We start from the raw sequence: 57,179 nt of genomic DNA, 5'->3' as shown, positions 1-57,179 counted from the left end.
CGCCGCCAGCACCCGCCGCGCCCCGACGCTGCGGCCGTCGGCCAGCGCGATGCGGAAGCCTTCGGTGCTCTGCGTCACCGCCGTGCCCGCCGTCACTGCCGTCACCGCGCAGGGGACGACGTGTCCGCCGTAGCCGCGCACCTCCGCGCGGCCCCGTGCCAGCAGATCCGTAGGACGGATCCCGTCGAGGCCGAGCAGTGCGTGCGCGCCCTCGGCCGGAGCGTTGCGCGGTTCGCCCGCGTCGACGACCAGGACCGTGCGGCGCGAGCGGGCCAGCATCAGTGCACCGCTCAGCCCGGCCGCGCCACCGCCGACCACCACCACGTCGTAGGCGTCGCGGATGTTCTCCAGGGTGTCGTACGTCTCCAGATCGGTACTGCGGGTCATGGTGACCACCTCCTGCGGCCCACGGTGCGACCGGCCCGGACCGGACGGCAAGCCACGTTGCCGATCCGGCAAAAGCGAGGCAGGCTGGATCCATGGACGAGGATCTGGACCGCGCACTCGACGGAGTCGGACCCCGGCTGCGTGCCCTGCGGCAGCAGCGGCAGGCCACGCTCGCCGAGCTCTCCGAGAGCACAGGCATCTCCGTCAGCACGCTCTCCCGGCTCGAGTCCGGCAGTCGGAAGCCCACGCTGGAGCTGCTGCTGCCGCTGGCCCGCGCGCACGGTGTCACCCTGGACGAGCTCGTCGACGCGCCGCCGACCGGCGATCCGCGCGTCCATCTGCGCCCCATCACCCACCACGGGATGACCGTGCTGCCGCTGACCCGTCGGGCCGGCGGCATCCAGGCGTACAAGATGGTGATCCCCGCTGCCAGCCGCCGCGACGAGCCGGAACCGCAGACGCACGAGGGCTACGAGTGGCTCTTCGTCCTCAACGGGCGCCTGCGCCTGGTCCTGGGCGAGCACGATCTCGTCCTGACGCCCGGCGAGGCGGCCGAGTTCGACACCCGCCTGCCGCACTGGTTCGGCCGGGCCGACGCCGAGCCGGTCGAGTTCCTCAGCCTCTTCGGCAAGCAGGGCGAACGCGCCCACGTCCGCGCCCGCCCGAAGGCTTAGTTCGGCCCGCCGGTCGCAGCCAGGCTTCCGCGCGTACACGTACGTGACGAGAGCCTAGCGCCCCGGAATCCGCCCCCGCGCTGTTAGGGTCCTGCGGCGTGAGCGATGTCGTGAGCGAAGCGGACCGGGTGGAGCGCACGCGCGGCGCGTACGACACGGTGGCCGAGACCTACGCCGCCGTTGTGCCCGAGCGTTTCGAGCAGGACGTCGTCGGCCGGGCGATGCTCGCCGCCTTCGCCGAACGCGTGGCCCGTGAGGGCGAGTTGGCGCTGCCCGTAGCCGATGTCGGGTGCGGCCCCGGTCATGTGACGGCGCATCTGCACGCGCTCGGACTCCCGATGCTCGGCGTCGACCTGTCCCCGGAGATGGTGCGGATCGCCGAACAGCGCCATCCGGAACAGCGCCACCCGCAACTGCGGTTCGAGGTCGGCGAGATGGCCCGGCTGGACCTGGCGGACGCGAGCCTCGGCGGACTCGTCTCCTGGTGGTCGCTCGTGCACACGGCGCCGGATCAACTCCCCGCCGCCTTCGCGGAGTTCCACCGGGTCCTGGTCCCGGGCGGACAGCTGCTGCTCGGCTTCCACGGTGGGACCGGCGGGCGCAAGCAGCTCGACTGTCCCTACGGCCACGACGTGGACCTGGTCCTCCACCGCCACCGGGCCGAGGACGTCGCGGCGCAGCTCGGCAAGGCGGGCTTCACCGTCGACGCCCGACTGGTCCAGGGGCAGGACCCGACGCGCACATCGGTCTGCCTTCTTGCCTACAAGTCGCTTCTTGCTGACAAGCCGATGCTTGCTACTGCGGAGTAGCGCTAGAGTGCGCGGCATGGAGGCGGAACGCACGTATGACGTCATTCTGTTCGGTGCCACCGGGTTCACCGGCGGCCTGACCGCCGAGTACCTGGCCCGGCACGCACCCGAGGGCTGCCGCTGGGCGGTGGCGGGCCGCAACCGGGAGAAGCTGGAGCACCTGCGCGAGCGGTTGGACCTGCCCGACCTGCCGGTTCTGGTCGCCGACAGCGCGGACCCCGACTCGCTCGCCGCCGTCGCGCGCTCGACCCGCGTGCTGATCACCACCGTCGGCCCCTACCAGCAGTACGGCGAACCGCTGGTCGCCGCCTGCGCCGAGGCGGGCACGGACTACGTGGACCTCACCGGCGAGCCCGAGTTCGTCGACCTGATGTACACCCGCTACCACGACCGCGCGGTGGCCACCGGCGCCCGACTGCTGCACGCCTGCGGCTTCGACTCGGTGCCGCACGACCTGGGCGCGCTCTTCACCGTCAGCGCGCTCAGGGACGCAGGCGGCGACGCGGCGGAGAGCGCGGGTGACCAGGTCGCCGTCGAGGGGTTCGTCCGGGTCTCCGGCACCTTCTCCGGTGGGACGCTGGCCTCCGCGCTGACGGCCTTCGCACGCGGCCGGCAGACACTCCAGGCGGCCCGCGCCCGCCGGGTGGCGGAGGGGCGGCCGACCGGCCGTACCGTGCGCGGCGCGGCGGTCGGCCCGCGCTGGTCGAAGGACGCGCACGCCTGGGTGATCCCCATGCCGTCCATCGACCCGCAGATCGTGCTCCGCTCCGCCGCCGCGCGGCCCGAGTACGGGATCGACTTCCGCTACGGCCACTACGCGGCGGTCAAGCGGCTGCCGGTCGCGGCGGGCGGGTTGGTCGGAGTGGTCGGCATGGCGCTCGCCGCGCAGGTCCCGCCGCTGCTGCGCGCCCTGACCTCGCTCCGCCCGTCCGGGGCCGGACCGGACGCGGCCCGGCGGGCACGGAGCTGGTTCACCGTCAGGTTCGTCGGCCGCAGCGGCGGACGGGAGGTGTGGACCGAGGTCGCGGGTGGCGACCCCGGCTACGGCGAGACGGCGAAGATGCTCGCCGAGACCGCCCTCTGCCTCGCCTTCGACGACCTGCCGAAGACGTCCGGCCAGCTCACCACGGCAGCCGCCTGCGGCACCGCCCTGATCGACCGGTTGGTCGCCGCAGGTATCACCTTCCGCGTCCTCGACCGCCGACCGGACCGCGCGCCCGGGCGGTAGGAACGCACGCGATCAACCGATCGCGATGACCGGATGACCGGCCGGTGCGATCCAGCGCATGATCGTGGTCAGCACGCCCGACGGCACGGCCACACAGCCCGCCGTCGGGCCGCCGCTCGTGCTGAGGTCGTGCAGGAAGATGCCCGCGCCGCGCCCGCGTACGGCGGGGTCCGTGTTGAAGTTGATGACCAGCACGTTGTGGTACTGCACCGGGTAGTCGGCCAGGTGCTCGCTGCCGTCCACCCCGGCCTCGGTCAGCCGGAAGCCCCCGAGGGTGTCGGTGCGCATCCGGTTGTAGTAGCGCGAGGCCCGGTCCTCGACCCACCAGTCGTGCGCGGTGACGTGGTGGTAGGGCATCCGGGTGCCCGGGTTCGGGCCGTTCCCGAAGCCCTGGGTGATCGAGAACGTGCCGGTCGGCGTCTGGTAGCTGCCCTGCACGCGCGTCGTCCCGTTCACGACCCCGCGTGCGCCGATCCGCGCCGCCGTGCTGCGCACGACGACGCGCCAGCCGCCGCGTGTCCACTGCCAGGCGGTGACGGTCGCGTAGCTGCCATGCGCCTGGACGGTGATCACTTGATCGGCGCCTCCGAGCCGCACCGGGACCGGGAAGTGGGGTGCGGCGGGGGACGCCTGCGCCGGTGCGGCGGCGAGCAGTGACCCGCACGCGACGGCTGCGGAGGTGACAGCTGCGGTGGCGACTCTGGTGGCAGCTCTCATGACAATGCGGACGAACGCGGAAGGACGAGGCATGGCGGCACGACTCCGATGGTCCGAGGGGAGGGCCCGAAGGGGCATGCGGGCGGCGGTGTCCGCCGACTGACATGGCATCACCGTTCGATGTCCGAACAGCGTAGGGTGACCTCCGCCTCGCTGCCACGCTGACGCGCGGACAGCGTCACGGCCGGTGTACCGGGAACCGAGCGGTACGGTGAGAGCGACGGGAGGAGCCGCATGTCCGTGGAGGAAGAAGAGCTGAGGCCGAGCCGGATCGCGCTGGTCACCGGCGCCGGATCGGGCATCGGCAGAGTCACCGCGCGGGCGCTCGGCAGGGCGGGCTGGACGGTCGTGCTGACCGGCCGTCGCGAGGACGCGCTCAAGGAGACGGCCGCCGAGATCGCCGAGGCCTTCGTGGCCCCCGCGGACGTCACCGACGAGGCCGAGGTGGCCCGGGTCTTCGACCAGATCCGCTCCCGCTACGGCCGCCTCGACCTGCTCTTCAACAACGCGGGCGCGTTCGGGGCGGCAGCGCCCGCCGAGGAGATCCCGGCGGCGCAGTGGCGCGCGGTCGTGGACGTCAACCTCACCGGTTCGTTCCTCGTCGCCCAGGCCGCCTTCGCGCTGATGCGCGAGCAGCGGCCGGAGGGCGGACGGATCATCAACAACGGTTCGATCTCCGCCCACGTCCCGCGCCCCAACAGCGTCGCCTACACGGCGACCAAGCACGCCATGACCGGCCTGACCAAGTCCCTCGGCCTGGAGGGCCGCGCGCACCGGATCGCCGTGGGCCAGCTCGACATCGGCAACGCCGCCACCGAGATGACCGAGCGGATGACCCACGGCATCCTCCAGGCCGACGGCCGGATCGCCGTCGAGCCGGTGATGGACGCGGCCCATGTCGCCTCGACCGTGGTCCACCTGGCCTCACTGCCACTGGACGTCAACGTGCCGTTCATGACCATCATGGCCACGGGCATGCCGTACCTCGGCCGGGGCTGAGCAGCGAGCCGGGCTGATCAGAGAGCCGGGGCTGGCCAGAGAGGTGGTCAGCCCAGCAGGGCGAGGATCTCCTCCGTGGTCCCGGTCTCGCCGAGCTTGGGGAAGACCCGGGCGATGCTGTGCTCGTGCGAGACCGGGTCCATGTCGGTCATCGCGTCCGTGGCCAGCGTGACGTGGTAGCCGTGCTCGTACGCGGCACGGGCCGTCGACTCGACGCCCACGCTGGTCGCGACGCCGACGAGAACGATCTGGGTCACGCCGCGCTTCTCCAGCTCCGCGTGCAGCTCGGTGCCGTGGAAGGCGCCCCAGGTCTGCTTGGTGACGGTGATGTCGCCCGGCTCGGCCGGGATGATCAGCTCGGCCCAGTCGGCGGGCAGGTCGTGCAGCGGGCGCTGCTGCTCGGTGCGTCCCGCAGCGCCGCCGGTGACGTTGACCTGCACGACGGTCAGCCCGCGCTCGCGGAACGCGGCGACCAGGCGCTCGGAGTTGGCCAGGACCTCGTCGATGCCGTGGTCCTTGGCGAAGGCGGCGATGCCCTTCTGCAGGTCGATCAGGACCAGGGCGGTGGTCGGGTCGATCGTGGTGGCAGCCATGTGCAGCCTGCTTTCTTCTCGTTGTACGTGTCGTACGGGTTGAACTCGTGTGCGTCGGTAGGTAGTCGGGTGCGGCTCAGCGCCGTCGGCGCAGCGCGCGGTCCGCGGTGGTGAGGGCGATCAGGGCGACGCAGAGCACGCCCATCACCGCCGCGACCCCGTGCAGGCCGCCGTCGGTGGCGCGGGTGCCGTAGAGCAGCGCGATGACGGAGGACGACAGGATCGCGCCGAGGTAGATCGAGGTCCGCTGCAGTCCGGCCGCGGCCCCGACGCCATCCGTCGGCGCCTGGGCGTAGAGGGCGGCCTGGTTGCAACTGGACGCCAGCCCCTGCCCGACCCCGAAGAGCGCGCTGACCAGCACCAGCAGCAGCACCGACGACCGGTGATCGACCGTCAGCAGCAGCGCGGACCCGGCGGTCAGCAGCAGCGTCAGCGCGACCAGCGGGGCGCGCAGCGTCCTGGTCCGCGCCCCGAGCAGGGAGAAGACGGCGGCCGTCGCGGACATCGGCAGAGCGATCAGACCGGCGTGGAAGGCGTTGAAGCCGTGCCCGTCCTGGAGCCACTGCGAGTAGCCGTAGAGCATGCAGTAGAGCACCAGGTAGGTCAGCCCGCTGCGCAGGAAGGTCCGGGTCAGCCCTGGGTTCCGGCCGAGCAGCCGCAGGTCCAGGAACGGGTGCGGGGCCCGGAGTTGCCTCCGGACCAGGACGGCGGCGAGCACCAGCGCCAGTCCCAGCAGCAGCCACTGCGGCCGGGACAGGTTCATCAGGAAGAGCATGAGCGTGGCGATGGTGGCCGCGAAGAGCGTGATGCCGGGCAGGTCGATCAGCGTCAGGGTCCGCGCCCGGTCGGCAGACTGTCCGTGGGCCGGTTGTCCGTCGGCCCGCTGTCCGTCGGCCTGTTGCTGCGCCGTCCCGCGTGCGTCGCCCGGGACCCAGCGCAGCGCGAGCAGCAGCGCCACGAGTGCCAGCGGGATGTTGACCGCGAAGACCGCCCGCCACCCCAGCGTCGCCGCCAGCGCGCCGCCGAGCACCGGACCGACCGCCGCACTGGACAGCGAGGCGAGCGAGAGTCGCCCGAGGACCGTGCGCGGCGCCTCGACACCGGTGCGGCGGGTCTCGGCGCGCAGCATCGCCATCGCCGACGGGTAGGCGGCCGAGGTGCCGATGCCCAGCAGCACCCGGGAGGCGATCAGCCACCCGAACGCCGGTGCCAGCGCGCCGACAAGGCCCGCGGCGACCACTACCAGCAGTCCGGTCAGGAAGATCCGACGCGGACCGATGAGGTCCGCCAGCTTGCCCATGGTGGGCTGTCCCACGGCGCTGGCCAGGTAGAGGATCGCGACCAGCCACGCGGTGCTGGACACGCCGACGCCGAAGGCCGTGCCTATGGAGACCAGCGCGGTGGCGATCATCGTCGAGTTGATCGGGTTGAGCGCGACCCCGATCAGCAGCGGCGTCATCATCGTGCCGCTGAACGCCTTGCGTGTGTCCGCCTGGGAGTTCGACCGCGTCGAGAGGTCGGACGTGGCCGTCACGCCTGTGCCGCCTCGCCCGCGAGGGCGCGCAGAAGCGGCAGCGCGGCGGCGATCGTCGCGCGCTGCGCCTCGTCCAGGTCGGTGGCCAGGGCGTGGCTGAGCCAGTCCTGTTTGGCCTGGAGCACGGCCTGCATCTGCTCCCGCCCGGCGTCGGTCAGCTCGACCAGCACCTGCCGTCCGTCGGTCGGGTGCGGGGTGCGGTGGACCATGCCGCGCTCCTCCAGCGCGCCGAGCGTCAACCGCATCGACTGGGGCCGCACGTACTCGGCCCGCGCCAGATCAGCGGTCGTGGCCGGGCCTTCGTGCAGCAGCCGCGCCGCTGCGGAGCGCTGCGACGCGGTGAGCTCGCTCTCGGCGGACGCCGCCCTGGCCCGACGCGCGATCAGCCCGAGCACGCCGTGCAGCTCGACCGCAAGGGCAGCGGGTTCGGTGCGATCGGCGGGACGGGCGGGATCGTTGCGGTCGGCGGGATCGGTGGTGGCCATACGACCACCCTAGAAGGTCGACAGGTGAATTTGCAAGGTTGCCTGTTGAGTTTCCCTGTCTATTGAGTGGCCGTCGTCCATTGAGTGCCCGTCGTCGCGCCGACGCGGGAGAAGTGTGATGAATCTGGCAGTCTCATGGGCATGAGTGATTGTTTGCGCCGATATGCCCAGCAATGGACCGTCTACGTACCGGTGCTCGCCTTGCTCGTCCTCGCGGCCACCTGGGGCCGCGCACTGCCCTGGGCGCTGGTCGCGCTGGTCGCCGTCTTCCTCGCGGGCGGCGTCCTCGCCGCCGTCCACCACGCCGAGGTGATCGCCCACAAGGTCGGCGAGCCCTTCGGCTCGCTCGTCCTGGCCGTGGCCGTCACCGCCATCGAGGTCGCGCTGATCGTGACGCTGATGGCCGACGGCAGCGAGAAGAACGCGACGCTCGCCCGGGACACCGTCTTCGCCGCCGTCATGATCACCTGCAACGGGATCATGGGAATCTGCCTGCTCAGCGCCTCACTGCGGCACCGCGTGGCCGTCTACAACAGCGAGGGGACCGGCGCGATGCTGGCCACCGTCGCCACCCTGGCCACGCTCAGCCTGGTGCTGCCGCGCTTCACCACCAGCACCCCGGGGCCGCGCTTCGCGCCCGGTCAGCTGGCCTTCGCGGCCACCGCCTCCGTCGTGCTCTACGGCCTCTTCGTGCTCACCCAGACGGTCCGGCACCGCGACTACTTCCTCCCGCTCGCCCGGGCCGGCGAGGTGATCGACGGCGACGAGCACGCCCACGTGCCGACCCGACGCGAGGTGCTGACCAGCCTCGGGCTGCTCGCGGTCGCGCTGGTCTCGGTGGTGGGCCTCGCCAAGGTCGAGTCCCCGACGATCGAGCACGGCGTCGCCGCCGCCGGGCTGCCGTCCTCGGTGGTGGGCGTGGTGATCGCGCTGCTGGTGCTGCTGCCGGAGACCATCGCCGCCGTCCGCGCCGCCCGCAGGGACCGGGTGCAGACGAGTCTCAATCTGGCCCTGGGCTCCGCCATGGCCAGCATCGGCCTGACCGTCCCCGCCGTCGCGGTCGCCTCGATCTGGTTGAGCGGCCCGCTCGTCCTCGGCCTGGACTCCACGCACATGGTCCTGCTGGCGCTGACCATGGTCGTCGGCACTCTCACGATCGTTCCGGGCCGCTCCACACCGCTCCAGGGCGGCGTGCACCTGTCGATCCTGGGCGCGTACCTGGTGCTGGCCGTCATCCCGTGACGCTGGAGCCGCGCGACACCGGAGCCCGCTGGCACCGGAGCCCGCTCACAACGAAGCCCCGGCCGCGCGGGCGACCGGGGCTCCCTTCGTGGCTTTCCGGGACGGGCTTACCAGCCCGCGTTCGGGAAGACGGCGCGGATCGTCGGCCGGGCCGCGTCCAGGACCGTGGGGAACCAGACCGAGAACGTCTTCTGGCCCTGGAGCTCGGCCAGCTCCTCCGGCGTGACGAAGGACGTCGCGGCGACCTCGTCCGGATTCGGGGTGAAGGTGGAGTCCGCCACGCCCACGAACAGGTGGTTGTACTCGCGCTCCACCAGCCCGGAGGCCTCGTCGGGCAGGTCGTAGGTCACCGTCCCGGCCTGCTGCAGCCGCACCGGAGCCGCGCCGAGCTCCTCGGCGGTACGGCGGGCGGCGGCGACGAACGGCGGCTCGTCCGGGTAGGGGTGGCCGCAGCACGTGTTCGACCACACACCGGGGGAGTGATACTTGCCCAGCGCACGCTGCTGGAGCAGCATCCGGCCCTGCTCGTCGAAGAGGAACACGGAGAAGGCCCGGTGCAACCGGCCGGGGGCCTGGTGCGCGGAGAGCTTCTCGGCCGTGCCGATCGTCCGGCCCTGCTCGTCGACCAGTTCGAGCAGGATCTCGTCCGTCGTCGTCACGGTGGTGGCGGTCATGGATCACCTTTCACAGAGGTCGCGTCCACGCCTGGCCCGGTAGCTGCCCGGCAGGGGTACAGTCTGCCGCAAAAGGCCAGCAGACGGGCCTTGGCTTGTCCCACGGCGCTACGGTCCGCAATGATGATCTGCGCGGCGGGGTGGGGGGCGACCGTCCGCGAGAAGCGAAACCGAAGCACTGGAGACTCCACATGATCGGCCTTGTTCCGGCCGCAGGCGCAGGCAGCCGCCTCCGTCCCTACACCGACACGCTCCCCAAGGCGCTCGTGCCGGTCGACGGCGAGCGGACCATCCTCGACATCACCCTGCGCAACTTCGCCGAGGTCGACATGCGCGACGTGGCGATCATCGTGGGCTACTGCGCCGACGCGATCCGCGAGCGCAAGACCGCGCTGGAGCAGCGCCACGGCGTCCGCCTGCACCTGGTGGAGAACCCCAAGGCCGAGGCCTGGAACAACGCGTACACCGTCTGGTGCGCCCGCGAGCTGTTCCGGGAGGGCGTGATCCTCGCCAACAGCGACACCATCCACCCGCACGCGGTCGAGCAGACCCTGCTCGAGGCCAACGCCCGGATGACGGCCGCGGGCCACGCCCCCGGCGTGCTGCTGGCCCTCGACACGGTCAAGAAGCTGGCCGACGAGGAGATGAAGGTCACGGTCGACCCCGAGAAGGGCGCCCGCCGGATCACCAAGCTGATGGACCCGGCCGACGCGACCGGCGAGTACATCGGCGTCACGCTGATCAACCCCTCCGCCGCCGACGACCTGGCCTCGGCCCTGCAGGCCACCTGGGAGCGCGACCCGCAGCTGTACTACGAGGACGGCTACCAGGAGATGATCGACCGCGGCCTGCGCATCGACACCCAGCCGATCGGCGAGGTCTCCTGGGTCGAGGTCGACAACCACGAGGACCTCGCCAAGGGCCGGGAGATCGCGTGCCGGTACTGACCCGACTGGTCCCCTCGCCGTTGGTCGTCGACATCCGCGCCGGAGCGCTCGACGACCTCGGCGCGGTCCTGGCGGACCAGCGCATCGCCGCGTCCGGCCGGATCGCGGTCGCGGTCAGCGCCGGTTCCGGCGCGGCGATGCGCGAGCGCCTCGTGCCGCAGCTCCCGGGCGCGGCCTGGTTCACGGTCGCGGACGGCACGCTCGACGCGGCGGTGAAGCTGGCCGACCAGGTCAAGGGCGGCCACTACGACGCGCTGGTCGGGCTCGGCGGCGGCAAGATCATCGACGTGGCCAAGTACGCGGCGGCCCGCGTCGGCCTGCCGATCGTCGCGGTCGCCACCAACCTGGCCCACGACGGCCTCTGCTCGCCGGTCTCGACGCTCGACAACGACGCCGGACGCGGCTCCTACGGCGTGCCCAGCCCGATTGGGATGATCGTCGACCTCGACGTGATCCGCCGCGCCCCCGCGCGGTTCGTCGCGGCGGGAGTCGGCGACGCGATCTCCAACATCTCCTGTATCGCCGACTGGGAGCTGTCCCAGCGCGAGACCCGCGAGAGCGTCGACGGCCTGGCCGCGGCCATGGCCCGCACCGCGGGCGAGACCATCCTGCGCCACCCCGGCACGATCGCCGACAACGACTTCCTGATCGCGCTGGCCGAGGCGCTGGTGCTCACCGGTATCTCCATGAACGTCGCCGGGAGCAGCCGCCCCGCCAGCGGCGCCTGCCACGAGATCAACCACGCGCTCGACATCCTCTACCCGGACCGCAAGGCCCAGCACGGCGAACAGTGCGGCCTCGGTGCCGCCTTCGCCACCTACCTGCGGGGTGACCTGCCGGTGGCGGGCCAGATGGTGCAGTCGCTGCGCCGCCACGGCCTCCCGGTGACGGCCGACCAGATCGGCTTCACCGACCAGGAGTTCGTCGCAGCCGTGCACTATGCTCCGGAAACTCGTCCAGGCCGCTACACCATCCTGGAACACCTCGATCTCGACACCTCCGCCATCCGGGACGCGTACACCTCCTATGTCAAAGACGTCTGCTCCTGACTCCGCCTCTCCTGAGTCTGAGTCTGCTGAGTCCGCTCGTTCGGAGTCCGCAGTGAACCAGCCCACGGAGAACCAGCCCGCGGAGAACCAGTCCGTGGAGAACCAGTCCGTGGAGAACCAGCCCGCGGCGAGCCGGCCCAGGGCCAAGGGCCCCAAGCCGTCGCTCGCCGAGTTCCGCGCGGTCGCGCACCCGGAGGGCCTGCTCGACCGCCGCTCCGGCGAGCACTGGGCCGGGCGCATCTACATGCGCCGGATCTCCTCGCGCCTGACCCGCCACCTGGTCAACGCCCCGGTCACGCCGAACCAGTTGACCTGGCTGATGATGGTCGCGGGCGTGCTCGCCGGCGCGGTCCTGCTGCTCCCCGGCATCTGGGGCGCGGTCCTCGGCGCCCTGCTGATCCAGGTCTACCTCGGCCTCGACTGCGTCGACGGCGAACTTGCCCGCTGGCGCAAGCAGACCTCCACGACCGGCGTCTACCTGGACCGGATCGGTCACTACCTTTCCGAGGCCGCGCTGCTGACCGGCTTCGGTCTCCGCGCCGCCGACCTGTTCCAGCACGACGGTTCGCGGGCCTGGCTCTGGGCCTTCCTCGGCACGCTGTCCGCGCTCGGCGCGATCCTGATCAAGGCGGAGACCGACCTCGTCGACGTCGCCCGGATCCGCCGCGGCCTGACGGCGGTCGAGGACTCGGCCTCGGTCCCGCGCGCGGCGGGCGTCGCCAAGGCCCGGAAGCTGGCCTCTGCGCTCAAGTTCCACCGTCTGATCGGCGGCGTCGAGGCGTCGCTCGTCATCCTGGCGGCGGGCATCGCGGACGCGGTCCACGGCGGGCTCTTCTTCAGCCGCCTCGCGGTCGCCGTCCTCGCGGGCATCGCGCTGCTGCAGACCCTGCTGCACCTGCTCAGCATCGTCCTCTCGAGCCGGCTCCGGTGAGCGCCGTGGCGGATGAGGCGAAGAACGCGGACGAGGCGAAGGCCACGGATGCGGCGAAGAGCACGGATGCGGCGAAGGCCGACCACCTGAAGCTCGGCGCGGTCGTCATCACCATGGGCAACCGTCCGGTCGAACTGCGCGCGCTGCTCGACTCCGTGGCCGCGCAGCGCGGCCCGGCCGTCGAGGTCGTGGTCGTGGCCAACGGCGCGCCGCTGCCCGAACTCCCCGAGGGCGTGCGTGGCGTCGAGGTCCCCGAGAACCTCGGCATCCCGGGCGGACGCAACGTCGGTATCGAGGCCTTCGGCTCGGACGGACGCGACGTCGACGTCGTCCTCTTCCTCGACGACGACGGCCTGCTGACGCTGGACGACTCCGCCGAGAAGCTGCGCGAGGCCTTCGCGGCCGACCCGAAGCTCGGCATCGTCTCCTTCCGCATCGCCGACGAGGAGGGCCTCACGCAGCGCCGCCACGTGCCTCGCCTGCGCGCCTCCGACCCGATGCGCCCCTCGCGGGTCACCACGTTCCTCGGCGGCGCGAGCGCCGTCCGGTCTGCTGTCTTCGCGACGGCGGGCCAGCTACCGGGTGAGTTCTTCTACGCCCACGAGGAGACCGACCTCGCCTGGCGCGCCCTCGACGCGGGCTGGAATATCGAATACCGCCCCGACGTCGTGCTGCGCCACCCGCGCACGCTTCCCTCGCGGCACGCCACCTACAACCACAACGTCGCCCGCAACCGCGTCTGGCTCGCCCGGCGCAACCTGCCCGCGCCGCTGGTCCCGGTCTACCTCGGGGCGTGGTTCCTGCTCACCGTCGCGCGCCGTCCGTCCGGCGACACCCTCCGCGCCTGGCTCCGCGGCTTCGCCGCCGGCTGGCGCGAACCCGCCGGCCCGCGCCGCCCGATGCGCTGGTCGACGGTGTGGCGGATGACCCGCCTGGGCCGCCCGCCGATCATCTGAATCGCGGCTGCGGCCGACGCCACCGGCTGTGTCCGGTGGCGTCGGCCGTTCCGCTTCAGTCGAAGACCGACCAGCAGATCTCGTTGCGCAGGCGCTGGTCGTCCAGGACAAGTTCGCGGATCGCATCCGGGAGCTGTTCGCGCTGCCAGCGGCACTCGATTCGTCCGGCGCCCTCGGCCTCGTCTGCAGGTGCCGCCGCCTGCACGGCCTTGATCGCATAGGCTGCAGCGCCCAGTTCATGCGCAGCGACATGCGCCACCACCGCGGCCTGGCCGGCAGCGAATGCCGCATGACGCGGCGCTCCGCTCAACACCCGTGCCGCAGCCATGGCATGGCCACCCGCTGCACGCGACTCGGACATCCTGATCTCTCCGCGCACCCACGCCCGAACCTGCGCGATCGCCTGACGCGGTCGGAGGTCCGATGGCTGCACCGACTCGAAGAGATGCAGCACGTGCTCCGCGCAGTCGGCGGCCCACATCGCCAGGAGCTGATGGTCGGGGTCTGTGAGCGTCCCACCGCGGCGGACAGTGATGAACCGCGGGTCGCGGACCTTGGGAAGGATCACCGTTCGACCGTACTGCGATGCTGCGCGGCTCTCAAGGTTGGGGCGGGGGCCGGTCTTCCTTCCGAGGTAGCGTCAAAGCCGATGTGACCTGGGGGTTTTCACTCGTGTGGGGGACCGCTGGGGCTTGGTGTGGGCTGAATGGAGTGTCATAATTGTTCTATGGACGCCTCGATGTTCGGGGGCGGGTGTGAAGACGGAGATGGCGTCCATGGGTGGGGTGGGTCCCCGGAGTCCGAGGGTTCCTTTTCCGGTTCGGATCCCCGTGACCCCTCAATTCCTTCTCCTTCTCTGGCTGGTGATGACTGGCTGGGTCTGCCGCGGGATGCGGCGGGTTCCCGGTTCGTGTCCGGTACTCCTTCCTCGTCGCGTCAGGCGCGGTTCGTTGATCCGTTGCGGACTCTTCCGGGGTGTGCGCGGGAGTTGTTGACGGCGCTTGCGGATGAGGGTGATGACGCGCTGCTGGGTGCGGGTGTGGATTTCCTCGCGGAGCAGTTCCTGGCGCTTGAGCGTGTGACGGAGATGCTGGACGCGCAGAAGCTGCGCCGTCTCGCGGTGTTCGACCGCGTGGGTGGTGCGACGGCCGTGCGGTGTCGTTCGACGAAGGGTTTCCTGCGGACGCATGCGCAGATGGCGCAGGGCCACGCGAACCGCCTGGTGAATCTAGCGCGGGACTTGGACAAGTTGCCGACGGTGCGTCAGGCCCAGGCCGATGGCGTCCTGTCCACGGACCAGGTCGAGATCCTCGCGAAGGAGCTCGCCCCCATCGACGATGTCGCCGCGCGTCACGCGGCGGAGGTGTTGATGGTGGAGCAGACCCCGAAGCTCCACCTCGCGCACGTCCGCCAGGCCGCGAAGCAGATCCACGCCCACCTGATCCCTGAGCAGGACGCGGACGCTGCTGAGGTTCCGGCGGTGTTCCAGTCCTGGGTCAAGCTCTCCGCCACGGGGACGTCGGACCGGCCGTTCTGGGTCCTGTCGGGGGAGCTGTCGCCGGTGGCGGGGGAGAAGCTGCGGGTGGCTCTGGAGGCGGCGATGGGCGCCCCCGTCGAGGGCGAGACCCGGACGCATTCCGAGCGGATGGGCGACGCCCTCGAAGCCGTCACCGATCTCGCGCTGGGTTCGGACAAGCTCCCCACCACGGGCGGGCAGCGTCCGCACCTGACCCTGATCGCCGACCTCGACGCCCTGCGCACCACCTGCCCCACCCACCCGGTCCTCGCCACCGACGAGACGGATGAGCTGGCGGGGCTGCTGCGCCCGAAGGCGGCGGCGACCACGACGCGCGGCTATCAGCTCCCGGCGTGGCAGGCGCGGAAGGAGTCCTGTGACTGCCAGCTCCGGGTCATCCTCACCCGGGGTCAGGACAAGCCGCTGTCGATCGGCCGGGCCACCCGTACTGTTCCCGCGCACCTGCGGGACGCGGTGATCGCCCGGGACCGGCACTGCGTGTGGCCCGGCTGCGACCGGCCGCCCACCTGGTGCGAGGCGCACCATCTGGTCCACTGGGCCGACGGTGGCGAGACGAGCCTGGACAACCTCGCCCTGCTCTGCAACGAACACCACACCGATCTCCACCACACCGGCTGGGAACTCGAGATGCGCGGCGGCCGACCCCGAGCCGTCCCACCACCCGACACCCCACCCCCACCCAACACCCGCTACCCCCACCGCCCATAGCCAACGAACCGCCGACCAGCCGCTGTCCCACCCAGGAAGCGGCCCACCGGCACGCCCGCACGCGTGCGCACCGCGCCCGTCACCGACACAGACGCCCCAACTAGCGCAGGCCGTCACTCGGTGTGACGCTGCGTCTATGACCACCGTTGCCGACCGACCCCAGAGCGCGCCGCCCGTCCTCGACGTCCGACAGCGGAATATCGTCTTCGGCACGATCATGCTCGGGATGCTGCTGGCCGCGCTCGACCAGACCATCGTGGGGACCGCCCTGCCGACGATCGTCGCCGATCTCGGCGGTGCCGCCCACATGTCATGGGTGGTGACGTCGTATCTGCTTGCCGAGACCGTCTCCACCGCGCTGGTCGGCAAGTTCGGTGACCTCTTCGGGCGCAAACGGATCTTCCAGATCTCCGCCATCGTCTTCATCACCGGGTCGTTCTTCTGTGGGCTGGCCACCAACATGTCACTGCTCATCGGCTGGCGCGCGCTGCAGGGCGTGGGCGCGGGCGGGCTGATGGTGACGTCGATGGCGCTGATCGCGGACGTGATCCCGCTGCGCGAGCGCGGCAAGTACCAGGGCGCGATCGGTGCGGTCTTCGGCGTGGCGACGGTGATCGGACCGCTGCTCGGCGGGCTCTTCACGGACCACCTCACCTGGCGCTGGGCGTTCTACGTCAACGTCCCGATCGCGATCGTCGTCGTCATCACCGCCGCGCGGACCATTCCTTCCGTGCGGTCGGCGGTGCGGCCGGTCATCGACTATCTCGGGATCGCCCTGGTCGCGGCCGGCGCGAGCGCGCTGATCCTGGCGACCAGCTTGGGCGGGAACGAGTACGCGTGGGGGTCGCCGACGATCATCGCGCTCTTCGCGGGCGGGGTCGCCGGTCTCGGCCTGTTCTGCTGGGCGGAGACGCGGGCGGCCGAGCCGATGCTGCCGATGCGGCTGTTCCGCAACCCGGTCTTCACGGTCTGTTCGGTGCTCAGTTTCATCGTCGGCTTCGCGATGCTCGGCGCGATGACCTTCCTCCCGACCTTCCTCCAGTACGTCGACGGCGACTCGGCGACCGTCTCGGGCGTGCGCACGCTGCCCATGGTCGTCGGCCTGCTGCTGGCGTCGATCTTCAGCGGCAACGTCGTCAGCAAGACCGGCCAGTACCGGTGGTTCCCGGTGGGGGGCTCACTCGTCATGGCGGCCGGGCTCTACCTCCTCTCCCTGATGAAGCCGGGGACCGGGACCGGGTCGGCGTCGCTCTACATGTTCGTGCTCGGTCTCGGGATCGGGCTGTGCATGCAGGTGCTGACCATCGCGGTGCAGAACACGGTGGAGTACGCCGATCTGGGCACTGCGACGTCCGGTGTCACCTTCTTCCGAACCCTGGGCAGCTCCTTCGGCACCGCTGTCTTCGGGACCATCTACACCAACACGCTCAAGACCAACCTGGCCTCCGGCGTCGCCACCTCCGCCCGGCTGACCGGCGAGAACCCGGCTGTCCTGGCCAAGGCCGCGTCGAGTCCGCAGGGACTGCACGGACTGCCGAAGCCGCAGGCCGCGCCGATCATCAGCGCGTACGCCGACTCCCTGCACACCGTGTTCCTGTGGACGGTTCCGGTGGCGCTGCTGGGTTTCGTGGTGGCGCTCTTCCTCAAGCAGGTCAGGCTGCGCGACACCGCACGGGCCGCCTCCACCGACATAGGCGAGGGCTTTGCCCAGCCGAGCGGGAGCGACTCCAACCAGCACCTGGAGTTCGCGGTCGCGAAGATCATCAGCAAGGTCGACCTGGACACCGCGCGCCAGATCGTGCACAGCTCCGACAGCGGTCTCGACATGGCCGGGGCCTGGGCGGTGATGGAGGTCGAGGGGCTGACCCGGACCATCGGCTACGCGCAGGTCGGACTGATCGCCGCCCGCAGGCGGATCCCGCCAGAGGTGCTGGACCCGGTCTTCGACCGGATGGTGGCGGAGGGGTACCTGACTCGCGATCACGACTTCCTCTCGCACACCCCGATGGGCGAGGCCGAGGCACGGACCATCAGCAGCGCCTGGGCTCGCTGGCTCAACGCACAGCTCGAAGCCGACGTGGGCCACCCGCGCAGCGCGGAGCTCCGGGCAGCGGTGGACACGATCGCCAAGCGCCTGCTGGCCGAGGACCTCGCCCACGGCCTCCCGCCCGGCCGTACCACCGCCGGTCGCGCAGCGGCGTGAGTCGGCCGCCCGCATCAGTTGGCGGCTGATCAGCCGGGTGTGCGGCCCACGCGGTGGGCCAGAGCAACCGCGGCGACAGAGGAGTGCACGTCGAGTTTGGCCATGAGGTTCTGGACATGGCTGCGGACCGTGTTGGTGGACAGGAAGAGCCGTTGGCCGATCTCGGCCCGGCTCAGGCCGGCCGCGAGGCCGTCCAACACCTCCCGTTCGCGCGCGGAGAGGGTGGCCAGTCGCTCGGCGTCCTGCTCCAGGCCGTCGTGGAGCGTCGTCAGCTCGGCAAGGACCTGGGTGAGCAGCCGGGGCGGAATCCAGGTCTCACCGGACCGGACGCCCCGGATCACGGCCAGCAGGTGCTGGAGCGAGCTGTCCTTCGGCACCCAGCCGCGTACTCCGGCGCGTACCGCCGCGCAGGCCAGGTCGTCGGTGCGGGTGCTGTCGCTGAGCACGACCAGCGGCACGCCCAACCGCTCGGGCCAGGGGGTGGCGGTGAAGGCACTGCGGGTCGAGGCACTGTGGGTCGAGGTGCTGCGGGTCGACGCGCTGCGAGTCGAGGTGCTGCGACCGCCGGACCGGTTGGCGGCGAGCAGGAGGCCGATGTCGGCGACTACGACGTCCGCGTGCTGCTCAGCGGCCGCTTGGCAGGCGGCGCGCATCCCGGTGACGGGCAGGGGCGTCATGCCCAGTTGCCGTAGCCCCAGCGCGAGCATCTCGGCGACCGAACGCCGCCGGTCGGCCACCACGACCCGGATGTCGCCAGCCATGCTCCTGAGCCTGCCACCGTCGCCGACACGCGGCCACCGACGTCGGTGGCTGAGGGGGACCGACAGTGTTTAGCTGGGGTCATGGGAGCCACCCACGGAGACCCGTCCGGCCCGGCTGACCCGTCCGGCCCGGCTGACCCGGCTGACCCGGCTGACCCGTCCGGCCCGGCTGGTCAGTGCGGCCAGGACGGCCAGGACGACGTCCCTGGGCTGTGGACGCTCGTTGTCGCCGACGCCTCCCGGCTGCTCGCCGAGGCCTTGGCGTTGGTGTTGTCCAGCCGTGGATACCGGGTCCTGGCCACCGCTGCGACCCGTGACGGGCTGCTGCGCGCGGTGACCACCTGCCGTCCCGACGCCTGCGTCCTGGACCTGCAGCTGCTGGACGGGCAGGCGCTGGACACGATCAGGGAGATCCATGCCCGGGAGCAGGCAACCCGGGTGATCGTGCTCTCGCGCGCGATGGATCCGGACTCGGTGGCGGCTGCTGTCGAGGCCGGAGCGGTCGGCTATCTCGGCAAGGACCGCGGGCTCGACGTGCTGGACCGTGCGCTCCGCGCGGTGGCGGCGGGTGGCGGGTTCATCGAACCGACCCTGAGTCCGCAGACCCTGCGCCCGGCCGTCGGCGGTAGTCGCGGCGACGGCAGCCGCTCGGGCGACGGCAGCGGCTCGGGCGGCGTCGGCGAGGACCCGCTGCGTCGGCTGACGGACCGTGAACGCGAGGTGCTGCGGCTGCTGATCGAGGGCGAGGACACTGCCGCGATCGCCGAGGCGCTGCGGATGTCGCCTCGTACGGCCCGCACCCATGTGCAGGGTGTGCTGGACAAGCTCGGTGTGCACTCGCGGCTGGAGGCGGTGGCGCTGGCCGGCCGCTCGGGGCGCTGGACCGCCCCAAGCTGACGACGCCCAAGCTGACTGCAGCTCGTTGACCGGTTCTTCGGTCGGGCCGGGACGGTGTGTGGTGCCCCGGTATGCGACACGCGTAGGTCCTGTGACGGTCACCGAGGGTGGCCGACGGCCCCGACTAGGCTCACTGAATGCCGATGACGTGCGAGTTCTCCGCGGACGCCAATCAGCGACTTCGATTCGCTCTGCTCGGGCCGCTCCAGGCCTGGCGTGGCGAGGCGGGTCTGGAACTCGGGCCGGTTCGTGAACAAGCCGTCCTCGCCGCTCTGCTGCTCAGACCGGGACGGACGGTCAGCCGACGGCAACTGCTCGACGATGTGTGGGGTTCGGAACCCCCCGGAACGGGCGACCGGGTGGTTCCGGTCTACGTGTACCGGCTGCGTCAACGCCTCGATGCTCGCAGCCCGGCCTCGGTGGATTCCGTCATCGACAGCGTTCGGGGCGGCTATCGCTTCGCTCCGAACAGCGCGTGCGTGGACGTGGCGCGATGGGAGGCGGGCGCTGCCGAAGGCAGGTCGGCGAGGGAGGCCGGAGATCTGGGCGCCGCAGTGGACGCGTGGTCCACGGCACTGGGATTGTTCCGCGGCGAGCCGCTGGCCGGAATCCCCGGGCCGTTCGCGGAGGGGGAGCGGCTGCGGCTGGCGGAGCACCGGTTGCTGGTGGTCCAGGACAAGGCCGACTGTCAGCTCCGGCTGGGGCATCACGCCGAGGTCGTGGCGGACCTGTTCTCCCTGACGGCGACTCATCCCCACAACGAGGCACTGGCCGCCCTGCTCATGCGTGCCCTCCACGCGGGCAACCGGCAGGCCGACGCACTGGACGTCTACGCCGCGATGCGCCGCCGACTGGTGGACGCGCAGGGAGTGGAGCCCGGCGCCGAACTGCGCCGTGTCCACGAGGCGGTCCTTCGCGGCGATCCCAGCGCCCCCCGACAAGCAGTCCCCGCTCGCCCGAAGCGCCGGGCACGGCATGAACTGCCGGTCGAGATCGGCAACTTCACGGGCCGGGACCGGGAGCTCGAGCTGCTCGTCGCGCCCGCCGACGCACAGGCGGTGACCGTCCGGGCGGTGGACGGCATGGCCGGGGTCGGGAAGACCGCCCTGGTGGTGCGCGCGGCGCGCACGCTGCGGGACCGGTACCCCGACGGCTGCCTCTTCGTGGAACTGCACGGGAACCGCCAGACCGGTGAGACCCGCGAGACCGGTGAGACCCGCGAGACCCGTGAGGCAGCGTGCCCGCACCGCGTACTGCGGCGACTGCTGCGGGCGGTGGGCGCCGGTGAGGGCGAGGACTCCGAGGACCTGGACGAGTTGGCCGCCTCGTGGCGGGCGGCGACCGCGTCCTTACGGCTGCTCCTGGTGCTCGACGACGCCTCCCGCGCCGAGCAGGTGCGACCGCTGCTGCCCTCCGGCTCCGGCAGCATGGTGATGGTGACCGGCCGTCGGCGACTGACCGGTCTGGACGCGGACCGCAGGCTCTCGCTGACCCCTCTCGACATCGACGCGGCGGCCGGACTGCTCGCCCGCATCGTCGGCGCGTCCGGTCGCGAAGACTCACAGCGCGAGCGCGAGCGTGCCGCCGTACACCGACTGGCCGCGTTATGCGATCGTCTGCCGCTCGCGTTACGCATCGTCGGGGCACGGATCCAGGACCGTCCGCTGTGGGCGGTGGAGGCCCTGGTGGCGCAACTGGCCGACGACGAGCGTCGACTCGACGCACTCGCGGCGGAGGACCGCAGCGTCGAGGTCGCCTTCCAGGTCTCCTACGACCAGCTCCCGGCCGCCGAGCAGCGTGCCTTCCGTGCCTTGGGCCTGTCACCCACCGTGCGGCTGGACCGGCTGACGCTGGCCGCTCTGCTCGGCGTGACGCCCGCCGACGCCGGACGCGCCCTGGAGAGCCTGGCCGACGCGAGCCTGGTGCAGCGGGTGACGGTCGAGCGCTACCGGCTGCACGACCTGGTGGCCGTCTACGCTCGCCGCATCGCGACGAGCTCGCCTGCCACGACCTCGCCTGCCGCAGGCACGCCCGACGACGCCACGGCCGCCCGGTGCGGTGTGTTTCGACTCTATGTGGCGGCCGCGCACTCCGCCAGTGACTGGGGCAACCCGTCTCTCCGGACCGGCCCGCAGGGTACTCGGCCGTTCGCGGACTGGGAGGAGGCCACCACCTGGCTGGACGCGGCGGGCGGTGAACTGGTCGACGTGATCGGCCAGGCGGCGGCCACGGGCCACCTGGACGATGCCTGCCGGATCGCCGAGGGGCTGGTCGACTACCTCACCCGGCAGGGCCGGTTCCACGAGTGCCGCACCGCGCTGGAGCTGCTGCTGCCGCTGGTCGACCAGGCCGGACCGCCCAGCGACCGGCGGACGGCCGCCGCGCTGCGTACCGGACTCGGCATCATGTACGGGCTGCAGGGCCGTTACGCGCGGGCGCACACCTGGTTCACGGAGGCGCTGGACCTCAGTCGCCGGGCCGGTGACCCGCACGAGCAGGCCAGGGCCTCGGCCGGTCTCGGGACCTTCGCCAACCTGGCGGGCCAGATATCCGAGTCCATGGTGCATTTCGCCGAAGTCATCAGCCTGGCGGGGGAGTTGGCACACGACGACTGGCTCATGGGGTCGATCATGACCCGCGCCGGAGACGTCCACCACCAGCTCGGCGAGTACGACAAGGCGAACGCCCGCTATCTGGAAGCCATCGCCCTCGCCGAGAAGAACGGCAGTCCCAGGCTCCTCGGCAAGACCCTGCTCCGCCTCGGCGGTCTTCAACTCGACCTCGGCCGGCCGGCCGAGGCGGCGGGCACCCTCGGGAAAGCCGAGGACCTGGCCCGGCGTCTCGGGGATGTCCCCCTGTGTTCCGCCGTCCTCGGACGGCTGGCCGAGGCCGAGGTGAAGCTGGGCAACCCGCAGGCCGCTGCCGAACTCCGGCGCCGGTCACGCGCGTTGCTGGAGGAGGAGACCGGCACGGAGTCGGAGATCGCGATCCGTCATCGGATGCTCTGGCAGGGCGCCGTGGCGGAGGACCTGTCCGGGGCACGCGACTTCTTCGAGCGGGCCACCGGCCTCCCCACCGCCGAGGCCAACCGCGCGCGGATCTCCCGCGTGCTGGACGACCTCGGCGGTGGAGAGGTCCGACGCCGGCCCTGAGGTCCGACGCCGGCCCTGAGCGTCAGCAGGCTTACGCGGGGCTTCCGTTGGGGTTCCGCCAGAAGACCCCGTCCTGGCCGTCCTGGGCGAGGGTCTGGGCCATGACGTTGCCCGCCTGCGGGTACAGCGGGTGCAGGGTGAAGTAGCCCTGCACGCTCAGGAGGTTGGCGTCGCAGATGAAGTCGCCGTGGATGCAGTACCGGGCGACCGGGATGCCGTTGAACTCCGCCGGCCCGGCGCCCGCAGAGGTGGCCACCCCGGGTATGCCCAGACCCTTGGGGATCTGGGACAGGACGCCGGTGCCCGGCTGCATCGGGTCGGCGTAGAGCATGCCGTCGACCTGCGAGAGGGGGATGCCGGTGCTCCCGCTCGCGATCGTCTGGAGCACCTGGTCCGCGATCTCGGCACCCTGGGAGTAGCCGGTGATCGTGATGCGGGCACCCGGGTTGGCGTTGTGGGCGTCCTCCGCCGCCTTCAACGCCGCCTGGTAGCCCGCCTGCTCGCTGGCGTCGTAGGTCGGCGCGGTGAGGGCGTCGGGGTTGACCTGCAGCGGGTTGAGGGAGACGAGCGGGCCGTGCGGGCCGAGGATCGGGCCGGCGGTGGCCGGGTAGCACACCTCGACCGCCTGTGAGCCGGCCGGGAGGGCGCCGTTCACGCTGTTGTAGGAGGACGTGGTGGTGGGGCACGAGGGGGTGGCGGTGGTGGCGCCGGTGCCGCCGACCTCGATGTAGACGTGCCCCGCGCTGTCCGCCTGCGCACCCGCGGGGAACGCGACGGCGGTGCCGACCGCCAGCGCCGCCGTCATCACCGCGGTGCGAACAACGCGCACCGTCCTGCTCGTTTGCGACATTGCCGGATCTCCTCATGGCCTCGTGGACGTGCCTGGCAACGAACGCAACCGACGCTAGGCGCGGTTGTTCGCATCCTGATGAAATACCGATGACTCGTGGCCACGCGAGCCCTGCTGACGCTTCGTCAGAAGGTAATCTCCAGCGCCACGATGGGATGGCGGCGCCGCCTGCCGGTCAGGGAGGAGTACACGTTGCCCAGACGGGCCATCAGGTACTTGCGGCCCAGCAGGCGGCGCACCTTCTCCGTGCCCTCGGCGTCGAGCAGCCGGCCGGTGCCCACCGCTTCCGCCGCGCCGGGGGCGATCCGGCCGCGCACGTCGCAGACGACGACCTTGACCCGGGGGTCCCGGCGCAGCCGCTTGACCTTCCACGAGGCGGCCTCGGTCCACACGTACAGCAGGTCGTCGTCCATGACGTGCCACACCGGGGTGGCCACCGGCGTGCCGTCCTTGCGGTAGGTGGTGAGGCTGACGTAGCGAGCGCGCGTCAGCGCGTCCAGGGTGCTCGGGTCGAGTGCGGTCACGTGGCTCAGGCTACTTGTTTTCGCGCGCGGCCAGCCGCGTGGCGACCTCGGTCCTGACCGCCTCCTCCAGCCCGTCCGAGGTGAAGCCGAGGCCGCGCAGGATCCGCGCGGCCGGGCTCTCCTCGGCGCGGATCAGGCCCAGCAGCATGTGCTCGGTGCCGACCCAGTCGTGGCCGAGGTCCGCCGACGCCTGGCGTGCCTGGTCGATGGCCTCCTTGCCCTCCGGCCTGAAGGGGATGTGACCTCCCCGAGGCGGCTTCTTCCCGGCGGGCGGCATCGCCGCCTCGATCGCGTCCCGGACGCCCTGCTCCGAGCCGACCTTCGCCACGAGCACGTCGTATGCCAGGCCCCGCGGTTCGCCGAGCAGGCCGAGCAGCAGGTGTTCGGTGCCGATGGCGTCGTGCCGGTGGGTGCGGGCTGCCTCCTGGGACAGCACGATGCTGTGCCGGTTCAGGTTGGTGAACCGCTCGAACGCGGCGGGTGTGTGGCGCTGCTGGGCGGCCTGCTTGGAGACGCCGATCGCGTCGCCGATCTCGCTCCAGGACGCGCCGGCCTGCCTGGCCTGGCTGACGTAGTGGTCGACGAGTTGGTCGCCGAGGTCGGACATGGTCTGGGCGCGAAGCCGTGCCTCGCTGATGCGGGTCAGTTCGTTGGCGGCGGGAAGCTCCTCGTCGAGGCGGGCGATCAGGTCGGCGAGGCTGATGTCGAGTGGGCTCATGCGTCAAGACTAAGTTGACGGTCGTCGACCGTCAAGAGGAAGTTGACGATCGCTGCGCAGTGGCTTCAGTGGCTTCAGCGGCTTGAGAGGGGCGGGAGGTGGGACGGTCCGTCCAGGACCGTCCCACCTGCGCGGCGCTGAATCAGTGGAGCAGATCGACGTTGCCGTCGAACTGCCAGAGCGGGTTCGGTACCACCTTTCCGTCAGCGACGATCAGGAAGTAGCCGTTCACCTGGACCGGGCCGTCCCCGTCGGCCTCGTACCGCCCGTTCGCGGTGACGTTGAGCTGGTAGATCGCCTGGGCGGTGACTCCGGAACCGCCGACGTTCCAGGAGACCGTGCAGCGCCAGTCGTTGCCCGGCCCCTCCTGCACGCCGAGTCCCTCGCTCTTGTCGCAGCTCGCGACGGTCTGCAATTGCGCCTCGGTGACCGGAGGTTGGCGCATCTGCTGCTGCTGGTACGGGTAGAGCTGGGAGAACACCGTGGCCACCGACTGCTGCACCTTGGCCTGGGTGATGCCGGAACCGCCCGCCCCGGTCGTCACGGCGACGACGCCGACCGTCGCGGCCAGCAGACCGGCGAGCGGGAGCGCGCCCATGGTCAGCCCCCTGCGTCCGGCGCCGTCGTTGTTGAGGTTGGTGAAGTCCCGGCGGAGGAACAGCAGGTAGGCCAGCGCCGTGGCGACGACCGCCCACACCAGGCTGACCCCGATACCGATGAACAACGGCCCGAGTTGCTGAGGATCGGTGAAAAGGCCGTTCCAGGAGATGAAGGCGTAACCGGGCAGCGCCAGGCGCACCGCGACCGGCAGCGGCAGCAACTGGGCCACCTGCATGCCGAGGGCGGCGAGCATGGGCAGGAGCAGGCCCATCGGGGATCGGCCCAGGGCGACGGACCCGAGCAGTCCGATGGCGGCGAGGGCGAGCGTCGGCGCCAGCGCGCAGACCCACGCCAGCAGGACCCTGACCGCTGCGTCCCCGCCGCTGAGCAGGTGGCCGTCCAGGCCGACCAGCGGCTGGCTCCCCTCCGCGAGGAGTCCGCCGAACATGCCGGAGAAGGCCAGGCCCGCCACGAGCAGCCCGATCACGGTGACGCTGGCGATCGCCTTGGCCGCGAAGATCCGGCGGTACGAGCGGACCGCGATGAGCAGATGGCGCCAGGTGCCCAGCCGGTCCTCGGAGGAGAACACGTCGCCCGCGACCATGGACGTGACCAGCGGCAGCGCCCACGTGCCGGCGAAGCTGAGCACCACCAACGAGCCGGCCCAGCCGGTGGCGTGCATCCACCGGCCGAACAGGGTGTCCGACGGCAGCGTGCTCTGCTGGTCGATCGCGAAGTCCAGCAGGCCAGGACCGAGCCAGCACAGCCCGACCAGCAGGCGCACCCGCCAGGTGGAGAACTGTTTGACCAACTCGAAGCGGAGGATGCGCGTTACGGGTACCGGGCGTGTGCCCGCTGTCCCGGCGCCAGGCCCGGTTCCGGCCTGCTCGGCCGGGGCATGGGTGACGGCCGCGGTCATCGGTCGGCCTCCTGGTCGCTGAGGGCGAGCTGATCCGTCAGGGCAAGCTGATCCGTCAGGGCAAGAAAGGCCGCTTCCAGCGGCGAGACGACGGGTGCCAACTCACGTAGCGCGATGTCCTCGCCCACCATCCGGGCCACGAGTTCGTCGAGAGCCGCCACCCGTGCGCGCACGACGATCACGTCGGTGTCCGGTCGTGCCGGGGCGTCGTGGCCTTCGACGAGGCTCACGCCGGGTGTTGCGACCGCGACCGCGCGAGCGGCGGACGGATCCGAAGCACGCAGCCGGTAGTCGAGTTCGCGGTTGTCGTCGGAGAGCTTCGACACCGGGCCGGAGAAGACCACGCGCCCGGTGGCCAGGATGGTGACCTCGGAGCACAGCGCCTCCAGGTCGTCCATCCGATGGCTGGACATGACGACCGTGACGCCTTCGGCGGCCAGCCGGCTGAGCACGGCGTGCACGTGCTTCTTGCCGACCGGGTCCAGGCCGTTGGACGGCTCGTCGAGTACCAGCAGCCGCGGCTTGGTCAGCAGCGCCGCAGCCAGCCCCAGCCGTTGGCGCATGCCCAGGGAGAAACCGCGGACCTTCTCGTCGGCGGCGTCGGTGAGCCCGACCTGTTCCAGAGACTCCTCGACACCCGCGGTAGGCGCGTCGTCGGGGCGCAGTGCGACGAGCGTCGCAAGGTTCTGCCGCGCGGTGAGAGTGGGGTAGAGGCCGGGGCCGTCGACGAATCCGGAGACACCGTCGGGCGCGGCCAGTTGGCGTCCCACCGGAGCGCCGAGGACCTCCAGAGTTCCTTCGTCGGCGACGGCGAGGCCCAGTAGCAGGCCGAGAAGGGTGGTCTTGCCGGCACCGTTCGGGCCGACCAGGCCGTGGATCTGACCCCGCGTCATGCTCACATCGACATGGTCGAGCGCGACGACATCACCGAAGACCTTGGTGATGCCGCGGCCCCTCACCGCGACGGGAGTATCCATTCGTCCATCCATCCCTCAGCCGCCGCGCAGCTGATGTCAGAGCCCAGCTGATGTCCGAGCCCAGCTGATGTCCGAGCCCAGGTGATTTCGAAGAGCCGGGTGGCGCACCGCAGTGCACCACCCGGCGGGTTGCGCGGTCAGATCCGACCTGTCGAGCTCAGCTGACGTTCAGCGCGGTGTCGTCGAGCACGAACGAGGTCTGGTACTCGGAGTCCTCGGAGCCGGTGAACTTCAGCGTCACCTGCTGGCCGGCGTACGAGCCGAGGTTGAAGGTGTGCTGTGCGTATCCGGTGTTGTGGCTGAGGTTGGAGTAGGTGGCCAAGGTGCCCAGGACGGTGCCGGAGCTGTTCAGCACCTGCACCTTGAGGGTGTCGTAGGCCGTGGTCGTCGAGGTCTCGGCCGTGTCGGTATGCAGCCAGAAGCTGAAGTTGTAGGTGCTGCAGCCGCTGGGCAGGGTGACGGTCTGGGCCACGGTGTCGGTGGTGGTCTTGCCCCAGCCGTCGAGCCACGCGTCGTAGGTGCCGCTGTGCGGCGGTTCGATGCTGTTGTTGTTGATCACCTCGGCGGGGCTGTGCGTCGAGGTCACCGTCCACGGAGCGGCGTTGGAGCTGCCGTTCTCGAAGCCGGGGTTGCCGAGCAGTTGCGCGGCCTTGCAGCCGGTGCTCCCGGTGGGGGTGGCGGACGCCTCGTTGCTCTGTGCCCCCTCGCCCACGCCGTTCACCGCGGTGACCCGGTAGTAGTAGGTCTGACCGGCTGTCAGTCCGGTATCGGTGCACGAGGTCACCGCGCCCAGGCCGCTGCAGCCGCCGCTGCTCAGCAGCGACTCGGTACCGCTGGAGGTGCCGCGGTAGACCTTGTACGAGGTGATGTTCTCGCCGCCGGTGTTGGACGGCGGTGTCCAGCTCAGCGCGACCTGCCCGGTTCCGGCGGTCCCGGTCAGACCGGTGGGCGCGCCCGGTGCCGTTGCCGCGATCGGGTCGGCGGTGACGGTCACCGTCGAGGACGCGGTGTTGGCCGGGGAGGCGCTGTCGGTGACGGTCAGCGTCGCGGTGTAGGTGCCCGCGGTGCTGTAGCTGTGACTCGGGTTCTGGGTCGTGCTGGTGGCTGAGCCGTCGCCGAAGTTCCAGCTGTAGGTGTACCCCGGCGTGCCGCCGGTGCCGGTGCCAGTGAAGGCGACGTTCAGTGGCACCTGACCGGAGGTCGGGGTGGCCGAGGCGGTGGCGGCCAGCGGGTTGCCGACGGCGTTGACCGTGGTCGTCACCTGCGACGTCGCGGTGTTGGCCGGGGAGGCGCTGTCGGTGACGGTCAGCGTCGCGGTGTAGGTGCCCGCCGCGCTGTAGGTGTGACTCGGGTTCTGCGTGGTGCTGGTGGACCCGTCGCCGAAGTTCCAGCTGTACGTGTACGGGGCCGTGCCGCCGGTGGCCGAGCCGGTGAAGTTCTCCGTCAGCGGCGCGTTGCCGGTGGTCGGGGACCCCGTGGCGCTCGCTGACAGGGGGGTCGCGCCCTGGACCCAGAAGTCCTCGAGCGGGTCGCCGAGCGCCGCCTGGTCCGCGGTCGTCATCGGGAAGGTGGACGCGCCCAGGCTGTCGCTCGGGTTGATGACGCCGGAGTGCACGTTCTCCATCGTGCGTTCCATCGCCGCCAGCACGTTGGCCGTGGTGTACGCCACGTGCGAGACGTAGTGCTGCTTGACGTACGCCGGGTTCCCGATGACGAGCAGCGGCACGCGGTAGGTGTTGCTGACGTGGTCCGCGCCGTTGTTGCCGTTCTGGGTGTCGTCCTCGGTGACGACGATCAGGGTGTTGTTCTTGTACGTCGGGTTGCTCATGATCGACGTGACGATGTTGTTCGTCGCGGTGTCGTTGCCAGGGATGTCCTGGTAGCTACCGGGGTGGTCGTTGAACAGCTCGACGTAGTTGTACGCCGGCATCCCGTACTGGTTGACGAAGTTCAGGTAGTCGCTGGATACCGTGCTGTCGGGGATGCTCTGGTTCTGGCAGGTGTACTCGGTGGTGTGCAGCTCTTCCGGGATGGAGGTGCCCGGACGGTTCGGCGGCAGGACCTCGACCTTGCCGTCGCCCGGGTTCTTCCAGTAGCCGCTGCCGCTGTTGAGCATCCAGTAGATGTCGCCGTTCATGATGAACGTGTACGGGCTGGTGCCGCTGCTGGTGCCGGACGGAGGAGTACAGGCGTTGGTGCCCTCGTCGGTGGGACCGGCGTCGCTCTGCAGGAAGCGGTCGAACTCCGTGCCGGTCGACGGGTACGACTGCTGCTGGTTGCTGGACGAGGACTGCCCCGAGAACAGGAACCAGTGGTTGGGGCCGGACGGCGGCTGGACGCCGGTGCTGTACGAGTCGGACAGCGCGTAGTTCTTGGCCAGCGCGTGCAGGTCCGGGACGGAGCTGATGTGGTTGGTGCTCTCCACCTGGCCGTTGCAGCCGGCGGCGATCGTGGTCGCGCAGTCTCCCAGGTAGTCGTCGAAGGTGTGGTTCTCCCGATAAATGATCACGAAGTGCTGGAACGGCGGGAAGTACGGCGCCAGCGGGTTGACCGCCGCGGCGGGTTTCCCCACGATCGTCTTCTGGGTGCCGACCTTCTGCTCGACGGTCTTGTCGGTGATCTTGAAGTTCTTCGGCTGCGGGAACTTCGCGAACTCCACGCCCGGCGCGGCGAACACCGCGCCGGAGCAGTCGACATCGTCCGGCTTGTACGTCATCGGACGCTTGCCGATGGGCAGGTTCGCGGCGTTCGCCGGGGTCGTCGCCGGGTTGAACCCTCTGAGCGTGCACGAGCCGACACCGGTCGTGGGACGCCCTCCGGCCCCCGCGGCCGTGGCCAGCGAGGCCCCGCCCAGTGCGACTACGGCGACTAAGGCCACACTCGCCGATCTTTTCTTCCACTTCTTCATTGATACACCCCTCCGCACGTTGACCGTGCATGGCCACTTGACCACCGTCCGTATGGTCATGGCGGAACGGACGCCGGGCAAGTAGATGCGCGTAGAATTTTGTGGGAACCGGGGTTTTTCGTCCGGCGTTCGTCCCTTGTTGTCGGAAGGTTCGACGGGTTTTGGATCTTTGATCCGGCGTAAGTATTCAGAAGCAGGCGCATAGGGTGGGCAGTTCGTGATCGCCGGCAGACCTGGAGTGCTGATGCTTGATTCCTTCGCGTTCGACGAGCTGATCCCGGTGGGTGTGGTAGGTCTCGGCGACATCGCGCAGAAGGCATACCTGCCGGTGCTGGGTGCGCTGCCGGGGCTGGATCTGCGACTGATGACGCGGGACCGGGCGAAGGTGGAGCGGCTGGGGGATGCTCACCGTGTCGCGAGCGAGCACCGGTTCACCGACCTGGGCGAGTTGATCGACAGCGGCATCAGGGCGGCGTTCGTGCACGCGTCCACGGATCAGCATGTGCCGATCGTGGAGCGGCTGTTGGAAGCCGACATCGACGTGTACGTGGACAAGCCGCTGGACTACACGGTGGAAGGCGCCCGCTGTCTGGTCGAACTGGCGGAGCGTCAGGGACGCTCACTGATGGTGGGGTTCAATCGCCGGTACGCCCCCGGCTATGTCCGGGCGAAGGAGGGGCCGCGGGACCTGATCGTGCTGCAGAAGAACCGGGTGGGGCTCGCGGAGGGGGCGCGCACGCTGGTCTTCGACGATTTCGTGCACGTGGTCGACACCTTGCGGTTCCTGGTGCCCGGCGAGATCGAGCACGTGGACGTGCGGGCCCGGCGTCGGGACGGACTGGTGGAGCACCTGGTGCTGACGCTGGGCGGGGACGGTTTCACCGCGCTGGGGATCATGAACCGGGTCAGTGGTTCGACGGAGGAGGTGCTGGAGACCTCCGGAGGCGATGCCAAGTGCGCGGTCGTCAACCTCGCCGAGGTGATCGACCACGACGGTGGTCGGAATGGTGGGGGTCGGAACGGTGGCGGCCAGACCGTCATCCGTCGCGGTGACTGGGTTCCCGTCGCCCGGCAGCGTGGCATCGAGCAGGCGGTCCTCGCCTTCCTCGACGCCGTTCGCTCGGGCAAGGTCGTCGACGGGCGCGACGCGCTGCGCACGCACGAGTTGTGCGAGGAGATCGTGCGCCGGATCGAGGGCACGCGCTGACGGCGTGACCTACGGGCGGCGGAAGGCTCCCTCCTTCGTCGGGGGCTCGTCGCCGAGGAGGTAGCGGGCGCCGGTGCCCAGGTCGGCGGCCGAGTCGTCGGGGTTGTAGAGGCCGCACTTCTTGAGCGACAGGCAGCCGCAGCCGATGCAGCCGCTCAACTTGCGCCGCAGCAGCTCCAGTTCGGCGATCTGGGCGTCAATCCTGCGCTGCCAGGTGCGGGCCACGGGAGCCCAGTCGGCGGCCTTGGGCGCGTGGTTCTCCGGCAGGCGGGCGAGCGCCTCGCGCGCCTCGTCCAGCGACAGGCCGACCCGCTGCGCCGCCCGGACGAAGGCGAGTCGGCGCAGCATCGCACGGTGGTAGCGGCGTTGACCGCCGGCCGTGCGCTCGGAGCTGATCAGCTCGAGCTGCTCGTAGTAGCGCAGCGCCGAGGTCGCCAGGCCGCTGCGCGCGGCCAGCTCGCCGATGGTCAGCTCGCCGCCGGGCAGTCGTTCGCCGGTGCTGGTCACTCTGTCGCCTCCCGCTGGCTTGACTTCAAGTCCACTTGAAGTTGCAGCCTAGTCGCATGACGCTGACCACGGAGAATCCCGCTCGCGATCTGAACGAACTGAACGAACTGAACGAACCGCGCGAACTGCGCGACCTGCACCACCTGATGTCCCGGATGACCGGGGCCGAGAAGCACGGCCCGGCCGCGAGCTCCACGCTGGACGCCCTCTGGGTGCTCTACGACCGAGTGCTGCGGGTGGCCCCCGAGACGGCCACGGACCAGGGCCGGGACCGGTTCCTGCTCTCCAAGGGCCATGGCCCGATGGCCTACTACGCCGTACTCGCCGCCAAGGGGTTCCTCGACCCGGCGGTGCTCGACACCTTCGGACAGTACGACTCCCCGCTCGGCCACCACCCGGACCGGACCCTGGTCCCCGGCGTGGAGATCGGCAGCGGCTCGCTCGGCCACGGGCTGCCCCTGGGCGTGGGGACCGCGCTCGGACTGCGGGCGCAGGGACTGCTGGACCCGGCGGTCTGGGTGTTGATCGGCGACGCCGAACTGGACGAGGGCAGCAACCACGAGGCGATCTCCTACGCGGGAGCAGCGGGGCTGGACCGGCTGCACACCGTGGTGATCGACAACCAGTCCGCCACGCACGGCTGGTACGGCGGCATCGCCTCCCACTTCGCCACTGCCGGTTGGTCCACCGCGACCGTCGACGGCCGTGACCACGACGCGCTCCACGCGGCGTTCACCGCGCCGCACCCCGGCCGCCCGCACGCCGTCGTCGCGGTCGTCGAGCCGAAGAACTGACCCTCCACAACATGTACGCGTCCAAACCTGTACGCGTCCAATCTGCACGCGTCCGAATCTGTACGCGTTCGAAGGAGTCCTGCCATGATGCGTGACCGCTTCATCTCCACCGCCAGTGCCCTGCTCGACGAGGACCCGAGGGTCGCCGTCGTCCTCGCGGACATCTCCGCCGCCAGCTTCGACGACGCCGCCGCGGCCCATCCGGACCGGGTGATCAACGTCGGGATCAGGGAGCAGCTCCTGGTCTCGGTCACGGGCGGACTGGCGCTGACCGGGATGCGGCCGATCGCGCACACCTTCGGCAGCTTCCTGGTCGAGCGCCCCTTCGAGCAGGTCAAGTTGGACCTCGGGCACCAGGGCGTCGGCGCGGTCCTGGTCAGCGCGCTGGGCTCGTACGACTGGCCCGCCGGCGGGCGGACGCACATGTCGCCGGGGGACGTCGCGCTGCTCGACACGCTGCCGGGCTGGACCGTTCACGTCCCCGGGCACCCGGACGAGGCCGAGGCGCTGCTGCGCGACGCGGCAGCCGGGGACGGGCTGGTCTACGTGCGGCTCTCCGCGCAGAGCAACGCCGTCGCCCGCCAGGTCGTCCCGGGACGGTTCCTGACCGTCCGTCAGGGGGCGCCGGGCGGGGACGGTCCGGTGGTGGTGGCCGTCGGCCCGGTCCTGGACGACGTGCTGGAGGCGACGGAGGGGCTGGACGTCACGGTCCTCTACGCCACCACCGTCCGCCCGTTCGACGCTGTCGCGCTGCGCGCGGCGCTGGCCGGTCGCGGCAGCGCGGACGTCGTGGTGGTCGAGCCGTACCTCGCCGGGACCTCGGTCCCGTTCGTCACCGAGGCGCTCGACGACCGGGCGCACCGGGTGCTCGGCCTCGGTGTCTCCCGCGAGGAACTGCGGCACTACGGGACCATGGCGGAGCACATCGCCGCGCACGGTCTGGACGCCCGCGCGCTGCGGCGGCGGATCACCGACTGGGCGCCCGAGTCGCTCCGGTAGTCCGGTTGGGGTGGCGACGCGGCCGCAGCAGCGCCCAGACCAGCACGGCCGCCGCCACCAGCAGGCCCCCGGAGAGGAACGCGGCCACGCTCATGCCGTGGACGAAGGCGTTGCGGGCCGTGTCGAGGAGCAAGTCCCCAGCCCTGCCCGGCAGTTGGTGGGCGGCCTGGACGGCTCCGCCCAGCGAGTTGCGTGCGGCGGCCTCGGTGCCGGCCGGGAGCGCGGCGGGCAGGACCAGGCCGGATCGGTAGACGGCGGTCAACACCGTGCCCACCAGGGCGATGCCGAGCGCCGTGCCCAGCTCGTAGGCGGTCTCGGAGACGGCACTGGCCGCGCCCGCCTTCTCGGCCGGGGACGACTCCAGCACCATCGTGGTCGACAGCGCGTAGACGACGCCCTCGACCAGGCCGACGGCCGCGAACGCGGTCCCGATCAGCAGGTACGAGGTGGACGCGTCGAGCAGGCCGAGCGCGCCGAGGCCGAGACCCATCGCCAGCAGGCCCGCCGCCAGTGCGCGGCGGTAGCCGAGGCGGGTGGCCAGCGAGGTGGCGACCAGCGCGCCGACGGTGGAACCGGCGAACGCCGGCATGTCGGCCAGTCCGGCCTGAAGCGGCGACCAGCCACGGACCAGCTGGAAGTACTGCGAGAGGAAGAACACCACGCCGGACAGCCCGATCAGGGCGATCAACGCGGCCAGCACCGCGGCGGTGAACCGGCGTTCGGCGAAGAGCCGGACGTCCAGCAGCGGGACCGGCAGTCGGAGCTGACGACGCCAGAAGGTGACCAGGCAGCTCACACCGAGCACGGCGGCCACCCAGACGTCCCAGCGGCCCAGGCCGGCCGACGCGCCGTCGACCGCGGCCTCCTTGACCGCGTAGACCGCGCCGATGATGCCGACCAGTGACAGCACCACGCTGGCCATGTCCCAGGTGCCCGGCTTCGGGTCGCGCGACTCGGGCAGCAGCCTGTGGCCGAGCACGAGCAGCACCAGCACCAGCGGAATGTTGATCAGGAAGACCGAGCCCCACCAGAAGTGCTCCAGCAGCACGCCGCCGAGGAGCGGACCGGCGGCGGCACCGGCGGTCGCCGCGGCACCCCAGATGCCGATGGCGCGGGCGCGCTCCTTGTCGTCCGGGAAGAGGGCGCGGAGCAGCGAGAGCGTGGAGGGCATGATGGTCGCCCCGGCGACGCCGAGCAGGGCGCGGGCGGCGATCAGCCAGGCGGGGCTCGGCGCGTAGGCGGCGAGCAGCGAGGCCAGGCCGAAGGCGGCGGAGCCGTACAGCAGCAGTCGCTTGCGGCCGATGCGGTCGCTCAGCGAGCCCATACTGACCAGCAGTCCGGCGATGACGAAGGAGTAGCTGTCGCCGATCCAGAGCAGCTGCGGGGCGGAGGGGTTCAGGCTCTCGCTGATGAAGGGCAGGGCCAGCACCAGCACGGTGGCGTCGACGGCCACCAGCAGGACGGCGAGCACGAGCACGCCGAGAGCGATCCAGCGCCGACGCGGGGCGCTGGACTGCATATATCGGTAGGCGGAGGTGGTCTGCGGAACGGTCAGATCCGTGGGCATCTGGGTGTCCTTGGTGAACTCGGGTGTGCGTGGGGCTTGGTGTTGGGGCTTGGTACTTGGAGCAGGGTGTCGTGGTGAGCGGTCAGGCTCGTCGCTCCGCGCCGCCGAGGAAGAGCTCGGTCAGTGCGCGGACGCTGTCCCTGGGGGCCAGGCGGCCGTCCTCGACGGCCCAGCCGATGCCCGCCAGCAGGTCGAAGAACGCCTCGCTGAGCCAGGCGGCGGGGAGTTCGACCCGGAAGGCCCCGGACTGCTGGCCGCGCAGGAAGAGCGCGGCCACGCGGGCGTCCATCCGGTCCCAGGCGTCGGTGATCTCGGTGTCGTCGAAGAGTCGGCTCTCGCCGGAGAGGAAGGCGGTGAGCTGGGCGACCGGGATCAGCGCCGTCGTGAGTCGGCGGACGGCCTCGACCGGGTCGCCCTCGTCGATGGCCGCCTCGTCGAGCGCGGCGTCCATCCGGACCAGGGCGTACGCGCCGATCTCGCGGATCAGCGCGTCTCGGCCCGGGAAGAGCCGGTGCAGCGTCGCCCGGCTGATCCCGGCGGCGCGCGCGATCTCGTCCATCGCGGCGCTCGGCTGCCGGGAGAGCAGCGCGACGGCGGCGAGGAGGACGGAGTCGCGATCGGTGGCCACGAAGAGAGGATAGCTCATTTGAGACACGAATGTCTCAGATGAGCCGCACATGATTATTCCAGATCTCGCTCGGTGAGTGCCTGGTAGAGCGGACGCAGGGTCCGGGCCAGGGCGGGCGGCAGCCGGTCCAGTGGAGGATCGGCGGGTTGCGGGGTCGGCTTCGGGTAGGGCCGGGGCTCGGCCCAGAAGGTGGCGGGGGAGAGCGGTTCGGGGCCGACGCGGCGCGGTTCGCGGTGCAGCCGGGCCGTAAGGCGGGCGCGGTCCCGGCCGCGCCAGCGCAGCAGCAGGAACGGGTCGTGGTCGAAGGCCAGCGCGATCGCGCCCAGCAGCGCCGCCTGGTGACGGCAGGGTCCGACGTCGTAACCGCAGGAGCAGTCCAGGGTCAGCTCGGTGGCCTGCGCGGGGAGCAGCGGCAGGCCGACCCGGGCCAGCAGCGCGTCGACGTCGGGCGGGACCTCGCCTGCCAGCAGTCGGTCGCGGACCGGGAGCAGCGCCGTCCCGGCCTGCTCCCACTGCTGGGCGTCGAAGACGAGCAGGTCCGCCCAGACCTCTACACCACCCACCCGGGCCCGCGCCGCGCCCGGCGCGACGGAGACGTCCCGCACCTGCTTCGAGCCGCCCGCCTCGCGCATCTGGTCCGCGAGCAGGCCGACGCCCAGCGACTCGATCCGCGCCAGGAACCGCTCGGACCAGCTGGTCCACACGTTCTCGCTCACAGCTCGCTCACCGCCTCCTCGGCCAGGGTCAGCACCTCGCGCAGGGCGTCCGGGGCGAGGTGTGTCAGGACGTCCAGGGCGTTGCCGCCCGGGTCGGCCGCGCCGATCACCGCGTCGGCCAACGCGCGTTTGGCGGTGAGCAGTTCGTCGACACGCTCCTCGACCGTGCCGACGCAGACCAGCCGCCGGACCTGGACGTCACGGCGCTGCCCGATCCGGTAGGCGCGGTCGGTCGCCTGATCCTCGACGGCCGGGTTCCACCAGCGGTCGACATGGACGACCTGGTTGGCGGCGGTCAGGTTGAGCCCGGTACCGCCCGCCTTGAGCGAGAGCAGGAAGACCGACGGCCGGTCGTCCTCCTGGAACGCGTCGACCAGTTCGCGACGGGCGCGCTCGGGGACGCCGCCGTGCAGGAACCGCACCTCGCAGTCGAGGCGGCGGCGCAGATAGGGCTGGAGCAGCGTGCCGAAGCGGGCGAACTGGGTGAAGCACAGAGTGCTGTCGCCCTCGGCCAGCGCCTCCTCCAGGATCTCCTCCAGCCGGGCCAGTTTGCCGGAGCGCCCGGCCAGCCGGACCGCGCCGCGCTTCCCCCCGACCTGCCTGCCCTCGCCGCTGAACTGGGCGGGATGGTTGCAGATCTGCTTGAGCCGGGTGAGTGTCGCCAGCACGATGCCGCGGCGCTCCAGGTCGCGGCCGTAGCCGAGCGACTTGATGCGCTGGAGCAGTTGGGTCACCGTGGCGCGGTAGAGGGCGGCCTGTTCCGCCGTCAGATTGCAGAGGACGGTCATCTCCTGCTTGCGCGGCAGTTCGGCGGCGATGACCGGGTCGGTCTTGAGGCGGCGCAGCACGAAGGGCGCGGTCCGCTGCCGCAGCAGCGCGGTGGCGCGGACGCTGGCGTTGCGCTCGATCGCCACCGAGTAGCGCTCCTTGAACCGTTCGGCCGTCCCGAAGAGACCGGGGTTGGCGAAGTCCAGCACCGAGTGGAGCTCGGCGAGACGGTTCTCGACCGGCGTGCCGGTCAGCGCGATCCGGTGTGCGGCCGGCAGGGCGCGGATCGCGCGGGACTGGAGGGTGGCCGCGTTCTTGATGGCCTGTGCCTCGTCGGCCACGATCCGGTGCCAGCGGACGGTGTGCAGCGCCTCGAAGTCGCGGGCGGCCAGGCCGTAGGTGGTGATCACCACATCCGCCGCCAGCGCGGCCTCCCGCACCTGCGCCGCGCCGCCGCGTCGCGCGCCGTGGTGCACGTGGACACGGAGCGCGGGGGCGAACTTGGCGCACTCGCGCTCCCAGTTGCCGACCAGGGACATGGGGCAGACGACGAGGGTGGGCGCGGCGGGCTTGGCGGTGCTTCCGGCGGTTCCGGTGCCTCCGGCAGTCCCGGCGTACTCGGCGGCGAGCAGGGCGAGGGTCTGCACGGTCTTGCCGAGGCCCATGTCGTCGGCGAGGACCGCGCCGAGGCCGAGGTGGGCGAGCGAAGCCAACCAGGCGACGCCGTCGCGCTGGTAGGGACGCAGCTCGGCACGGAAGTCGGCGGGGACGCGCACGTCCGGCTGCTCCTGCGGCAGTTCGGCACTGCCGCCCAGCCGGGCGACCAGCTCGCGCAGGCGTCCCTCGACCCGGACGTCGTGGGTGACGTCGAGCACCGGCAGCCCGATCGGCTCGCGGGCGTCGAGCACCAGCGCGAGCACCTCGGACACGGCCATCTTCCCCTCGCCCGCGCGGTCGAGGAAGGCGATGGCGGCGTTCAGGCGGCTCGGGTCCGCCTCCAGCCAGCGGCCGCGGATCCGGACCAGGGTGTCCTTGGCGCCCGCGAGCCGGGTCAACTCCTCGGCGGTGAGCGGCTCCCCGCCCAGTGCGAGCCGCCAGTGGAAGGCGAGCATCTCGTCCCGTCCGACAGGACTCTCCCGCTCGACCACCCCGGCCTGGGCGGGGTGCGCGGTCAGCAGCATGCCGAGCTCGGGTGGCTCGCGCCACCACGAGGGGAGCAGCACCAGGAATCCCGCGTCGCCCAGGGCGGGCGCGGCTTCGCGCAGGAAGGTCAGCGCGTCCGCACGGTCCAGCCAGCAGCCCTGGGCGCGGTCCTGCTCGGAGAGTTGGGCCAACAGCGGATGGATGCGGGCGGCGCGGGAGAGTTCGAGCGCGAAGGCGGACTCCGGCGCGGGGATGCTCTCCGCCAGCACCTGGGCGGCCGGGCCACCGGCCCACAGTTCGGCGGCGGTGAGGAGTTGGGCGGGTTCGTCGGCCGGCGCCATCACCAGGTCGAGCCACCACCGGTCATCGGGGCCGGAGCCGGAGTCGGAGTCGGAGCCGTCGTCTTCGCTGCTCTCCGCGGCGCCGCCCTGCGGCTCGACCAGGCGGAAGCCGAGACGGAGCGGCCCGGCAGCGGGAGCGGGACGCAGCATGTCGGCGAGCGCCTGCCACCGCGCCGCGTCGCCCGCGTTGTCGCTGCCCGCGTTGTCGCTGCCCTCGGGCAGCGCGCCGTCGTCCGAGGCGAGGGCGACGGCCAACGGATCCGTCGACGCGAGCCGGGCGTCGGCGAGGACCGCGCGGGCCTCGCGGTCGACCAGGACACCGAGCAACTCCTCCGCCAGGCCCGCGGCTCCGCGACGGTGGCCCTCCTCGGCGCGGCAGGCGGCGGGACAGGCGGCGGCGAGGGCGGCGAGTTCGCCGGCGTCTGCCGCCGTCGGGGCCGGGGCCCAGACGGCCTGATGGGGCGTCAGCTCCGCGCGGACATCAATGCGGGGCAGGACCCGGCCGCGGCCCACCAGTCGCCAGGCCAGATCGTGGACGGCCGTCAGCCAGCGCAGGGACGCGCCGTAGCCGACCTCGACCGGACCGCGTCCGGGAATGTCGGGGTGGAGGGCCTGCCGCTCCGGATCGTGCAGCGCGCCGAGCAGCTGCGCCGCCTCGTCGGCGTCGAAGAGAAGCGAGGGGACCTGCCAGGGGGCCAGCAGCGGACCTGCTGCGGCGGGCGCCCGGGAGGGTCCCGGAAAGGCGATCTCGGGAGAGGGGAGCGGCGTGCCCTCCGACGTCGGGAGGAGCAGTCGGGTGTCGTCCTCGTCGGCGCGTCCGGCCAGCCATTCCAGGCCGGGGCCGACCGCCCCGAGCAGGTCCCGCAGCGCCTCGGGGGAGGAGGCGAACGGGTGGATGCCCTCAGGCCGGGCGTCGGCTCCCGTCGGGGTTCCCGAAACCGCGGCGTCCTCCGCCCAGAGGGCGAGCCGACGGTCGGCCCGCCACAGGCCGTGCAGTGCCAACATCCCAGAAACCCCGCTCCCACAAGAAACCGGCAGCCGCGACGGGGGCACGGCTGCCGGTGGCGGGCTTGCCTGTCGGATCCGGACAGGCTGCCCTGATCAGCTCTGGTTGTAGAACCCCGAGTCGTCCGAGGCGTTGTCGATGACCATGACTTCGATCTCCGGCGGCGCGAGCAGGAAGACCCGGCGCGCGATCCGCTCCATGGTGCCACGAGTACCGAACACCAGGCCGGAGGCGAAGTCGATCAGACGCTTGGCGTCAGGGTCGGCCATCTGGCTGAGGTCCATGATGACCGGCGTGCCGACGCGGACGTGCTCGCCGATCTCGCGCGCCGACTCGAAGCCGGTGGGCTTGACCTGGGTGATCCGCGGCGAAGGCTGCGGCGCGGGGTCGAGCTCCGGGGAGTCCCAGGGCTCCTCGTAGTCCGGGACCGCCACCGGGTACCTCCCCGAAGGCGCCAGCCACCCGCGGTAGTCGTCACGCAGTGCTGCTCCCATGCCCAACCTCCCCATCCGTCCTGCTACCCCGTGAGATGCGTGTACCCGCGTGATCTGTGTCTCTAGGCACACGCCCGTGCTGTGTCGTACTTTCCCTGGTGCTGTCCGAGTATCGCATTGATCACCGACAAGACACCCGTCCGGACGCGTCGCCGCGCCGTACGTGTCAATCGTTCTGACGATTCGTTCGGACGAAATCCTGAATCACTTGGTTCCATTCGAACGATTGTGCGAATTTCTACTCACTGGAACTGCTGACATCCCGAACGGGCCGGTTTCACCCGATCCAGTGCGGGCATGCTGGCTACTCTGTGCCTGGTGACGCGTCGGTGATGCGTCCGATGACGTTCCCCGTGACGATCCCGACGACCCGTCAGATGCCGTCGGCGGCCGTCGGTTGTCGCGCCGTGCGCCCATGATTGCGGGTCCGCGCTAATGCGGCCATCGGATTAGCAGAAGGAAACCAGAATCGGCATATTCGGAATCGTTCACATTTTCGATTGGCATGTCTCGGCAATACTCGCGCGGCGCCCTCGGGGTCCTGACGCGCGGGGTCCTTGGGCGAGGATGCCCGCGCCCGCGACCAGACCCACCGTCAGAAGCGTGACGACGGCGAAGGATCCGCGCAGCGAGGTGGCCTGGGCGATGGCGCCGACCGTGGCGGGCGCGATCAGGCCGGAGGTGTAGGTGACGGTGGCGACGCCCGCGATCGCCCGGCTGGGGTTGTCGCCGCTGTGCCCGGCCGCCGCGAAGCAGAGCGGAACGACGACCGCGATGCCGATCCCCAGCAGCGCGAACCCGGAGATCGCCGCGAAGGGAGCCGCAGCCGTCACCACCAGCACGCCGCCGGCGACCGCGATCGCGCCGCCGCCGCGCACCGTCCGCGTCGGGCCGAACCGGCGCACCAGCATGTCGCCCGCGAGCCGGGAGCCGGCCATGGTGCAGGCGAACGCCGTGTAGCTGGCTGCCGCGACGGCGGGCGAGGCGCCCGCGACCGTGCGGAGGTAGACGCCGCTCCAGTCGCCGGACGCACCCTCGGCGAAGACCGCGCAGAAGCCGACCATCCCGATCAGCAGCGCCGAGCGCGGCGGCAGGGTGAACCTGGGCGGCGCCTCCTCCTTCGGCTCGGGGCGGATGTCCGCCAGGCCGCGGCAGGCCGCGAAGGAGAGCAGCACCAGCACGGCGGCCACCGCCGCCAGATGCACGGGCGCGGCCACGGACGCCGCTGCGGCGGCCACGCCGACGGCCGAGCCGAGCAGACCGCCGATGCTCCACATGCCGTGAAGCCCGGACATGATGGAGTGCCCGACCCGTGCCCCCACCTCCACGCCCTGGGCGTTCATGGCCACGTCCGCCACGCCTGCCGCCGCGCCGTAGCAGAGCAGCGCGAGGGCGAGCAGCGGCAGGTCGGGCGCGAGCGCGGGCAGGGCGAGCGCCGCGCTCCACAGCACGATCAGCAGCCGGATCCCGGCTCGGTGGCCCCGTGCGTGCAGCAGCCGGCTCGCCAGCGGCATGGCGGCGAACGAGCCGATGGCAGGCGCGACCAGGGCCAGTCCGAGCTGACCCGCACTCAGATGCAGATGGTCCTTGATCCAGGGGATGCGGGTGGCGAAGCTCCCGGTCACCGCGCCGTGGATGACGAAGACGGCGGAGACGGAGCGTCGGGCTGAAAGGACGCGTCGGGTTGCTGGGCTGCGTCGGGCTGCCGGAGTGGGGGAAAGCTCGGCCACGCCGACAACCTAGCGGCGGACTCGGTTCGGGCACAGCCCCATCCGGCAGCTGGACACCTGCACATGCGAGGTGGCTTGGGCGGTGTCAGTCGCTTGTGCCATGCTACGAGTGACGGAGAGCTGGCAATTGCGACAGGATGATCGTCACGTGAACAGCTATCGGATCGGCGAGGCCGCCGCTCTGCTCGGAGTCAGCGCAGACACCATGAGGCGCTGGGTTGACGCGGGCCGCGTGAGCGCCGAACGGGACGACAACGGTCATCGCATCGTCCCTGGTCGCGAGCTCGCCGCCTTCGCCAGGGAGCTTGCCAGGCCGGAGACGGCGGCGGCAGAGGGGCTTCCCTCCTCCGCTCGCAACCGTTTCCGGGGCATCGTCACCGAGGTGATCCTCGGGGATGTGGCCGCGCAGGTGGAGATCCAGGCCGGGCCGTTCCGGGTGGTGTCGCTGATCAGCCGCGAATCCGCGGAGGAGCTGCGGCTGGAGCCCGGGGTCCCGGCCGTTGCTGTGATCAAGTCGACAAATGTCGTGGTCGAGAGGGCCTGACGGCAACCGCTGCCGTTGTTGACGAACTGCCGTTTTTTGACGAACTGCTCTGCCTGACGAAACCGTGGGGGTTTCCTGATGTCCCGTCTGCACGTGTCCCGTTCCCGCATGTCCGGCGTGCGCCGCGTCGCGGCCGCCTCGACAGTCGCGCTCGCCCTGGTGGGCCTGGCGGCCTGTAGCTCCTCCTCGTCCTCGTCCTCTGCGGGCTCGTCCTCCTCGGCCTCGGCAGGCGCGTCCGCGTCGAGCAGCGCGGCCGTGACGGGGAAGATCACCGTCTTCGCCGCCGCCTCGCTCAAGGACACCTTCACCACGCTGGCCAAGGAGTTCGAGGCGGCCCACCCGGGCACCTCGGTCACTTTCAGCTTCGGCGGCAGCGACACACTGGCCGCTTCCATCGTCAACGGCGCCCCGGCGGACGTCTTCGCCTCGGCCAGCACCACGACCATGCAGACGGTCACCGCCAAGGGTGATAACGCCGGTGCCCCGGTCGACTTCGCCAAGAACGAACTGGAGATCGCGGTCGCCCCGGGCAACCCGAAGCAGATCACCTCGCTCGCCCAGCTGGCCGACCCGAAGTACAAGGTCGCCCTCTGCGCCAAGACCGTCCCCTGCGGCGCGGCTGCCGTCAAGGCGCTGGCCGCTGCCGACATCAAGCTGACCCCGGTCACCCTGGAGCAGGACGTCACCTCCGCGCTGACCAAGGTCGAGCTCGGTGAGGTCGACGCCGCGCTGGTCTACCAGACGGACGTCAAGGGCGCCGACAAGAAGGTCACCGGGGTCAACTTCCCCCAGGCCGCCAAGGCGATCACCACCTACCCGGTCGTCGCGCTCAAGGGCAGCAGCAACTCGGCCACCGCGCAGGCCTTTGCCGCGTTCGTCGCCTCGGCGCAGGGTGAGCAGGTGCTGCAGGCCGCGGGCTTCCAGGCGCCGTGACCAGCGAGTCCAGGACAAGCGACTCCGAGACGCTGGAGCGCAGCGCCCCGGTCCGTGTGGCCCGCAGGCCGCGCGGCGGGGCGCCGCTCGCGTTGCTGCTGCCCGCGGTCATCGGGCTGACGTTCCTGGTGCTGCCGCTGATCGGACTGCTGGTCCGGGCGCCCTGGAGCTCGATGCCGCAGCTGATCGGCGGCGACGCCGTCTGGCCCGCGCTGCGGCTCTCGCTGATCTGCGCGACCTCGGCGACCGCGCTGTCGCTGGCCTTCGGCGTGCCGCTGGCGTGGCTGTTGGCCCGGACCACCTTCCCCGGGCAGCGGCTGGCGCGGACCCTGGTGACGCTGCCGCTGGTGATGCCGCCGGTCGTCGGCGGTGTCGCGCTGCTGCTCGTCTTCGGCCGCAACGGGCTGGTGGGGCAGTGGATCTACCAGCAGTTCGGCTACTCGCTACCGTTCACCACGGCCGGAGTGGTCGTCGCGGAGACCTTCGTGGCGATGCCGTTCCTGGTGCTGAGCGTCGAGGGCGCGCTGCGCGGAGCGGACGCGCGCTACGAGGAGGCAGCGCTGACGCTCGGCGCCTCGCGGTTCACCGTCTTCCGGCGGGTCACGCTGCCGCTGATCGCGCCGGGCGTGGGGGCCGGCGCGGTCCTGGCATGGGCGCGGGCGCTGGGCGAGTTCGGCGCCACCATCACCTTCGCCGGCAACTTCCCCGGCACCACGCAGACCATGCCGCTCGCCGTCTACCTCGCGCTCCAGGACAACCCCGACGCCGCGATCGCGGTCAGTCTGGTGTTGCTGCTGGTCTCGCTCGCCGTCCTGTTCGCGCTGCGCGGTCGCTGGACCACGGGGACGCACTGAACGAGCCTGGAGACCACGACACATGAGCGCACTGGACGCGCACCTGGCAGTGAGCCGGGGCGGCTTCACGCTCGACCTGGTGCTGACCGCCGCGCCCGGCGAGGTGGTCGCGCTGCTTGGGCCGAACGGCGCGGGCAAGACCACCGCACTGCGCGCCCTGGCCGGACTCGCGCCCCTGAACGACGGTCATCTGCGGCTCGACGGCGAGGTCCTGGAGGACCCGGCGGCACGGGTGCGCGTACCCACCGAGCAACGGCCCGTCGGGGTGGTCTTCCAGGACTACCTGCTCTTCCCGCACCTCTCCGCGCTGGACAACGTGGCGTTCGGCCTGCGCACCCATGGCCGCCGCAAGGCCGAGGCGCGGGCCGAGGCCCGGCAGTGGCTGGAGCGGGTCGGGCTGGCCGACCACACCGGGTCGCGCCCCGGCGCGCTCTCCGGCGGGCAGGCCCAACGCGTCGCGCTGGCGCGGGCGCTGGCACCGCAGCCGCGACTGCTGCTGCTCGACGAGCCGTTGGCCGCCCTCGACGCCCGGACCCGGCTGGAGGTGCGCACCACGCTGCGCCGTCACCTGGCCGCGTTCGAGGCGGTGGCCGTCCTGGTCACCCACGACCCGCTGGACGCGATGGTGCTGGCCGACCGGCTGGTGGTGCTGGAACACGGCCGTGCGGTCCAGGAGGGCGCGCCGGCCGAGATCGCGCGCCATCCGCGCAGCGACTACATCGCCCGACTGGTCGGCCTCAACCTCTTCCGCGGCACGGCCGACGGGCATCTGGTCGAGCTGGACGCCTCCCGCGAGGTCGTGGCCGACGGCACCGTCCTCGCGGCGGACGACGCGCACCACGGCCCGGTCTTCGTCGCCTTCCCGCCTGCTGCGGTGACCGTCCACGGCAGCCGCCCCGACACCAGCGCGCGCAACCAGTGGCCGGTCACTGTCGTCGGCATGGAGCTCCACGGCGACCAGGTCCGCCTCGACCTCGCCGGTCCACTCCGCCTGACCGCGGACCTGACCCCGGCAGCGGTCGCCGAGTTGGCCATCGGCGAGGGCAGCGAGGTCTGGGCCGCCGTCAAGGCCGCGCAGACGCGGGCGTATCCGGCGTAGGGCTTGCCGGCTGGTAGGCCTTCGCGCGGTGATCTGCGCTGTTCTGACGGCGCGCCGCTCCGGTCGCGAGGCCCGACGGGCCGACGATGATCGGGAGGGCGTGTCGGACGGAGGACGGTTCATGGGCAAGGCAGCAGGTCGGCTGCGGGAGCGTGTGGTGGCGGTCGCGGTGGCCGTCGTGGTGGTGACCGGAGCGTCGGCGGGCTGCTCGTCGGGGACGAACGTGTCCAGCGTGTCCGGTACGGCTGCCGCGTCCGGCACAGGCGCGTCGGTCGGCACGTCGCTCGGCACGTCCAGCGGGGCCGCGGCTCCCGGCAGTCCGGTGGTCACGACCGCGCCCTCGCCGTCACCGTGGTCACAGGAGCGGCTGCAGCGGGCCCTGTCGACGCACGGCGGGAACACCAGGACTGCGAAGTCCAACGAGATCACGGCCCGGGTCGGTGCGATCTTCTCGACCAGTCAGAAGGGCGACCACTTCTGCACCGGAAGCGTCGTGCAGAGCAAGGGCAGCAGCATTGTGGTGACCGCCGCCCACTGCGTCCACGGCGGCAAGGGCGGCAACTACAACACCGACATCGTCTTCGTGCCCGGCTACCGCAACGGCACCGAACCGCAGGGGGAGTGGCCGGTCAAGTCGATCGTCGTGGACCAGCGCTGGATCGACTCCAGCGATCCGGATCTGGACGTCGCCTTCCTGGTGCTCGGCACGGTGAACAACCAGACCATCGCCTCGGTGCTGGGCGGCAACCGGCTGGGCATCAACCTCGGCTTCGGTCGGACCGTCTCGCTGACCGGTTACCCGTCCGACGCGGGCGAGCCGATCGCGTGCTTCAACAGCACGACGCAGCAGAGCACGTACCAGATGAAGATCGCGTGCAAGTCCTTCCCCGGCGGCACCAGCGGCAGCCCGTGGCTGACCGCGTTCGACCGGACCACCAGGACGGGCACGGTCATCGGCGTGATCGGTGGCTACCAGCAGGGCGGCAGCACCCCGGACGTCTCCTACAGCCCGTACTTCGACAACGATGTCCTCGCCCTGTACGACCGGGCGGTCGCACAGGGCGGGTGACGCGTCGTCAGTCCATGGCGCACGGCATTTGTTGAGCGCAGCCCAGTAGTTCAGTGCAGCGCAGTCCTACAGGCCGAGGAACTTGACGGACTCCTCGCGCATCTCGACCTTGCGGATCTTGCCGGTGACGGTCATCGGGAAGCCGTCGACGAGGTGCAGGTAGCGGGGGATCTTGTAGTGGGCCAGCTTGCCCTCGCAGTAGGCGCGGAGTTGCTCCACCGTCAGTTCGTCGGCTCCGGGGCGGAGCTTGACCCAGGCCATCAGCTCCTCGCCGAAGCGGTCGTCCGGGACGCCGATGATCTGGACGTCCTCGATGTCGGGGTGGGCGTAGAGGAACTCCTCGACCTCGCGCGGGTACACGTTCTCGCCGCCGCGGATGACCATGTCCTTGATCCGGCCGACGATCGAGACGTAACCGTCCTCGGCCATCTCGGCGAGGTCTCCGGTGTGCATCCAGCCGTCCTCGTCGACGGCCTCGGCGGTGCGGTCCGGCTCGTTCCAGTAGCCGAGCATCACCGAGTAGCCGCGGGTGCACAGTTCGCCTGGCGTGCCGACGGGGACGGTGGCGCCGGTGGCCGGCTCGACGATCTTGATCTCGACATGGGGGTGGACGCGTCCGACGGTGGCGACGCGGTGTTGGAGGGAGTCGTCGGGGCGGGTCTGGGTGGAGACGGGGCTGGTTTCGGTCATGCCGTAGGCGATGGTGACCTCGGCCATGCCCATCTCGGACATGACCCGCTTCATCACCTCGACCGGGCAGGGCGACCCGGCCATCACCCCCGTGCGCAGGGTGGACAGGTCCCAGCGGTCGGGATTCGCCTCCAACTGGGCGAGTTCGGCGATGAACATGGTCGGCACGCCGTAGAGCACGGTGCAGCGCTCGGCCTGGACCCCATTCAGTGCCTCGACGGGGTCGAAGAGCGGGCTGGGGATGACCAGGCAGGCGCCGTGGGAGGTGGCGCCGAGGTTGGCCATCACCATGCCGAAGCAGTGGTAGAACGGCACCGGCACGCAGACGCGGTCGTCCGCCGTCCAGCCCTGCACGTCGGCGACCTGGAAGCCGTTGCCGAGGATGTTGCGGTGCGAGAGCGTGGCGCCCTTGGGGCGGCCGGTGGTGCCGGAGGTGTACTGGATGTTCGCCGCGTCCTCCGGCGAGAGCGTCGCTTCGCGCGCACGCAGCACCGAGAGCGGTACGCCGTCGCCGGAGGCGACGAGTTGCTCGAAGTCGGGCGTCCCGATGAACACGACACGCTCCAACTCCGGACAGTCGCCGCGGACCGCGTCGACCAGGGCGACGTAGTCGCTGGTCTTCACCCGCGTCGCGGAGATCAGCAGCTTGGTGCCCGACTGCTGCAGCGCGTAGGCGATCTCGTGTTGGCGGCGCGCGGTGCGGGCCAGGTCGGCGCCCACGGTCAGCTCCGGCAGCGCCGGGCTGGCCTCGCCGCGTCGGTGGGACAGGCGCGGATCGAGATCGGCATCCATGACGGAACTCCCTGAGGGCACGGGGGTTGGGACTGCACGGGGGTTGGGACTGCAAGTTGTTGGGACTGCACGGCGGTCGGGACCGAACGTGGTCGGGACCGACAGTGTGGATCTCCATCCTGTCGGGCCCGGGGGCGCGAGGGAAGGTCACGGAGAGGGTGTGGCGTGGTGTGGGAAGACTGTGGTGATCCTGTTCATCACTGTTCGATGAATGCGCGTACATGTCACCAGGTCGTACGCCATCATGTGGGAACGAGCCTCAGTGAACGAGACTCACCCTCTTCCGGGAGTCGCCGACGTGGGCAGACACGCGAACGATCCACTTCCACCACCGGCCGTGACCCGTACCCATCTCCGGGTGCTGTCGACGCTCCTGGCCCGGCAGGCGGCGGATCTGCCCGATGAGCGGCTGCTCGACGCCGCGTACCACGACGCGGTGCGGTTGCTCGCCTGGTCCACCTCGGCCGCCGCGCTCGCCGCCGCCGCCCTGGCCGAAACCGATCCCCAGCAGGCGCGGCGCTACCGCAGCCAGGTCAGGTCGACGCTGGCCGAGGCGCACGCGATCGCCTGGTACCCGGGGGAGAAGGCCTAGCTCAGAGGCGCAGGTCAGCCCAGCTGGGCGTCCTGCTCCAGGGCCTGGTGGTACAGGGCGTCGATGCGGTCGCCGAAGTAGGAGCTGTAGGAGACGTCGTCGGTGTAGCCGCCCTGCTCGAAGCCGCCGATCACGCCGATGACCGTGCCCTCGTCGCCGGTCGGGCCGCCCTGGCCGGGGATCAGCCAGGGGCTGCCGCTGGTGCCGTCGCTGTAGCCGGTGCAGTCGATGCGCATCTGGGTGGCGCTGAACCGGTCGACCAGGTCGGTGCAGGTGATCGGCTCCTCGGAGCTGTTCGGATAGCCGGTGATCGTGACCACGTGGTCGAAGCCCTGGTCCACCGCGATCCGGTTGGCGCCCACGACCTGCTGCACGGTCTGGCCGTCGAGCGGTTCGAGCAGGCCGAAGGCGACGTCCGCGTTCACGTCGCCGTTCGCGGTCCAGCCCGGGTCCTCGACGGTCTGCGCGATCTGCCAGACCCCGTACGGGGCCGTGCCGTCGCGGTAGCCGGGGACGAACACCTTGTCCTGGTTCGCGCCGCTGAGGCAGTGCGCGGCGGTGACGATCATGTTGCCCCGTGGGCTGTCGACCACGCTCGCCGTGCAGTAGTGCGTGCCCGCGACGCCTCCGCCGTTGAACAGCGCGCCGACGCGGGAGTCGACCCGGTTCGCGACGGCCGTGCGGGACGCGCCGAGATCCTGCGACGGGGAGGCTGCTCCCGTCGCGCCGGCGAGCGCCAGGACCACGAGCCAGGCCATGGCGGCGAGGGACGGCCGACGCCGCCGGGGAACGGCCTCACCGTCAGGCTCAGTGCCGTCAGGGGAGGGCGCATCGTCAGTGGTGGGCGCACCGTCGGGGGAGGACGCGCCGTTGGGGGAGATCGAGGCGTCTCGGGGTGACAAGGCGTGGTTCAGGGGAGCCTCGCAGGGGTGAGCCTTGCTGGGGAGGGCAGTGGCTGCAGCGGGATTCGAGCGACATGCTGCCGTGCCGCAGCCGCTGGTCACAAGCCCCCGCGCGGAAAATCACCCCACGTCACCCCACGTCACCGCATCCGGCCGTACGGGGGAAGACGAGCGGGCGACGTGACGCTGAAGCGAAATGGATCGTGAAGTGAAAGAGTGGGGCCTTTGCCTCTTGGAGGATCCACTGAGAGGAGAGAGGCTGGAGAGGTACCAGGCCCCGTCCCCGACGCGAAGGACCTGTCCTGCCGTGGCCGCCCATCTCTCCGCCCCCGCCGTACTCACCGTCGAGGCCGTGCTCTTCGACAACGACGGCACGCTGATCGACTCGATGCCCTCGGTCCGCCGCTGCTGGACCCGCTGGGCCGAGGAGCACGGCGTCGCACGTGAACGCCTGGACCAGGTCGGCTATGTGGGCCGTCCGGCCGGAGAGGTGGTCGCGGAGCTGTTGGCGGAGCGCGCCGTCGAGGAGCAGCTCAGAGCGGTGGCCCGGGTGCAGGAGCTGGAACTCGCGGACGCGGCGAGCAGCCGACTGCTGCCGGGCGTCGAGGAGCTGCTGTCCGCGCTGCCCAGGGACCGCTGGGCGGTGGTCACCGCGGCCACCCGGACCCTGGCGCTGCGTCGGCTCTCCTGCCTCGGACTGACCGTGCCGATGCTGGTCGGCGCGGAGGACGTGACCCGGGGCAAGCCCGACCCGGAGGCGTACCTCCGGGCGGCGAGCAGACTGGGCGCCCCGCCCACGCGCTGTCTGGTGGTCGAGGACGCCCCGGCGGGCCTCGCTGCGGGACGCGCCGCCGGCATGGCGACGCTGGCCCTGGCCACCACCCACGACCCGGCCGAGCTGTGCGCGGCCGACGTGGTCGTCAGCGACCTCACCCTGGTCCGCCCGCTGGTCCAACGCGACGGGACCCTGGCACTGTTCGTCGGCTGACGCGCCGATCCCTGACGGTCCGTCAGCGGTGGTGCATCCGTCAGTGGTGGCGCTGCAGGAGCCCGCGCACCAGGGCGGCCTGGCCCGCGTGCTGCAGGTCGTCCGCGATCACGCTGACCAGCCGGACCGCCGCCGTGACCGGGGGGTCCCAGCGTGAGTCGACGATCCGGTCCAGATGGTGCCCGCCCGGTCCGGCCAGGTAGGCGACGGTGCGGTCGTGGACGTCGTCGTGGTAGCCCAGTAGCTGCTCCGCCGTCAGCCCCCGCACCGCGGCCACCTGCTGCGAGGTGTGCCCGTAGCCGTGGGCCTCGACCGGGAAGGGCAGGCCGAAGCGCTCGGCCCACCCCAGCTCGGTCCAGGCCTGCGCCGTGTCGGCCATGTCACAGATGTGGTCGTCCTGAATGCGGGTCAGATGCCAGACCAGCCAGGCGATGGAGTTGGCGCGCGAATCGGCACGGAAGCACAGCTGCTCCGGGTCGAGCCCGGAGACGGCTTCGTGCACGGCCTCCTTGACGCGCCCGAAGGCGTCGGTGAGTAGCTCGGTTGCGACAGTCACTGCTCCAGGCTAGATCGTCGGACGCTCAGAACCGGGCGCAGCGCGGCGGTGGTCAGCCGCAGATGGACTACGGCCAGGACGAGACAGGCGGCGGCCATGGTGCCCCAGAGGACGGTCGTCCCGACCGCAGCAGTGGCTGCGCGGCAACGGTGCCAGGAGCAGCAGTCGGACGGTGTGTGGCATACGTCAGGCGGTCTCGGTCGCGTCCGGTATCCCGGCCGGCTCGGTCGGCTCGGTGGAACCGGCCCGCTCGGCGTGCTCGGCCTGGACACCGCGTTGGAGGCCCACGAGGGCGATCACGGCGGTGACGGCCATGATGCCCGCCATGCCGTAGAAGACCGTCTGGCAGGCGTGCGCGAAGTCCAGTTGGATCCAGTGCGGGATCGGCGCGCTGCTGCTGCCGCTACCCGTGCTGCCGCTCCCGCCCTGCTTGGCCGCGGCGGCTGCCGCAGCGTTCGCCACCGCGCGGGACGCGCCTTGGGCGACCAGGGAGTCGGCGATCTGCGACTGGAAGACCGAGATCATCACCGTGCCGAGGATGGCCAGGCTCAGGCTGGAGGCGTAGTTGCGCACGGTCTGGGTGATGCCGGTGGCCTCGCCGTAGGAGAGGCTGGAGGCGCGGTTGACCGCGTCGGTGTTGGAGGGGCCGATCATCAGGCCCATCCCGGCGCCGGCCAGGATGATGTACGAGGTCATGTGGCTGAGGTTGAGATCGGGCATCTTGCTGGCCCAGAGGTAGAAGCCGACCGCCGAGAGCACCGAACCGGCCACGACCGGTCGCTTGGCGCCGATCCGGTCCAGCATCCGGCCGCCGATCTGGGCCGTGACGATGAAGCCGATGAAGAAGTACAGCAGCGTCACACCGGCCTGCTGCGCGGACTGTCCGAGGGCCACCGACGCGTACTCGCTGGCGAAGAAGAACATCGGCAGGAAGACCGTCATCGACAGGCCCAGCACCAGGCACTGGACCGCGAAGGCGCGGTTGCGGAAGATCGAGACGTCCATGAGCGGCGAGGGCCGTCCGCGCTCGAAGCGGAAGAAGAACACCAGCAGTGCCGCGCCGAGCGCGATCGACAGCCAGATCGCCGGGTTGGACCAGCCCCAGACGTGCGACTGCTGGAAGCCGAAGACGCTGAGTGCGACGCCGCCGCCGATCAGCGCCAGACCGCGGTAGTCGATCGGCGCGGGGCGGTACTGCGTCTGCGGCTTGGAGATCCAGATCAGCAGCAGCGCGACCAGCGCCACCGGAACGTTCACCCAGAAGATCCCGCGCCAGGTCCACTCGGTCAGGTACCCGCCGAGGATCGGGCCGACGGCCGTCAGTCCGCCCGCGATGCCGAAGAAGAGCGCCAACGCCCGCCCGCGCTCGCGGAGTTCGTAGGTGTTGACGACGATGGCGAGCGCCGCCGGGTACATGATCGCGCCGCCGAGGCCCTGGACGGCACGGAAGGTGATGATCCAGCTCTGCGCCAGCGCCCCGGTGGGCGTCAGGCCGCACAGTGCCGAGGCGGCGGCGAAGACGATGACGCCGAGGGTGACCATGCGGCGGTGGCCCAGGGTGTCGGAGAGCCTGCCGCCGTAGGCGAAGAGCGCGGCCATTGCCAGCAGATAGGAGTTGATGGCCCACTGCATGCCGGTGCCGGTCAGGTTCAGTTCGCTCTGGATCTTCGGCGCGGCGATCGAGACGATCGTCTGGTCGATGAAGGTCATCGCCACGGCGAAGATCATCGCAGCCAGGACCACGCCTCTTCGGCCGCCGGCGGCACCGTTCCCACTCATGCGCACACTCCCCCTGCCGTCCCCTGACGTCCCTACAGGGGCCAGACGGTAGCACCGGGCAGTGACAGCGGCGGAGTATCCGTGCGGCTTCTGCGGAGCTTCTGAAGGCCGGCTGCACCCGTCCGCGTGCGGGTTCAGCCCGTTGCGCCGTCCCGGTTCAGGACGGCGTCGATCAGGGCGTAGCCGGGGTAGTCCATCAGCACCACCCCGGTGCGACCCGAACTGCCCTGGCTGTTCAGGTAGTTGAGCGCCAGCTGGTTGACGCCGGTCTGCCACAGGTAGCCGCCCGCCACGTCCGCCGGGCCCGCGCCGAAGGGCGAGCAGTTGGCGGAGAGGTAGGTGGTGAACATCGCGCCCGTCGAGTCGGCGCCCGCGGCGGCGATGTTGGATTGGGCCTCGCCCCACTTGGTCGAGGTGGTGCACTGGGTCCAGTCGTTCTCGACGTAGGACCCGGCGCCGGCGCCGGTCAGCTGGGACAGGCCGTAGCCGGGGTAGACCTCGCCGAGCGGGCCGGTGAAGGTCGTCAGCACGATGTGGCCGCGGACCTGACCGAGTGTCGGCATCGCCGCCGTCGACGTCCCGGTGACGGTCGGCGCGTAGAAGAGTCCGGGATAGCGGGCCAGGTAGCTCTGCAGGATCCGCATCCGGTCCGCGGCGGTGGTCGACGCGGGGTCGTCCGCGCAGTGGCCGACGCTGGAGGTGCCGCTGCCGCCCTCGGTGGTGTCCGCGTCGCACTCGCCGTGCAGGTCCATCAGGATCGTCTCCCCCGGATGCGCGGCCAGGAACGTCTGCGCGTGGGTGAGCACGTCGTCGAAGTTGGCGTTCTGGTAGACGTCGGTGTGGTGGATCGCGAACGCCGTGCCGTTGTTGACGACCCGTACCCGGATGTCGATGGCACGGATCCCGGCGTCGAGCTGCGCGGTGAGCGTGGCGGCGCTGTCGCCGTGGTCCTCCTGCGCCTCGTACGCCCAGGGCGCGAGGCCGCCGTGGATGGCGAGCGTGTCGTGCGTCCCGGGGACGGACAGCGTGCCGAGCCCGGTGCTGTCGGGCAGCCCGGCCATCCAGTCCGTGTGGCTCTGCTGGGTCAGGCTGTCGAAGGCGGGCGTGGACGTGGTCGGCTGTGCGGAGGCGGCGCCGCCCCCGACGGTCGCCGCCAGCAGCACGGCGAGCGCGGCGGGGGTGAGCAGACGGAGCGCGGTGCGAGACGTGAGGCGCATCTGATCTGGAGTCCTCTCCTAGGGATGACCGAACCATGACAGGGCGCCGAACGTGGCAGCCCGTTCGATTACCGGATAGTAGGGACTGGGCGCCTCGCTTGGAAGAGGTCGGAGATGACGGTTTGTCAGCCGGCTGGTCGCGAAGGGCAGTCGGAGTGTTCATCGGAGCGTTAGGACACGTTTGTATCAGCTGTTAGATCGACGGCTTAACGTGCGGTGACCGATTCTCCCGTGGAAGGACCTCGCACATGCGCCGTGCCACCAAGCTCTCCGCCGCAGCCGCCGGACTCGCCGTCCTCGCGGTCACAGGCACCGCCGTCGCAGTCGGAAACCGGCACGGCAGCGACAACGACTGGCCCTACGCGGGCCACGGCGTCGGTGCCGCGTCGTACACCCTGGCGGCGGTCGGTGACATCGCCTGTGAGCCCGACGATCCCGAGAACTCCGCCACCCCGACCTCGCTCAAGTGCGGCAGCCCCACCCTGGGCGGCATGAGCGCCGAGTTCGCCACCGCGAAGCAGGCCACCGACATGCACCCCGACGTCGTGGCGCTGCTGGGCGACGAGCAGTACCAGGTCGGCAAGTTGACCGACTTCGAGCAGTCCTTCGACCAGGCGTGGGGCGGCCTGAAGATGCTGGAGCGTCCGGCGCCGGGGAACCACGAGTACTACGCGTACGCCAAGAAGGGCGACAACGAGGCCGCGCAGAACGGAACCGGCTACTTCGACTACTTCAACGGCCATGACCAGTCCGGCGCGCCGACCACCCAGGGTCAGGCCGGTGACGACAGCGCGGACAACCAGGGCTGGTACTCCTACGACCTGGGCAACTGGCACATCGTCTCGCTCAACGCCGAGTGCGACTCCGACGAGTTCAAGCACGACTGCTCCACGACGGACAACGGCCTCCTCGCCCAGGAGACCCAGTGGCTCGCGAAGGACCTGACCGCCAACCAGCGCCCGTGCACCATCGCCTACTGGCACCAGCCGACGTTCAGCGCCACGACGGCCTCCACCGCCACGGTCCCCGCTTCCGCGCCGGGAGCCGGCGGCGTCGAGGGCGCAGCGGCCGACGCGTGGTGGAAGCTGCTCTACCAGCACCGCGCCACGCTGATCCTCAACGGCCATGAGCACGCCTACGCCCGGCTGCGCCCGATGAACCCGGCGGGTCAGTACGACCCGACCCACGGCATCCCCGAGTTCGTCATCGGCTCGGGTGGTGAGGCCCTGGACACCCTCGCGGGCACGCAGGGCGACTACGCCAACCCCAACGTGGTCACCGCTCAGGCCAGCGCATTCGGCGTCATGAACTTCACGCTCAAGCCGCACGGCTACAGCTGGGACTACAAGCCCGTGCTGCCCGGCCCGGGCTTCGACGCGAGCGCGCTGCAGTACAGCGACTCCGGTAGCGGCAGCTGCAACTGACGATTCGTCAATCTCTTGCTCCTTCTTCCTGACGTTCTTCCTGACGTCGACCGTCCTCTTCCCAGGAGTATCCCGATGGCCTCCCGCCTCGCCCTTGCCGCCGCTGTCGGTGGCGTCCTGTCCGGTCTGGTGCTGTTCCCCGGTACGACCGCGACTGCCGCGCCCGCGCACCGTCCGGCCGGGCCGAACCACGTCCTCCTCCCGGGACACCTCATCCTGTCCCGCACGGTCTACACCGCCGGCACGGACACGATCGTCCCCGGTGTCACCCAGCTGCCGCCCGGCTGCACCACCGACTGCGTGACCGCCGTCGCCGACGGCGGCTACCCGGAGGTCTTCAACAACGAGTCGGTCGACGGGAGTTTCGGCGTCACCTCGCCGATCCTGCTCGACACGGTCACTCCGTCCGGCCACACGATGCGCACGCTCGACGTGCCGTCCGGCACGAACGGCGACCACCTGGTCTCCAGCTTCTCCTCGAAGTCCGAGCTGGGCCTCAACCTCTCCACCGACGGCAGCGCGCTCACGTTCATGGGCTATGTCGCGCCCGTCGGCGCGATCGACGTGTCGAACTCCAACACCCCTGGGGTCGTCGACCCGACCAACCCGGTCAGCGCCTCCTACTACCGCGCGGTCGCCGAGCTGCACGGCAACGGCAGCCTCAGCTACACCGAGACCAACGCCTACAGCGGCAACAACGGGCGTGCCGCGATCCTCGACAGCGCCGACGACAAGCTCTTCATGTCGGGCAACGCCGGCAACGGCGGCAGCCCGGAGCCGGTCGGCGTGATCGCCGGCGCCGGTGCGCAGATCACCACGTCGTCGACGCTGCCGGAGAGCCAGCAGCAGGTCGGCCAGCCGACCCCGGCCGGCGGCTTCAGCATCACCGAGCTGGGCGACAAGGCCGACAAGGTCGGCAAGGACACCAACTTCCGTGGCCTGACCGTCCACGACAACGTCGTCTACCTGACCAAGGGAAGCGGCGGGAACGGCGTCAACACCGTCTACTTCATCGACACCACCGGCAAGGCCTGCCCGAGCGGCGTCGGCCTCCCGGCGCCGGGCGCGGCGCTGCCGACCTCGGCGGTGTCGTACAACCCGGCGACGCTGCAGGCCACCGGCCTGCCGGAGAACATCTGCGTCCTGAAGGGCTTCCCCACCGCCACGAAGTCGACAACGTCGTTCCCGTTCGGCGTGTGGTTCGCCAACGACACCACGATGTACGTCGCCGACGAGGGCAGCGGCTCGAACACCTACGACCCGGCCACTGGCACCTACATCGACGCCGCCGCCCAGACCGGCGCCGGACTGCAGAAGTGGGTGCTCAGCGACGGCTCGTGGAAGCTGGCGTACACCATCCAGAACGGCCTCGACCTCGGCACGCCCTACGCCGTCTCCGGCTACCCGACCGGTGACAACTCCGTCACCGGCCTGCCGTGGGCGCCGGCCACCGACGGCCTGCGCAATCTCACGGGTGAGGTGAACCCGGACGGGACGGTCTCCCTCTGGGCGGTCACGTCCACGGTCTCCGGCGCGACGGACGAGGGCGCCGACCCCAACCGCCTGGTCCGGGTGACCGACCACCTCGACGCGACCAGCGCGGCGGGTGACACCTTCCAGACCCTCCGCACGGCCCGGTCCGGCGAGGCGCTGCGCGGCATCGTCTACGTCCCGGGTAACTAGCCGGGCCGGGTAGCTAGCCCGTACGTACCCGGCAACCGGCGAGGCGCTAGCTGTATTGACCACGAGCGTTGTTGACGGTCCTGGGGGCTTGATCATGACGAAGACCTCCGGTGTGGTGGAGGTGTCTAGGCTTCACCGCACACACGGAGGTCTTCGTGTCCCACCGTAATGCCCGGTT

51 protein-coding genes (1 of these 51 running past the window's edge) are annotated in these 57,179 nt (G+C 71.0%); 25 read left to right on the top strand and 26 right to left on the bottom strand.

All coding sequences use genetic code 11. The features are described from left to right. A protein-coding gene (locus ABH928_RS08795) for an NAD(P)/FAD-dependent oxidoreductase (RefSeq protein ID WP_370063915.1) crosses the window boundary here: on the bottom strand, positions 1-387 show its beginning. The gene continues 651 nt to the left of window position 1, outside the view; the window shows 387 of its 1,038 coding nt (coding positions 1-387); the start codon lies at positions 385-387; the stop codon falls past the left edge of the window. 92 nt (positions 388-479) lie between these two features. On the opposite strand from ABH928_RS08795, the gene ABH928_RS08790 reads away from it, so the two are divergent. The 3 genes from ABH928_RS08790 (at position 480) to ABH928_RS08780 (ending at position 3,098) form a co-directional block, all read left to right on the top strand. Then, positions 480-1,061, top strand: coding sequence for a helix-turn-helix domain-containing protein (locus tag ABH928_RS08790; protein WP_370063913.1), 582 nt, complete (start codon positions 480-482; stop codon positions 1,059-1,061). Between the two features lie 98 nt (positions 1,062-1,159). Then, a complete protein-coding gene (locus ABH928_RS08785) occupies positions 1,160-1,870 on the top strand; it encodes a class I SAM-dependent methyltransferase (protein WP_370063911.1) in 711 nt (236 codons plus the stop codon). A gap of 16 nt (positions 1,871-1,886) precedes the next feature. After that, positions 1,887-3,098, top strand: coding sequence for a trans-acting enoyl reductase family protein (locus ABH928_RS08780; RefSeq protein WP_370063909.1), 1,212 nt, complete (start codon positions 1,887-1,889; stop codon positions 3,096-3,098). A gap of 12 nt (positions 3,099-3,110) precedes the next feature. Here ABH928_RS08780 and ABH928_RS08775 read toward each other — a convergent pair whose 3' ends face one another. Then, positions 3,111-3,815, bottom strand: a complete 705-nt coding sequence (locus tag ABH928_RS08775; protein ID WP_370063907.1) for a L,D-transpeptidase — start codon at positions 3,813-3,815, stop codon at positions 3,111-3,113. Positions 3,816-4,049: 234 nt separating this feature from the next. Between ABH928_RS08775 and ABH928_RS08770 the strand changes: the two genes are divergently transcribed. Next, complete coding sequence (locus ABH928_RS08770; RefSeq protein WP_370063905.1) at positions 4,050-4,814, top strand: SDR family oxidoreductase; 765 nt, start codon at positions 4,050-4,052, stop codon at positions 4,812-4,814. 47 nt (positions 4,815-4,861) lie between these two features. Here ABH928_RS08770 and ABH928_RS08765 read toward each other — a convergent pair whose 3' ends face one another. The 3 genes from ABH928_RS08765 to ABH928_RS08755 all read right to left on the bottom strand — a co-directional run bounded on the left by ABH928_RS08765 (position 4,862) and on the right by ABH928_RS08755 (position 7,426). Further along, a complete protein-coding gene (locus ABH928_RS08765; RefSeq protein ID WP_370063903.1) occupies positions 4,862-5,407 on the bottom strand; it encodes an isochorismatase family protein in 546 nt (181 codons plus the stop codon). Positions 5,408-5,483: 76 nt separating this feature from the next. Then, entirely contained in the window at positions 5,484-6,941 is a 1,458-nt protein-coding gene (locus ABH928_RS08760; protein ID WP_370063901.1) for an MFS transporter, read from the bottom strand. Continuing rightward, positions 6,938-7,426, bottom strand: coding sequence for a MarR family winged helix-turn-helix transcriptional regulator (locus tag ABH928_RS08755; RefSeq protein WP_370063899.1), 489 nt, complete (start codon positions 7,424-7,426; stop codon positions 6,938-6,940). The genes ABH928_RS08760 and ABH928_RS08755 overlap by 4 nt, the downstream gene beginning before the upstream one ends. Before the next feature lie 141 nt (positions 7,427-7,567). On the opposite strand from ABH928_RS08755, the gene ABH928_RS08750 reads away from it, so the two are divergent. Next, positions 7,568-8,668 carry a calcium:proton antiporter gene (locus ABH928_RS08750; RefSeq protein WP_370063897.1) on the top strand — a complete coding sequence of 367 codons (1,101 nt, stop codon included), beginning with the start codon at positions 7,568-7,570 and terminating at the stop codon, positions 8,666-8,668. Positions 8,669-8,775: 107 nt separating this feature from the next. On the opposite strand, the gene idi is transcribed toward ABH928_RS08750, so the two are convergent. Continuing rightward, entirely contained in the window at positions 8,776-9,342 is a 567-nt protein-coding gene (gene idi, locus ABH928_RS08745) for an isopentenyl-diphosphate Delta-isomerase (RefSeq protein WP_370063895.1), read from the bottom strand. Between the two features lie 191 nt (positions 9,343-9,533). Between idi and ABH928_RS08740 the strand changes: the two genes are divergently transcribed. From ABH928_RS08740 to ABH928_RS08725, 4 genes are all read left to right on the top strand, one after another. Next, positions 9,534-10,289, top strand: coding sequence for a sugar phosphate nucleotidyltransferase (locus ABH928_RS08740; RefSeq protein WP_370063893.1), 756 nt, complete (start codon positions 9,534-9,536; stop codon positions 10,287-10,289). Next, complete coding sequence (locus tag ABH928_RS08735; protein ID WP_370063891.1) at positions 10,277-11,338, top strand: iron-containing alcohol dehydrogenase family protein; 1,062 nt, start codon at positions 10,277-10,279, stop codon at positions 11,336-11,338. Before ABH928_RS08740 ends, ABH928_RS08735 begins: the two co-directional genes overlap by 13 nt. A 199-nt stretch (positions 11,339-11,537) precedes the next feature. Then, on the top strand, positions 11,538-12,269 hold the full coding sequence (locus ABH928_RS08730; RefSeq protein ID WP_370064419.1) for a CDP-alcohol phosphatidyltransferase family protein: 732 nt from the start codon (positions 11,538-11,540) through the stop codon (positions 12,267-12,269). A gap of 86 nt (positions 12,270-12,355) precedes the next feature. Beyond that, the gene (locus tag ABH928_RS08725) at positions 12,356-13,225 is read left to right on the top strand and encodes a glycosyltransferase family 2 protein (protein ID WP_370064417.1); all 870 of its coding nucleotides are present in this window, start codon (positions 12,356-12,358) and stop codon (positions 13,223-13,225) included. Between the two features lie 55 nt (positions 13,226-13,280). On the opposite strand, the gene ABH928_RS08720 is transcribed toward ABH928_RS08725, so the two are convergent. Further along, a complete protein-coding gene (locus tag ABH928_RS08720) occupies positions 13,281-13,793 on the bottom strand; it encodes a putative immunity protein (protein ID WP_370063889.1) in 513 nt (170 codons plus the stop codon). Positions 13,794-14,213: 420 nt separating this feature from the next. Here ABH928_RS08720 and ABH928_RS08715 point away from each other — a divergent pair, with 420 nt between their 5' ends. Together ABH928_RS08715 and ABH928_RS08710 are read left to right on the top strand one after the other, a co-directional pair. Further along, the gene (locus ABH928_RS08715; protein WP_370063887.1) at positions 14,214-15,470 is read left to right on the top strand and encodes a DUF222 domain-containing protein; all 1,257 of its coding nucleotides are present in this window, start codon (positions 14,214-14,216) and stop codon (positions 15,468-15,470) included. Positions 15,471-15,606: 136 nt separating this feature from the next. Further along, complete coding sequence (locus tag ABH928_RS08710; RefSeq protein WP_370063885.1) at positions 15,607-17,673, top strand: MDR family MFS transporter; 2,067 nt, start codon at positions 15,607-15,609, stop codon at positions 17,671-17,673. Positions 17,674-17,702: 29 nt separating this feature from the next. Here ABH928_RS08710 and ABH928_RS08705 read toward each other — a convergent pair whose 3' ends face one another. Next, on the bottom strand, positions 17,703-18,434 hold the full coding sequence (locus ABH928_RS08705) for a DNA-binding response regulator (protein WP_370063883.1): 732 nt from the start codon (positions 18,432-18,434) through the stop codon (positions 17,703-17,705). 81 nt (positions 18,435-18,515) lie between these two features. Between ABH928_RS08705 and ABH928_RS08700 the strand changes: the two genes are divergently transcribed. Together ABH928_RS08700 and ABH928_RS08695 are read left to right on the top strand one after the other, a co-directional pair. Next, positions 18,516-19,331 carry a DNA-binding response regulator gene (locus ABH928_RS08700; protein ID WP_370063881.1) on the top strand — a complete coding sequence of 272 codons (816 nt, stop codon included), beginning with the start codon at positions 18,516-18,518 and terminating at the stop codon, positions 19,329-19,331. A 137-nt stretch (positions 19,332-19,468) separates the two neighbouring features. Then, positions 19,469-22,483, top strand: coding sequence for a BTAD domain-containing putative transcriptional regulator (locus tag ABH928_RS08695; RefSeq protein WP_370063879.1), 3,015 nt, complete (start codon positions 19,469-19,471; stop codon positions 22,481-22,483). Positions 22,484-22,514: 31 nt separating this feature from the next. On the opposite strand, the gene ABH928_RS08690 is transcribed toward ABH928_RS08695, so the two are convergent. The 6 genes from ABH928_RS08690 to ABH928_RS08665 all read right to left on the bottom strand — a co-directional run bounded on the left by ABH928_RS08690 (position 22,515) and on the right by ABH928_RS08665 (position 29,979). After that, positions 22,515-23,333 carry a PE-PPE domain-containing protein gene (locus tag ABH928_RS08690; RefSeq protein WP_370063877.1) on the bottom strand — a complete coding sequence of 273 codons (819 nt, stop codon included), beginning with the start codon at positions 23,331-23,333 and terminating at the stop codon, positions 22,515-22,517. Between the two features lie 125 nt (positions 23,334-23,458). After that, entirely contained in the window at positions 23,459-23,857 is a 399-nt protein-coding gene (locus ABH928_RS08685; protein ID WP_370063875.1) for a PPOX class F420-dependent oxidoreductase, read from the bottom strand. A 10-nt stretch (positions 23,858-23,867) separates the two neighbouring features. After that, complete coding sequence (locus tag ABH928_RS08680; RefSeq protein ID WP_370063873.1) at positions 23,868-24,575, bottom strand: Clp protease N-terminal domain-containing protein; 708 nt, start codon at positions 24,573-24,575, stop codon at positions 23,868-23,870. A gap of 142 nt (positions 24,576-24,717) precedes the next feature. Then, positions 24,718-26,094, bottom strand: coding sequence for an ABC transporter permease (locus ABH928_RS08675; protein ID WP_370063871.1), 1,377 nt, complete (start codon positions 26,092-26,094; stop codon positions 24,718-24,720). Further along, the gene (locus ABH928_RS08670) at positions 26,091-27,071 is read right to left on the bottom strand and encodes an ABC transporter ATP-binding protein (RefSeq protein ID WP_370063869.1); all 981 of its coding nucleotides are present in this window, start codon (positions 27,069-27,071) and stop codon (positions 26,091-26,093) included. The genes ABH928_RS08675 and ABH928_RS08670 overlap by 4 nt, the downstream gene beginning before the upstream one ends. 157 nt (positions 27,072-27,228) lie before the next feature. Continuing rightward, positions 27,229-29,979, bottom strand: coding sequence for a PKD domain-containing protein (locus ABH928_RS08665; RefSeq protein ID WP_370063867.1), 2,751 nt, complete (start codon positions 29,977-29,979; stop codon positions 27,229-27,231). 274 nt (positions 29,980-30,253) lie between these two features. Between ABH928_RS08665 and ABH928_RS08660 the strand changes: the two genes are divergently transcribed. Then, a complete protein-coding gene (locus tag ABH928_RS08660; protein WP_370064415.1) occupies positions 30,254-31,186 on the top strand; it encodes a Gfo/Idh/MocA family protein in 933 nt (310 codons plus the stop codon). Positions 31,187-31,195: 9 nt separating this feature from the next. Here the strand turns inward: ABH928_RS08660 and soxR are convergent, their stop codons facing one another. Continuing rightward, complete coding sequence (gene soxR, locus ABH928_RS08655; RefSeq protein ID WP_370063864.1) at positions 31,196-31,693, bottom strand: redox-sensitive transcriptional activator SoxR; 498 nt, start codon at positions 31,691-31,693, stop codon at positions 31,196-31,198. Positions 31,694-31,749: 56 nt separating this feature from the next. On the opposite strand from soxR, the gene ABH928_RS08650 reads away from it, so the two are divergent. Both ABH928_RS08650 and ABH928_RS08645 read left to right on the top strand, forming a co-directional pair. Further along, positions 31,750-32,487 (top strand): transketolase, encoded by a 738-nt coding sequence (locus tag ABH928_RS08650; RefSeq protein ID WP_370063862.1) that lies wholly within the window; start codon positions 31,750-31,752, stop codon positions 32,485-32,487. An 84-nt stretch (positions 32,488-32,571) separates the two neighbouring features. After that, positions 32,572-33,486 (top strand): transketolase family protein, encoded by a 915-nt coding sequence (locus ABH928_RS08645; protein ID WP_370063860.1) that lies wholly within the window; start codon positions 32,572-32,574, stop codon positions 33,484-33,486. Here ABH928_RS08645 and ABH928_RS08640 read toward each other — a convergent pair. The 6 genes from ABH928_RS08640 to ABH928_RS08615 form a co-directional block, all read right to left on the bottom strand. After that, positions 33,455-35,005, bottom strand: coding sequence for an MFS transporter (locus ABH928_RS08640; protein ID WP_370064413.1), 1,551 nt, complete (start codon positions 35,003-35,005; stop codon positions 33,455-33,457). The genes ABH928_RS08645 and ABH928_RS08640 overlap by 32 nt on opposite strands. A 130-nt stretch (positions 35,006-35,135) precedes the next feature. Next, a complete protein-coding gene (locus ABH928_RS08635) occupies positions 35,136-35,681 on the bottom strand; it encodes a TetR/AcrR family transcriptional regulator (protein WP_370063858.1) in 546 nt (181 codons plus the stop codon). Positions 35,682-35,734: 53 nt separating this feature from the next. After that, positions 35,735-36,397: an SWIM zinc finger family protein gene (locus tag ABH928_RS08630; RefSeq protein ID WP_370063856.1), complete on the bottom strand. Its 663-nt coding sequence runs from the start codon at positions 36,395-36,397 to the stop codon at positions 35,735-35,737. Further along, positions 36,394-39,654: a DEAD/DEAH box helicase gene (locus ABH928_RS08625; protein ID WP_370063854.1), complete on the bottom strand. Its 3,261-nt coding sequence runs from the start codon at positions 39,652-39,654 to the stop codon at positions 36,394-36,396. The genes ABH928_RS08630 and ABH928_RS08625 overlap by 4 nt, the downstream gene beginning before the upstream one ends. A 96-nt stretch (positions 39,655-39,750) precedes the next feature. Further along, complete coding sequence (locus ABH928_RS08620) at positions 39,751-40,149, bottom strand: cell division protein SepF (protein WP_370063852.1); 399 nt, start codon at positions 40,147-40,149, stop codon at positions 39,751-39,753. Positions 40,150-40,637: 488 nt separating this feature from the next. Further along, the gene (locus ABH928_RS08615; RefSeq protein ID WP_370063850.1) at positions 40,638-41,879 is read right to left on the bottom strand and encodes an MFS transporter; all 1,242 of its coding nucleotides are present in this window, start codon (positions 41,877-41,879) and stop codon (positions 40,638-40,640) included. A gap of 148 nt (positions 41,880-42,027) precedes the next feature. Between ABH928_RS08615 and ABH928_RS08610 the strand changes: the two genes are divergently transcribed. From ABH928_RS08610 to ABH928_RS08590, 5 genes are all read left to right on the top strand, one after another. Further along, positions 42,028-42,423 (top strand): molybdopterin-binding protein, encoded by a 396-nt coding sequence (locus ABH928_RS08610; RefSeq protein WP_370064411.1) that lies wholly within the window; start codon positions 42,028-42,030, stop codon positions 42,421-42,423. Between the two features lie 93 nt (positions 42,424-42,516). Further along, positions 42,517-43,356: a molybdate ABC transporter substrate-binding protein gene (modA, locus tag ABH928_RS08605; RefSeq protein WP_370063848.1), complete on the top strand. Its 840-nt coding sequence runs from the start codon at positions 42,517-42,519 to the stop codon at positions 43,354-43,356. A gap of 32 nt (positions 43,357-43,388) precedes the next feature. Then, positions 43,389-44,210: an ABC transporter permease gene (locus ABH928_RS08600; protein WP_370064409.1), complete on the top strand. Its 822-nt coding sequence runs from the start codon at positions 43,389-43,391 to the stop codon at positions 44,208-44,210. A gap of 22 nt (positions 44,211-44,232) precedes the next feature. Next, on the top strand, positions 44,233-45,309 hold the full coding sequence (locus ABH928_RS08595) for an ABC transporter ATP-binding protein (protein ID WP_370063846.1): 1,077 nt from the start codon (positions 44,233-44,235) through the stop codon (positions 45,307-45,309). 121 nt (positions 45,310-45,430) lie between these two features. Beyond that, the gene (locus ABH928_RS08590) at positions 45,431-46,378 is read left to right on the top strand and encodes a serine protease (RefSeq protein ID WP_370063844.1); all 948 of its coding nucleotides are present in this window, start codon (positions 45,431-45,433) and stop codon (positions 46,376-46,378) included. Positions 46,379-46,444: 66 nt separating this feature from the next. Here the strand turns inward: ABH928_RS08590 and ABH928_RS08585 are convergent, their stop codons facing one another. Then, positions 46,445-47,860, bottom strand: coding sequence for an AMP-binding protein (locus tag ABH928_RS08585; RefSeq protein ID WP_370063842.1), 1,416 nt, complete (start codon positions 47,858-47,860; stop codon positions 46,445-46,447). A 337-nt stretch (positions 47,861-48,197) separates the two neighbouring features. On the opposite strand from ABH928_RS08585, the gene ABH928_RS08580 reads away from it, so the two are divergent. Next, positions 48,198-48,452 (top strand): hypothetical protein, encoded by a 255-nt coding sequence (locus ABH928_RS08580; RefSeq protein WP_370063840.1) that lies wholly within the window; start codon positions 48,198-48,200, stop codon positions 48,450-48,452. 14 nt (positions 48,453-48,466) lie between these two features. On the opposite strand, the gene ABH928_RS08575 is transcribed toward ABH928_RS08580, so the two are convergent. Next, positions 48,467-49,210: a serine protease gene (locus ABH928_RS08575; RefSeq protein WP_370063838.1), complete on the bottom strand. Its 744-nt coding sequence runs from the start codon at positions 49,208-49,210 to the stop codon at positions 48,467-48,469. A gap of 451 nt (positions 49,211-49,661) precedes the next feature. On the opposite strand from ABH928_RS08575, the gene ABH928_RS08570 reads away from it, so the two are divergent. Further along, positions 49,662-50,342, top strand: a complete 681-nt coding sequence (locus ABH928_RS08570; protein WP_370063836.1) for an HAD-IA family hydrolase — start codon at positions 49,662-49,664, stop codon at positions 50,340-50,342. A 40-nt stretch (positions 50,343-50,382) separates the two neighbouring features. Here the strand turns inward: ABH928_RS08570 and ABH928_RS08565 are convergent, their stop codons facing one another. The 3 genes from ABH928_RS08565 to ABH928_RS08555 all read right to left on the bottom strand — a co-directional run bounded on the left by ABH928_RS08565 (position 50,383) and on the right by ABH928_RS08555 (position 53,894). Next, positions 50,383-50,898, bottom strand: a complete 516-nt coding sequence (locus ABH928_RS08565; RefSeq protein ID WP_370063834.1) for a DUF664 domain-containing protein — start codon at positions 50,896-50,898, stop codon at positions 50,383-50,385. A 186-nt stretch (positions 50,899-51,084) separates the two neighbouring features. Beyond that, positions 51,085-52,677: an MFS transporter gene (locus tag ABH928_RS08560; RefSeq protein ID WP_370063832.1), complete on the bottom strand. Its 1,593-nt coding sequence runs from the start codon at positions 52,675-52,677 to the stop codon at positions 51,085-51,087. A gap of 134 nt (positions 52,678-52,811) precedes the next feature. Beyond that, entirely contained in the window at positions 52,812-53,894 is a 1,083-nt protein-coding gene (locus tag ABH928_RS08555; protein ID WP_370063830.1) for a phosphatidylinositol-specific phospholipase C domain-containing protein, read from the bottom strand. A 248-nt stretch (positions 53,895-54,142) separates the two neighbouring features. Between ABH928_RS08555 and ABH928_RS08550 the strand changes: the two genes are divergently transcribed. After that, the gene (locus tag ABH928_RS08550; RefSeq protein ID WP_370063828.1) at positions 54,143-55,318 is read left to right on the top strand and encodes a metallophosphoesterase; all 1,176 of its coding nucleotides are present in this window, start codon (positions 54,143-54,145) and stop codon (positions 55,316-55,318) included. 75 nt (positions 55,319-55,393) lie between these two features. After that, entirely contained in the window at positions 55,394-57,001 is a 1,608-nt protein-coding gene (locus ABH928_RS08545; RefSeq protein ID WP_370063826.1) for a hypothetical protein, read from the top strand. The last annotated feature ends 178 nt before the right edge of the window (positions 57,002-57,179 follow it).

The organism is Streptacidiphilus sp. MAP5-3, from assembly GCF_041262505.1.
Taxonomy (GTDB): domain Bacteria; phylum Actinomycetota; class Actinomycetes; order Streptomycetales; family Streptomycetaceae; genus Streptacidiphilus.
This window is presented reverse-complemented; position numbering and strand designations above follow the sequence as displayed.

Bases quoted from the DNA above. Each gene is read 5' to 3' on its own strand.
- ABH928_RS08675 (WP_370063871.1), bottom strand. From the start codon at position 26,094: ATGACCGCGGCCGTCACCCATGCCCCGGCCGAGCAGGCCGGAACCGGG.
- ABH928_RS08740 (WP_370063893.1), top strand. From the start codon at position 9,534: ATGATCGGCCTTGTTCCGGCCGCAGGCGCAGGCAGCCGCCTCCGTCCC.
- ABH928_RS08710 (WP_370063885.1), top strand. From the start codon at position 15,607: ATGACCACCGTTGCCGACCGACCCCAGAGCGCGCCGCCCGTCCTCGAC.
- ABH928_RS08650 (WP_370063862.1), top strand. From the start codon at position 31,750: ATGACGCTGACCACGGAGAATCCCGCTCGCGATCTGAACGAACTGAAC.
- ABH928_RS08765 (WP_370063903.1), bottom strand. From the start codon at position 5,407: ATGGCTGCCACCACGATCGACCCGACCACCGCCCTGGTCCTGATCGAC.
- ABH928_RS08640 (WP_370064413.1), bottom strand. From the start codon at position 35,005: ATGCAGTCCAGCGCCCCGCGTCGGCGCTGGATCGCTCTCGGCGTGCTC.
- ABH928_RS08575 (WP_370063838.1), bottom strand. From the start codon at position 49,210: ATGGCCTGGCTCGTGGTCCTGGCGCTCGCCGGCGCGACGGGAGCAGCC.
- ABH928_RS08645 (WP_370063860.1), top strand. From the start codon at position 32,572: ATGATGCGTGACCGCTTCATCTCCACCGCCAGTGCCCTGCTCGACGAG.
- ABH928_RS08560 (WP_370063832.1), bottom strand. From the start codon at position 52,677: ATGAGTGGGAACGGTGCCGCCGGCGGCCGAAGAGGCGTGGTCCTGGCT.
- ABH928_RS08670 (WP_370063869.1), bottom strand. From the start codon at position 27,071: ATGGATACTCCCGTCGCGGTGAGGGGCCGCGGCATCACCAAGGTCTTC.
- ABH928_RS08555 (WP_370063830.1), bottom strand. From the start codon at position 53,894: ATGCGCCTCACGTCTCGCACCGCGCTCCGTCTGCTCACCCCCGCCGCG.
- ABH928_RS08620 (WP_370063852.1), bottom strand. From the start codon at position 40,149: ATGGGAGCAGCACTGCGTGACGACTACCGCGGGTGGCTGGCGCCTTCG.
- ABH928_RS08680 (WP_370063873.1), bottom strand. From the start codon at position 24,575: ATGAGCCCACTCGACATCAGCCTCGCCGACCTGATCGCCCGCCTCGAC.
- ABH928_RS08625 (WP_370063854.1), bottom strand. From the start codon at position 39,654: ATGTTGGCACTGCACGGCCTGTGGCGGGCCGACCGTCGGCTCGCCCTC.
- ABH928_RS08695 (WP_370063879.1), top strand. From the start codon at position 19,469: ATGCCGATGACGTGCGAGTTCTCCGCGGACGCCAATCAGCGACTTCGA.
- ABH928_RS08690 (WP_370063877.1), bottom strand. From the start codon at position 23,333: ATGTCGCAAACGAGCAGGACGGTGCGCGTTGTTCGCACCGCGGTGATG.
- ABH928_RS08545 (WP_370063826.1), top strand. From the start codon at position 55,394: ATGGCCTCCCGCCTCGCCCTTGCCGCCGCTGTCGGTGGCGTCCTGTCC.
- ABH928_RS08595 (WP_370063846.1), top strand. From the start codon at position 44,233: ATGAGCGCACTGGACGCGCACCTGGCAGTGAGCCGGGGCGGCTTCACG.
- ABH928_RS08550 (WP_370063828.1), top strand. From the start codon at position 54,143: ATGCGCCGTGCCACCAAGCTCTCCGCCGCAGCCGCCGGACTCGCCGTC.
- ABH928_RS08770 (WP_370063905.1), top strand. From the start codon at position 4,050: ATGTCCGTGGAGGAAGAAGAGCTGAGGCCGAGCCGGATCGCGCTGGTC.
- ABH928_RS08790 (WP_370063913.1), top strand. From the start codon at position 480: ATGGACGAGGATCTGGACCGCGCACTCGACGGAGTCGGACCCCGGCTG.
- ABH928_RS08780 (WP_370063909.1), top strand. From the start codon at position 1,887: ATGGAGGCGGAACGCACGTATGACGTCATTCTGTTCGGTGCCACCGGG.
- ABH928_RS08700 (WP_370063881.1), top strand. From the start codon at position 18,516: ATGGGAGCCACCCACGGAGACCCGTCCGGCCCGGCTGACCCGTCCGGC.
- ABH928_RS08775 (WP_370063907.1), bottom strand. From the start codon at position 3,815: ATGAGAGCTGCCACCAGAGTCGCCACCGCAGCTGTCACCTCCGCAGCC.
- idi (WP_370063895.1), bottom strand. From the start codon at position 9,342: ATGACCGCCACCACCGTGACGACGACGGACGAGATCCTGCTCGAACTG.
- ABH928_RS08705 (WP_370063883.1), bottom strand. From the start codon at position 18,434: ATGGCTGGCGACATCCGGGTCGTGGTGGCCGACCGGCGGCGTTCGGTC.
- ABH928_RS08585 (WP_370063842.1), bottom strand. From the start codon at position 47,860: ATGGATGCCGATCTCGATCCGCGCCTGTCCCACCGACGCGGCGAGGCC.
- ABH928_RS08590 (WP_370063844.1), top strand. From the start codon at position 45,431: ATGGGCAAGGCAGCAGGTCGGCTGCGGGAGCGTGTGGTGGCGGTCGCG.
- ABH928_RS08665 (WP_370063867.1), bottom strand. From the start codon at position 29,979: ATGAAGAAGTGGAAGAAAAGATCGGCGAGTGTGGCCTTAGTCGCCGTA.
- ABH928_RS08755 (WP_370063899.1), bottom strand. From the start codon at position 7,426: ATGGCCACCACCGATCCCGCCGACCGCAACGATCCCGCCCGTCCCGCC.
- ABH928_RS08750 (WP_370063897.1), top strand. From the start codon at position 7,568: ATGAGTGATTGTTTGCGCCGATATGCCCAGCAATGGACCGTCTACGTA.